The 53,629-nt window shown below is 62.2% G+C and carries 61 protein-coding genes (2 of these 61 only partly in view); 28 read left to right on the forward strand and 33 right to left on the reverse strand.

Annotation, left to right across the window (positions count from 1 at the left end; translation table 11 throughout):
- On the forward strand, positions 1-34 hold the end of the coding sequence (locus CW354_RS06465) for a hypothetical protein (protein WP_104829221.1). It extends 929 nt beyond the left edge of the window; the window shows 34 of its 963 coding nt (coding positions 930-963); its start codon lies off the left edge, out of view; its stop codon occupies positions 32-34.
- Between the two features lie 966 nt (positions 35-1,000).
- Complete coding sequence (locus CW354_RS06475; protein ID WP_165793556.1) at positions 1,001-1,840, forward strand: VPLPA-CTERM sorting domain-containing protein; 840 nt, start codon at positions 1,001-1,003, stop codon at positions 1,838-1,840.
- A 74-nt stretch (positions 1,841-1,914) separates the two neighbouring features.
- Here the strand turns inward: CW354_RS06475 and CW354_RS06480 are convergent, their stop codons facing one another.
- Entirely contained in the window at positions 1,915-2,436 is a 522-nt protein-coding gene (locus CW354_RS06480; protein ID WP_165793557.1) for a type III secretion system chaperone family protein, read from the reverse strand.
- Between the two features lie 199 nt (positions 2,437-2,635).
- On the opposite strand from CW354_RS06480, the gene sdhC reads away from it, so the two are divergent.
- From sdhC to sdhA, 3 genes are read left to right on the forward strand one after another with little or no spacing between them, the layout of a single operon-like run.
- Positions 2,636-3,037, forward strand: coding sequence for a succinate dehydrogenase, cytochrome b556 subunit (gene sdhC, locus CW354_RS06485; RefSeq protein WP_104830019.1), 402 nt, complete (start codon positions 2,636-2,638; stop codon positions 3,035-3,037).
- A 3-nt stretch (positions 3,038-3,040) separates the two neighbouring features.
- Complete coding sequence (gene sdhD, locus CW354_RS06490; RefSeq protein ID WP_104829225.1) at positions 3,041-3,379, forward strand: succinate dehydrogenase, hydrophobic membrane anchor protein; 339 nt, start codon at positions 3,041-3,043, stop codon at positions 3,377-3,379.
- A 30-nt stretch (positions 3,380-3,409) separates the two neighbouring features.
- Positions 3,410-5,197: a succinate dehydrogenase flavoprotein subunit gene (gene sdhA / locus CW354_RS06495; protein WP_104829226.1), complete on the forward strand. Its 1,788-nt coding sequence runs from the start codon at positions 3,410-3,412 to the stop codon at positions 5,195-5,197.
- A 60-nt stretch (positions 5,198-5,257) separates the two neighbouring features.
- Here sdhA and CW354_RS06500 read toward each other — a convergent pair whose 3' ends face one another.
- Positions 5,258-6,190 (reverse strand): Abi family protein, encoded by a 933-nt coding sequence (locus tag CW354_RS06500; RefSeq protein ID WP_165793558.1) that lies wholly within the window; start codon positions 6,188-6,190, stop codon positions 5,258-5,260.
- Between the two features lie 251 nt (positions 6,191-6,441).
- Between CW354_RS06500 and CW354_RS06505 the strand changes: the two genes are divergently transcribed.
- On the forward strand, positions 6,442-6,837 hold the full coding sequence (locus tag CW354_RS06505) for a hypothetical protein (protein ID WP_104829228.1): 396 nt from the start codon (positions 6,442-6,444) through the stop codon (positions 6,835-6,837).
- Positions 6,838-6,870: 33 nt separating this feature from the next.
- Here CW354_RS06505 and CW354_RS06510 read toward each other — a convergent pair whose 3' ends face one another.
- Together CW354_RS06510 and CW354_RS06515 are read right to left on the reverse strand one after the other, a co-directional pair.
- Complete coding sequence (locus tag CW354_RS06510; RefSeq protein ID WP_104829229.1) at positions 6,871-7,671, reverse strand: hypothetical protein; 801 nt, start codon at positions 7,669-7,671, stop codon at positions 6,871-6,873.
- On the reverse strand, positions 7,668-8,132 hold the full coding sequence (locus CW354_RS06515; RefSeq protein WP_104829230.1) for an ABA4-like family protein: 465 nt from the start codon (positions 8,130-8,132) through the stop codon (positions 7,668-7,670). Before CW354_RS06515 ends, CW354_RS06510 begins: the two co-directional genes overlap by 4 nt.
- A gap of 186 nt (positions 8,133-8,318) precedes the next feature.
- On the opposite strand from CW354_RS06515, the gene CW354_RS06520 reads away from it, so the two are divergent.
- Positions 8,319-9,071, forward strand: a complete 753-nt coding sequence (locus CW354_RS06520) for a LytTR family DNA-binding domain-containing protein (protein ID WP_207764699.1) — start codon at positions 8,319-8,321, stop codon at positions 9,069-9,071.
- A gap of 12 nt (positions 9,072-9,083) precedes the next feature.
- On the opposite strand, the gene CW354_RS06525 is transcribed toward CW354_RS06520, so the two are convergent.
- Positions 9,084-10,319, reverse strand: a complete 1,236-nt coding sequence (locus CW354_RS06525) for a TonB family protein (RefSeq protein WP_104829231.1) — start codon at positions 10,317-10,319, stop codon at positions 9,084-9,086.
- A 376-nt stretch (positions 10,320-10,695) separates the two neighbouring features.
- Between CW354_RS06525 and CW354_RS06530 the strand changes: the two genes are divergently transcribed.
- Positions 10,696-11,532: a crotonase/enoyl-CoA hydratase family protein gene (locus tag CW354_RS06530; RefSeq protein ID WP_104829232.1), complete on the forward strand. Its 837-nt coding sequence runs from the start codon at positions 10,696-10,698 to the stop codon at positions 11,530-11,532.
- Here the strand turns inward: CW354_RS06530 and CW354_RS06535 are convergent.
- Genes CW354_RS06535 through CW354_RS06545 form a run of 3 tightly spaced genes read right to left on the reverse strand, consistent with a single transcriptional unit; the run spans position 11,527 to position 15,542 of the window.
- Entirely contained in the window at positions 11,527-13,389 is a 1,863-nt protein-coding gene (locus CW354_RS06535) for an NAD(P)-binding protein (RefSeq protein ID WP_104829233.1), read from the reverse strand. The two genes, CW354_RS06530 and CW354_RS06535, sit on opposite strands and share 6 nt — an antisense overlap.
- 23 nt (positions 13,390-13,412) lie before the next feature.
- A complete protein-coding gene (locus tag CW354_RS06540; RefSeq protein WP_104829234.1) occupies positions 13,413-14,189 on the reverse strand; it encodes a gamma-glutamyl-gamma-aminobutyrate hydrolase family protein in 777 nt (258 codons plus the stop codon).
- Between the two features lie 24 nt (positions 14,190-14,213).
- Complete coding sequence (locus CW354_RS06545) at positions 14,214-15,542, reverse strand: carboxylate--amine ligase (protein ID WP_104829235.1); 1,329 nt, start codon at positions 15,540-15,542, stop codon at positions 14,214-14,216.
- A 219-nt stretch (positions 15,543-15,761) separates the two neighbouring features.
- Here CW354_RS06545 and creD point away from each other — a divergent pair, with 219 nt between their 5' ends.
- The 3 genes from creD to CW354_RS06560 are packed head-to-tail and all read left to right on the forward strand — an operon-like array spanning position 15,762 to position 18,953.
- Entirely contained in the window at positions 15,762-17,129 is a 1,368-nt protein-coding gene (gene creD, locus CW354_RS06550; protein ID WP_165793560.1) for a cell envelope integrity protein CreD, read from the forward strand.
- Positions 17,130-17,163: 34 nt separating this feature from the next.
- Positions 17,164-17,988 (forward strand): succinate dehydrogenase iron-sulfur subunit, encoded by an 825-nt coding sequence (locus CW354_RS06555; RefSeq protein ID WP_104829237.1) that lies wholly within the window; start codon positions 17,164-17,166, stop codon positions 17,986-17,988.
- Positions 17,989-17,993: 5 nt separating this feature from the next.
- Positions 17,994-18,953, forward strand: coding sequence for a hypothetical protein (locus tag CW354_RS06560; protein ID WP_104829238.1), 960 nt, complete (start codon positions 17,994-17,996; stop codon positions 18,951-18,953).
- Here the strand turns inward: CW354_RS06560 and CW354_RS06565 are convergent.
- Positions 18,927-19,214 carry a hypothetical protein gene (locus CW354_RS06565; RefSeq protein WP_104829239.1) on the reverse strand — a complete coding sequence of 96 codons (288 nt, stop codon included), beginning with the start codon at positions 19,212-19,214 and terminating at the stop codon, positions 18,927-18,929. The genes CW354_RS06560 and CW354_RS06565 overlap by 27 nt on opposite strands.
- A 366-nt stretch (positions 19,215-19,580) precedes the next feature.
- Here CW354_RS06565 and CW354_RS06570 point away from each other — a divergent pair, with 366 nt between their 5' ends.
- The 5 genes from CW354_RS06570 to arsB all read left to right on the forward strand — a co-directional run bounded on the left by CW354_RS06570 (position 19,581) and on the right by arsB (position 23,466).
- Positions 19,581-20,927: an ammonium transporter family protein gene (locus CW354_RS06570; protein WP_104829240.1), complete on the forward strand. Its 1,347-nt coding sequence runs from the start codon at positions 19,581-19,583 to the stop codon at positions 20,925-20,927.
- 280 nt (positions 20,928-21,207) lie between these two features.
- The gene (locus CW354_RS06575; protein WP_104829241.1) at positions 21,208-21,537 is read left to right on the forward strand and encodes an ArsR/SmtB family transcription factor; all 330 of its coding nucleotides are present in this window, start codon (positions 21,208-21,210) and stop codon (positions 21,535-21,537) included.
- The gene (locus tag CW354_RS06580; RefSeq protein WP_104829242.1) at positions 21,537-21,965 is read left to right on the forward strand and encodes an ArsI/CadI family heavy metal resistance metalloenzyme; all 429 of its coding nucleotides are present in this window, start codon (positions 21,537-21,539) and stop codon (positions 21,963-21,965) included. Before CW354_RS06575 ends, CW354_RS06580 begins: the two co-directional genes overlap by 1 nt.
- Positions 21,966-21,971: 6 nt before the next feature.
- Positions 21,972-22,421 (forward strand): arsenate reductase ArsC, encoded by a 450-nt coding sequence (locus tag CW354_RS06585; protein ID WP_104829243.1) that lies wholly within the window; start codon positions 21,972-21,974, stop codon positions 22,419-22,421.
- A 16-nt stretch (positions 22,422-22,437) separates the two neighbouring features.
- Complete coding sequence (gene arsB, locus CW354_RS06590) at positions 22,438-23,466, forward strand: ACR3 family arsenite efflux transporter (RefSeq protein WP_104829244.1); 1,029 nt, start codon at positions 22,438-22,440, stop codon at positions 23,464-23,466.
- An 11-nt stretch (positions 23,467-23,477) separates the two neighbouring features.
- Here arsB and CW354_RS06595 read toward each other — a convergent pair whose 3' ends face one another.
- A complete protein-coding gene (locus CW354_RS06595) occupies positions 23,478-23,897 on the reverse strand; it encodes a hypothetical protein (protein WP_104829245.1) in 420 nt (139 codons plus the stop codon).
- A complete protein-coding gene (locus CW354_RS06600) occupies positions 23,890-24,357 on the reverse strand; it encodes a DUF2147 domain-containing protein (protein WP_104829246.1) in 468 nt (155 codons plus the stop codon). The genes CW354_RS06595 and CW354_RS06600 overlap by 8 nt, the downstream gene beginning before the upstream one ends.
- 87 nt (positions 24,358-24,444) lie before the next feature.
- Between CW354_RS06600 and CW354_RS06605 the strand changes: the two genes are divergently transcribed.
- From CW354_RS06605 to CW354_RS06615, 3 genes are all read left to right on the forward strand, one after another.
- Positions 24,445-25,074: a TetR/AcrR family transcriptional regulator gene (locus tag CW354_RS06605; protein WP_104829247.1), complete on the forward strand. Its 630-nt coding sequence runs from the start codon at positions 24,445-24,447 to the stop codon at positions 25,072-25,074.
- Positions 25,075-25,150: 76 nt separating this feature from the next.
- Entirely contained in the window at positions 25,151-26,293 is a 1,143-nt protein-coding gene (zapE, locus tag CW354_RS06610; protein WP_104829248.1) for a cell division protein ZapE, read from the forward strand.
- A 71-nt stretch (positions 26,294-26,364) separates the two neighbouring features.
- Positions 26,365-27,633 (forward strand): hypothetical protein, encoded by a 1,269-nt coding sequence (locus tag CW354_RS06615; protein ID WP_104829249.1) that lies wholly within the window; start codon positions 26,365-26,367, stop codon positions 27,631-27,633.
- Between the two features lie 112 nt (positions 27,634-27,745).
- Here the strand turns inward: CW354_RS06615 and CW354_RS06620 are convergent, their stop codons facing one another.
- On the reverse strand, positions 27,746-29,515 hold the full coding sequence (locus CW354_RS06620) for a sodium:solute symporter family protein (protein ID WP_104829250.1): 1,770 nt from the start codon (positions 29,513-29,515) through the stop codon (positions 27,746-27,748).
- A gap of 12 nt (positions 29,516-29,527) precedes the next feature.
- Positions 29,528-29,806 (reverse strand): DUF4212 domain-containing protein, encoded by a 279-nt coding sequence (locus CW354_RS06625; RefSeq protein WP_104829251.1) that lies wholly within the window; start codon positions 29,804-29,806, stop codon positions 29,528-29,530.
- 101 nt (positions 29,807-29,907) lie between these two features.
- Between CW354_RS06625 and CW354_RS06630 the strand changes: the two genes are divergently transcribed.
- Together CW354_RS06630 and rimM are read left to right on the forward strand one after the other, a co-directional pair.
- Positions 29,908-31,149 (forward strand): multidrug effflux MFS transporter, encoded by a 1,242-nt coding sequence (locus tag CW354_RS06630; RefSeq protein WP_104829252.1) that lies wholly within the window; start codon positions 29,908-29,910, stop codon positions 31,147-31,149.
- On the forward strand, positions 31,146-31,763 hold the full coding sequence (gene rimM / locus CW354_RS06635; protein WP_104829253.1) for a ribosome maturation factor RimM: 618 nt from the start codon (positions 31,146-31,148) through the stop codon (positions 31,761-31,763). The genes CW354_RS06630 and rimM overlap by 4 nt, the downstream gene beginning before the upstream one ends.
- Positions 31,764-31,927: 164 nt before the next feature.
- Here the strand turns inward: rimM and CW354_RS06640 are convergent, their stop codons facing one another.
- Complete coding sequence (locus tag CW354_RS06640) at positions 31,928-32,818, reverse strand: LysR substrate-binding domain-containing protein (RefSeq protein WP_104829254.1); 891 nt, start codon at positions 32,816-32,818, stop codon at positions 31,928-31,930.
- A gap of 161 nt (positions 32,819-32,979) precedes the next feature.
- Between CW354_RS06640 and CW354_RS06645 the strand changes: the two genes are divergently transcribed.
- From CW354_RS06645 to rplS, 3 genes are read left to right on the forward strand one after another with little or no spacing between them, the layout of a single operon-like run.
- Positions 32,980-33,660 (forward strand): FMN-dependent NADH-azoreductase, encoded by a 681-nt coding sequence (locus tag CW354_RS06645; RefSeq protein WP_104830021.1) that lies wholly within the window; start codon positions 32,980-32,982, stop codon positions 33,658-33,660.
- A 37-nt stretch (positions 33,661-33,697) separates the two neighbouring features.
- Positions 33,698-34,426, forward strand: a complete 729-nt coding sequence (trmD, locus tag CW354_RS06650; RefSeq protein WP_104829255.1) for a tRNA (guanosine(37)-N1)-methyltransferase TrmD — start codon at positions 33,698-33,700, stop codon at positions 34,424-34,426.
- Positions 34,423-34,794, forward strand: coding sequence for a 50S ribosomal protein L19 (rplS, locus tag CW354_RS06655; protein ID WP_104829256.1), 372 nt, complete (start codon positions 34,423-34,425; stop codon positions 34,792-34,794). The genes trmD and rplS overlap by 4 nt, the downstream gene beginning before the upstream one ends.
- Positions 34,795-34,857: 63 nt before the next feature.
- Here the strand turns inward: rplS and CW354_RS06660 are convergent, their stop codons facing one another.
- Positions 34,858-35,268 carry a hypothetical protein gene (locus CW354_RS06660; protein ID WP_423793526.1) on the reverse strand — a complete coding sequence of 137 codons (411 nt, stop codon included), beginning with the start codon at positions 35,266-35,268 and terminating at the stop codon, positions 34,858-34,860.
- Between the two features lie 335 nt (positions 35,269-35,603).
- Between CW354_RS06660 and CW354_RS06665 the strand changes: the two genes are divergently transcribed.
- Positions 35,604-36,140: an SRPBCC family protein gene (locus CW354_RS06665; protein WP_165793561.1), complete on the forward strand. Its 537-nt coding sequence runs from the start codon at positions 35,604-35,606 to the stop codon at positions 36,138-36,140.
- A 13-nt stretch (positions 36,141-36,153) separates the two neighbouring features.
- On the opposite strand, the gene CW354_RS06670 is transcribed toward CW354_RS06665, so the two are convergent.
- The 4 genes from CW354_RS06670 to CW354_RS06685 all read right to left on the reverse strand — a co-directional run bounded on the left by CW354_RS06670 (position 36,154) and on the right by CW354_RS06685 (position 39,966).
- The gene (locus CW354_RS06670; protein WP_104829258.1) at positions 36,154-37,575 is read right to left on the reverse strand and encodes a M20/M25/M40 family metallo-hydrolase; all 1,422 of its coding nucleotides are present in this window, start codon (positions 37,573-37,575) and stop codon (positions 36,154-36,156) included.
- A 73-nt stretch (positions 37,576-37,648) separates the two neighbouring features.
- Complete coding sequence (locus tag CW354_RS06675; RefSeq protein ID WP_104830023.1) at positions 37,649-38,080, reverse strand: SET domain-containing protein; 432 nt, start codon at positions 38,078-38,080, stop codon at positions 37,649-37,651.
- A gap of 213 nt (positions 38,081-38,293) precedes the next feature.
- Entirely contained in the window at positions 38,294-38,830 is a 537-nt protein-coding gene (locus CW354_RS06680; protein ID WP_104829259.1) for a GNAT family N-acetyltransferase, read from the reverse strand.
- Complete coding sequence (locus tag CW354_RS06685) at positions 38,827-39,966, reverse strand: glycosyltransferase family 4 protein (protein WP_104829260.1); 1,140 nt, start codon at positions 39,964-39,966, stop codon at positions 38,827-38,829. Before CW354_RS06685 ends, CW354_RS06680 begins: the two co-directional genes overlap by 4 nt.
- A gap of 179 nt (positions 39,967-40,145) precedes the next feature.
- Between CW354_RS06685 and CW354_RS06690 the strand changes: the two genes are divergently transcribed.
- Positions 40,146-40,514, forward strand: a complete 369-nt coding sequence (locus CW354_RS06690; protein ID WP_104829261.1) for a hypothetical protein — start codon at positions 40,146-40,148, stop codon at positions 40,512-40,514.
- A 47-nt stretch (positions 40,515-40,561) separates the two neighbouring features.
- Here the strand turns inward: CW354_RS06690 and mdh are convergent, their stop codons facing one another.
- The 5 genes from mdh to CW354_RS06715 all read right to left on the reverse strand — a co-directional run bounded on the left by mdh (position 40,562) and on the right by CW354_RS06715 (position 45,855).
- Positions 40,562-41,524 carry a malate dehydrogenase gene (gene mdh / locus CW354_RS06695; RefSeq protein ID WP_104829262.1) on the reverse strand — a complete coding sequence of 321 codons (963 nt, stop codon included), beginning with the start codon at positions 41,522-41,524 and terminating at the stop codon, positions 40,562-40,564.
- A 135-nt stretch (positions 41,525-41,659) separates the two neighbouring features.
- Positions 41,660-42,934, reverse strand: a complete 1,275-nt coding sequence (locus tag CW354_RS06700; protein WP_104829263.1) for a serine hydrolase domain-containing protein — start codon at positions 42,932-42,934, stop codon at positions 41,660-41,662.
- Positions 42,935-42,946: 12 nt separating this feature from the next.
- Positions 42,947-43,567 carry a LysE family translocator gene (locus tag CW354_RS06705; protein WP_104829264.1) on the reverse strand — a complete coding sequence of 207 codons (621 nt, stop codon included), beginning with the start codon at positions 43,565-43,567 and terminating at the stop codon, positions 42,947-42,949.
- 7 nt (positions 43,568-43,574) lie between these two features.
- Positions 43,575-44,303 (reverse strand): outer membrane protein, encoded by a 729-nt coding sequence (locus CW354_RS06710; protein WP_104829265.1) that lies wholly within the window; start codon positions 44,301-44,303, stop codon positions 43,575-43,577.
- A 118-nt stretch (positions 44,304-44,421) separates the two neighbouring features.
- Positions 44,422-45,855 (reverse strand): alanine/glycine:cation symporter family protein, encoded by a 1,434-nt coding sequence (locus CW354_RS06715; RefSeq protein WP_207764701.1) that lies wholly within the window; start codon positions 45,853-45,855, stop codon positions 44,422-44,424.
- 246 nt (positions 45,856-46,101) lie between these two features.
- On the opposite strand from CW354_RS06715, the gene CW354_RS06720 reads away from it, so the two are divergent.
- Positions 46,102-46,518, forward strand: a complete 417-nt coding sequence (locus CW354_RS06720) for a hypothetical protein (protein ID WP_104829266.1) — start codon at positions 46,102-46,104, stop codon at positions 46,516-46,518.
- A 268-nt stretch (positions 46,519-46,786) separates the two neighbouring features.
- Here the strand turns inward: CW354_RS06720 and CW354_RS06725 are convergent, their stop codons facing one another.
- The 5 genes from CW354_RS06725 to CW354_RS06745 form a co-directional block, all read right to left on the reverse strand.
- Positions 46,787-46,993 (reverse strand): hypothetical protein, encoded by a 207-nt coding sequence (locus tag CW354_RS06725; RefSeq protein ID WP_104829267.1) that lies wholly within the window; start codon positions 46,991-46,993, stop codon positions 46,787-46,789.
- Positions 46,994-47,138: 145 nt separating this feature from the next.
- Entirely contained in the window at positions 47,139-47,540 is a 402-nt protein-coding gene (rpsP, locus tag CW354_RS23970; RefSeq protein ID WP_104829268.1) for a 30S ribosomal protein S16, read from the reverse strand.
- Between the two features lie 50 nt (positions 47,541-47,590).
- A complete protein-coding gene (locus tag CW354_RS06735) occupies positions 47,591-48,244 on the reverse strand; it encodes a hypothetical protein (protein ID WP_104829269.1) in 654 nt (217 codons plus the stop codon).
- Positions 48,241-49,794, reverse strand: coding sequence for a signal recognition particle protein (gene ffh / locus CW354_RS06740; RefSeq protein WP_104829270.1), 1,554 nt, complete (start codon positions 49,792-49,794; stop codon positions 48,241-48,243). The genes CW354_RS06735 and ffh overlap by 4 nt, the downstream gene beginning before the upstream one ends.
- Positions 49,794-50,120: a cupin domain-containing protein gene (locus tag CW354_RS06745; RefSeq protein WP_104829271.1), complete on the reverse strand. Its 327-nt coding sequence runs from the start codon at positions 50,118-50,120 to the stop codon at positions 49,794-49,796. The genes ffh and CW354_RS06745 overlap by 1 nt, the downstream gene beginning before the upstream one ends.
- A 354-nt stretch (positions 50,121-50,474) precedes the next feature.
- Between CW354_RS06745 and CW354_RS06750 the strand changes: the two genes are divergently transcribed.
- Positions 50,475-51,122: a VPLPA-CTERM sorting domain-containing protein gene (locus CW354_RS06750; RefSeq protein WP_165793562.1), complete on the forward strand. Its 648-nt coding sequence runs from the start codon at positions 50,475-50,477 to the stop codon at positions 51,120-51,122.
- Positions 51,123-51,192: 70 nt separating this feature from the next.
- Here CW354_RS06750 and CW354_RS06755 read toward each other — a convergent pair whose 3' ends face one another.
- From CW354_RS06755 to CW354_RS06770, 4 genes are all read right to left on the reverse strand, one after another.
- Positions 51,193-51,600, reverse strand: a complete 408-nt coding sequence (locus CW354_RS06755; protein WP_104829273.1) for a hypothetical protein — start codon at positions 51,598-51,600, stop codon at positions 51,193-51,195.
- Positions 51,601-51,680: 80 nt separating this feature from the next.
- Positions 51,681-52,103 carry a hypothetical protein gene (locus tag CW354_RS06760; protein WP_104829274.1) on the reverse strand — a complete coding sequence of 141 codons (423 nt, stop codon included), beginning with the start codon at positions 52,101-52,103 and terminating at the stop codon, positions 51,681-51,683.
- 464 nt (positions 52,104-52,567) lie between these two features.
- On the reverse strand, positions 52,568-53,170 hold the full coding sequence (locus CW354_RS06765; RefSeq protein ID WP_133162206.1) for a helix-turn-helix domain-containing protein: 603 nt from the start codon (positions 53,168-53,170) through the stop codon (positions 52,568-52,570).
- 257 nt (positions 53,171-53,427) lie between these two features.
- Positions 53,428-53,629, reverse strand: the final stretch of a protein-coding gene (locus CW354_RS06770) for a dicarboxylate/amino acid:cation symporter (RefSeq protein WP_104829276.1). It continues 1,070 nt past the right edge of the window; 202 of the gene's 1,272 nt are visible here — the last part of the coding sequence; its start codon lies beyond the right edge, outside the window; the stop codon is at positions 53,428-53,430.

Below are 53,629 nucleotides of genomic sequence, written 5' to 3' on the forward strand. Positions count from 1 at the left end.
AGGCCTGAAAGCGCTGATCGACCGCGCGGCGTGAACGCCCTTCGCCGTGAAACAATTTTACGTAAAACAAAATCCCCGTTTCGTTTAAACGGCTTATTTGCTGGCTTTCAGAAGAGTTTGGCGCCTTTTGCGTAAATTGTTCCACGGGGCTTCTTTCTCCAATTGTCATCCCGGAGCGACGGCGCCGGCAGGCGAACCCGGGGCCCATCACGCCCTGAAACACAGACCCGGCGCAGTTCCCGCATCTCATGCAGCAATGCTTACGCGCTGCAGCGCGTGCGGGATGACAGCATAAGGCATGATAACGCCGCAGCGGCGCCCGTGGATAACTACGCACCGAATGCGGGATTCCGGGAAGAATTTATCACAAATGATGAAGGCCGGAGGCATGGATCAACTTATTGGGGCGCGGCATTTGAACACTATGACCGGGCTTGATGTAAATTAATCTGTATACATCCTAACCCCCGCCCGCCAACTCGCCTTCCCGGAATTTCGAGACGAAGGACGAGACGGCTTCGGCCCAGCGCGAGATGTTCCGGGAGAGACGCCTTTCGGTGAGTCGCCGTTGAGTTCGCCCATGCCGCCGCGCCGACAGCGCTCGACACGCATCATATTAATTTCAAAACTTTGCAGATATGAAAGTTTGCATCTGCGCAATCATGTCCGCGACCCTACAATTACAATCCTGGCGTCATGAATGCGCCTTGCAAGCGCGGCAAAAGGGGCCGGCGCGCGCCCTACTCCGCGCGAAGACGATCTGCTATTTAAACACACAATTTCGTATGCGGTTTTTGCAAACGCTTCTCAATGTTGAAGGTTATATAACATTTCGTCTCGGGACGAACTATTCCATTGACGATGATTAACATTCTGTTAGGCTCTTCATATTGGCGCAGCTTTGCTGATCCGGAGCAACCGGCCTGGAGAGGGTTATGGGGCGTGGTGAGTTCTGCGTTTTCACCGGCACAACGCCGGTATGTATGGGTGGAGAGAAATCATGAATCTGAAATACGCGCTTGCCGCGGCGGCAAGCTTATGCGGCGTTTGTGGCGTCGCCACTACCGCGTCAGCCGCGGAGATCACATTGGAGCTGATCGACAGTTACGATCGGGCGGATCCATTCGGCCTCGCCTATGACGGCACGCATATCTGGTGGGCCGACAATGGCGGCGTCATTCGCCAGATGACGACGGACGGCGTCGACACCGGCGTATCGTTCAGCGGCCCGGTCTGGTCCGAGCTTGCCTGGGATGGCTCGCAACTGATCATGACCCAGAACAACACCGTCTACTTCTTCGACCGCGACGGCTCGAATATGACGACGCAAACGATCACGGCGGCGCCTTATACGGGCATTCTCGGCCTCAATGACGGCCTTGATTGGGACAATGGCGAACTCTGGATCTCACCGGACATCGGCAACGTCTATCGCATGGAGGGCGATCTCTCGGCATTCGTCGGCGCGTCGCCGTTTCTTGGCGGCGGCGGCGGCTATTCCGGCGTCGAGCGCATTCAGGCGACCAACGGCACGGATTATGTCATCGTCGTCAACGATGCGAGCAGCCCGCGGGAGCTTTGCGTGCACACGCTCGGCGGCGTGGAAATCGGCTGTCAGGCGTTCTCGAACTCCCGCTATGAGGGCCTTGCCTTTGACGGCCGCTATCTCTGGGCCGCCGATTATTTCGGCGACCGCATCGACAAATACGACATTCTCAGCGATGGCGGCTCAATTATCGATCCGGGCGTCGGCGAGGTGCCGCTGCCGGCTGCGCTGCCGCTGATGCTGCTTGGCTTGGGCGGTCTCGGCGCCGCCGCTCGCCGCAAGAAAAAAGCCTGACGGAAAAACGATCCCCCGCAAACTGAAAAAGCGGCGCTTGCTGGCGCCGCTTTTTTCATGAGGCTTATTCCGGCTTACGAAGTCGGCTCGCCTTCCTGGAATTTCGAGACGAAAGCCGAGATGACGTCGGCCCAACGCGAGATGTTCTGGGACAGGTGCTCTTCGGTGACGCCGCCGTCGAGTTCGATCACATAATCGACGCCGACCTCGCTTGTGCCTTCGAGAACGTAAGCGCGCCCGAAGACCTGGCTGTCGTTGAAGCCGTTGACAATGCGGTAGTCGCTCGGGGCCACATCGCGGCCCAGCTCGAAATTGGCGAAAAAGACAAGCGTCTCGCAGGCCTGGGGCGCGCCGGAACAGGAAAGCGCGCGGACGTAAAAGCCGAACTGGCCCGCCTTGCCCGCCGCCACCGGCGCGCCGGTGGCCTCGTCCGCCATCATGTCGGGGGAGAGCCCGGCGTCCTCAAGCGCGTCCTCAAGCTGGTCCGCCGTGACGGCGTCGAGCGTCTGCGCGACCGCGCCGGCCGGCGCCAGCGCCAGCACGCCCGCCGCGCCAAAGCTGGCCGCGCCCGTCAGAAATTTGCGAATGCGCCCCATCGTCCTTACCCCGCGCTCTTGTCGCCGGCCCCGCCGCCGGCAGAAATCCAGCATGACCCCAGAATGAACGATGGAGCGCCCGCTTGGCAATGGTTTCGCCCGGATCGCAGTCAGTTTGGCGCAGCGCCCCCGCGTTGACTTGGAAAAGGGGCGGACTATGTTCGCCCCACCTTTCAACCGCTGACGTTTCGGGGGTTTCATGGCCGATTCCGCGCAAACCGCGCGTCCTTTATCGCCGCACCTGCAAATCTGGCGCTTCACCGTCACCATGGCGGCGTCAATCACCCATCGCGCGACCGGCGCCGTGCTTTACGGCGGCTCGCTGCTCCTCGCTGTCTGGACCTACGCGCTGGCCTTCAGCCCGTCGCTGTTTTCCGCGGTCTCCGGCTTTGTGACCTCGCCGGTCGGCTTCATCATCGTCGCCGGCTATGTCTGGTCGCTGTCTTTCCACCTGATGAACGGGCTGCGTCACCTTTACTGGGATTCAGGGCGCGGCCTCGCCGTTCCGACCGCAACCAAGACCGCCTGGGCCGTCTATATCGGCTCCGTCATCCTCGCGGCGATCATTCTGTGGGCCGGCTACGCCGGCATGGGGGCTTAAGCGATGGCGCATCATAAAGGCACCTCTTCCTTCATCATGCAGCGCTTCACCGCGGCGTTGATGATCCCCTTGGGGCTCTGGTTCCTGATCGGCGTCGTCTCCCATCTCGGCGCGGATTACGAAGCGGCGCGGGCCTGGCTCGAAAAGCCCCTGAACGGCGTCCTGACAGCGCTCTTCATCGCCATCGGCGCCTGGCACATGCGCATCGGCATGGGCGAGATCATCGCCGACTATATCGCTTCCGGGCTTAAGACCGTTCTCAATCTTGTGAACTGGCTCGTCTGCCTCGCGCTGATCGCGGGCGCGGCCTGGGCCGTATACAATGTTTCCTTCGCAGGCTGACGCCCAACCTTAATCCCTCAGGATTTCCCAATGTCTTCATCTTACGAAATTGTCGATCACGAATATGACGTTGTCGTCGTCGGCGCCGGCGGCGCGGGACTGCGCGCAACGCTCGGCGCGGCGCAGGCGGGGCTGAAGACGGCCTGCGTCACCAAGGTCTTCCCGACCCGCTCGCACACCGTGGCGGCGCAGGGCGGCATCTCCGCCTCCCTCGGCAATATGGGCGAGGACGACTGGCGCTGGCACATGTACGATACGGTCAAGGGCTCGGACTGGCTCGGCGACCAGGACGCCATCGAATATCTCTGCCGCCACGCGCCCGCCGCCGTTTACGAGCTCGAGCACTGGGGCGTTCCCTTCTCGCGCACCGAAGAAGGCAAGATCTATCAGCGCGCCTTTGGCGGCATGACCAAGAATTATGGCGAAGGCCAGGTCCAGCGCACCTGCGCCGCCGCCGACCGCACCGGGCACGCCATCCTGCACACGCTTTACGGCCAGTCGGTGAAGCAGAACGCGAAATTCTTCATCGAGCATTTCGCCCTCGACCTCATCATGTCCGAAGACGGCGAATGCCGCGGCGTGATTTCGTGGGAGCTCGACACCGGGATCATCCACCGCTTCGCCGCAAAGATGGTGATCCTCGCCACGGGCGGGTACGGCCGGACCTATTTCTCCTGCACCTCGGCCCACACCTGCACCGGCGACGGCAACGCCATGGTGCTGCGCGCGGGTCTCCCTCTGCAGGACATGGAGTTCGTGCAGTTCCACCCGACCGGGATTTACGGCGCCGGCGTCCTCATCACCGAGGGCGCGCGCGGCGAAGGCGGGTATCTGACGAATTCCGAAGGCGAGCGCTTCATGGAGCGTTATGCGCCGTCGGCCAAGGACCTCGCCTCGCGCGACGTCGTTTCGCGCTCCATGACCATCGAGATCCGCGAGGGCCGCGGCGTCGGCCCCAACAAGGACCACATCCACCTCAACCTCAATCACCTCGACCCGAAAGTGCTGGCGAGCCGCCTGCCCGGCATTTCCGAAAGCGCGAAGATTTTCGCCGGCGTCGACGTCACCAAAGAACCGATCCCGGTGATCCCCACCGTCCACTATAATATGGGCGGCATCCCGACCAATTATCACGGCGAAGTCGTCACCAAGCGCGGCGAGGATTCCGACGCGTCCGTGCCGGGCCTCATGGCCATCGGCGAGGCGGCCTGCGTTTCCGTGCACGGCGCCAACCGCCTCGGCTCCAATTCGCTGATCGACCTCGTGGTGTTCGGCCGCGCGGCGGGCCTTCGCTGCGGCGAGCTCGTCAAAGCGGACGGCGCGGTTCCCGACCTGCCGAAAGCCGCGACCGACGAAGCCCTCGCCCGACTCGACAAGTTCCGCCACGCCAAGGGCTCGACGCCCACCGCCGCCTTGCGCGGACAGATGCAGCGCGTGATGCAGGAAGACTGCGCCGTCTTCCGCACCGAAGAGACGCTGCAACAGGGCTGCAAGCGCATCCGCGAAGTCTACGACGCCATGCCCGATATCGGCGTTTCCGACCGCTCGCTGATCTGGAACACCGACCTCGTCGAGACCCTTGAGTTCGACAATCTCATCGCCCAGGCCATCGTCACCATGGAAGGCGCGGCGAACCGCAAGGAAAGCCGCGGCGCGCACGCGCGCGAGGATTATCCCGACCGCGACGACGCCAACTGGATGAAGCACACCGCCGCCTGGTTCGCCAACGGCAAGGCGACCATCGATTACCGCCCGGTCCACTCCTATACGATGTCGGACGAGATCAAATATATCGAACCGAAAAAGCGGGTTTATTGATGTTGGGCTGGAAGCGAATTTTATATTCGTACAGCCTATTTTTTGAATTGGATTAAACTTTTACGCCTTCCAAATTTCGCGCTCAGACCAGTCGGCAGGCATTCCCATCTGTTTAAGTGGCACATTGGGGTGTTCGCTCATCAATTTCTTCAGTCGCTCCGCCCAATGATTATCTGGTGACACTTGCTTCAGAATTATTTGGATCACAGCGAGTTGCGCATACACTTTATTATTAACCTCCAAATCATCTCTATACTTCTTATCGATTAGCGGCTTGATTGTGCAGACTCGATTCCAAAGGCGGGAATGGTGCGCACAAACGTTCCTTATGTAAGAAATGCAGTGTATCCAAGAGCTAAGGAATTGGTGCTTTAGGCCAAACTTATCGCAAATGTCATTACACTCACGCTTATCCATATTCTTGAATGCGATAGAGATTGAGCCAAATGACACCGCCTCAAAAACCATCCAGCACGGCGGCATGTCTGGAGTATCGTAATTCAGATAGTAATGATTGATGAATACGTCGCGTTTTTTCGCATCCTTTGAATCGTGGCTTATTTGTTCCTTTATATGTTGAATGAATTTCGCGTGATTAAAGTGACGACTCAGATTGAAAAGCTTCGAGTCCTGATACCAATTCGGTCCGTGCTTAATCGCAATAGAATTTGAGAGTGATGCCCGGAATGCGACTTCAATTCGTTCTGTAGCATCCAATACTAAGAGGCGCAGCTTCCTATCGAACACATATCGATCAAGGGCGTCCTTAAAATCGGTACCTTTGAGAAATTCATGTCGGTCTGGCCCGCGCCCACCTTTCTGAAAGGGGAGGAAATAACCAGAAAGGCGATAGTAACCGATGTGATGAAGGCAATGCTTGGCTTCTTCACGATCCGAAATCTGCAGCCCCCTACCCTCCAGTAGCTCTAGCTGGTCGTCCACGCTCAACGCGGGTTTGGTGAAGCCTCTAGGCGCTGGGGGAATAACAGTCATAGAAAACCCGCCCATGTACGCCGATCTTACGAGAGGCGGGGCGGGTGTTATTGACGCCTAAGTAGGGCGGAACAATTAACACTGCAACAACGCCTTCACTAAAATTACAACAGCATGCTAGCAACAAGTTGCAAAGCAACTTGTTGCTAGCATGCTGTTGAGCATTTGTCAAGTCTTTCATATTATTGTTTTTCCTATATATTTGTATCTTCGGTTTTGCAATTTTGTGGCAAAAAAGCTTTGTGCAACATATGAAAGAAAAGCCTGAAAATCAAGTGGAGCAAAGGCTTCTGTCGGAACTTGAGGAAATAAGAAAACAAATATCAGCCTTGGAAGCAGAGCATGCATCCATAGAACGATTGCTGGTGAAACTTCGGCGCGAAAATGTCGCGAAACGTGAAGTGACTAGAACCAACAGCATTGACCGCTTGCTGGTCGAGACACAAGTGGTTGAATTTTTAAAGGAATCTGGCCGACCCGTACCAACATCCAAGCTTTATAACTATGCTCGAGTCACGGTGCGAGAATTGAAAGAAAACACTTTTAGGTCGCAACTTCATCGGATGAAGAAGCGAGGGCTTATTTATTCGCCTAAGGGGCGGCGAGGCGAATGGAAGCTAGCGGAAAACATCGAAGAAAATACATAACTTGACTTGATGCTTAATGCTGCTGCCCGGCCATTACCCAATAAACGGCTCGCCATTCAGCGCCTGCATGAACGTCGCAAGCGCCAGCGCAACGCCGAGCGCCGCAGCGATCCAGACGGCGCGTTTGGCGGTCGTTGCATCCAACTTGAAGATTTTTTCCGCCGCATAGCCGAGGAGCGGCAGGGCCTGCATCAGATGCGTCGCGAAGAAATGCGGGACGCGCAGATCGCCGCCCTCGCGCGACCAACCGACAATTGGCAGCCCGCCGAGATCCGTGCGGGGACCGCCGACCCAGTGGCCGCCGGGCTGCGCCGACATATAGCCGGCGATCACCAGGGTCAGGAGAAAACCGAGCGTCAGGCCGAGCCCGGCGCTGAGTTTCAAACCGGGCGTCAGCTTTTCCGTGACGGGCGCGCGCAAGAACCAAACGCCAATCACCAGCGCCGGGATCGTCACCACCAGGACGCCGGCGCCCATGAAGGTGTAGATGAGCGCGTCGAAGGAGGTTGTGAAATTGAAATGGGAGGCGACGCCCCGTCCCGCCTGGGCGGCGATGACGGCGATTTCGACGATCGCCGCGAAGGCCGAAACGCCCGCCATGACGCTCAGCCATCTCGCAGCGCGCGCCTTGTCCGATAAAAACGTGACCAGCAGCGCCAGCGTCGCCAGATGCAGCGCCGTCGACGCAAAGAATTTCAGCGGCTTGATCCAGACATTGATGTCGTTGACGGTGCGGACATCGAGCTCACGCGCGACCAGCGTCGCCGGAATGGCGGCGAGCAGCAACAACGCCGCCTGAAGCCACACACGCTCTGAATAAGTAAACCGCTTCATGCCGTTGCTCCTTTTTGCGCTGCGCCCCGGACGCCGCCGACGGCGCGCCAGCCGCCATCCGTCAGAACGAACAGGAGGAAGCCGAGCGGGCCGAACATGAAGGTGAAAAAGAGGATCGGGATCTGGATGAGCCGCGTCAGGCCGGAGGCGTCCGCCCGCGCCGCGATCACCGCGCCGATGGCGAGGTCGAAGGCGAGATAATGGATCCAGCCGGCGAGAAGCGCCTCATCGCTGGCGAAAAGCGCCCGGACCGCCGCGAAAGAGCCATACCCGCCCCCGTCGACCCCGGCGAAATAGGCCATCATCAGCCCGCCATAAAGCGCGCTGAGAAGACCGGGGATCACGATCCCGGCCGCGAACAGCACCCATTCCCACCGCTTCGGCGAGAACAGAAGCAACAGCCACCCGATCATGGCCAGATTGCCGCTCCAGGAGAACAGCGTTTCGACGTTTAAAGGCATCCCGAAAGTCCCTCGCAAGATTTGTCCGCTTGCGCCGCAGGGATCTCCCCCGGCGCGTCCGGCCCAATGGGCGCCGGGGCCTTGCGCCGACGCAATCGGCCTTACGCGAAACGGCTGGAATCCTTCGCCAATTGCAGTAAAAACCACTCGCGAAGCGTGAGATGCAGGCGAGGATCCGGGGGAGGAATGGCGCTGATCCGCAAATATTTCTGGCTCGGCGCCGCGACCGTGCTGGGGCTCGGCGCGCTCTTCGCCTTTCTCGGCGTTTACGACACGGATAATCTGCCGCTTCACCAGCGTTTCATTTTCTGGACGGCGACCATGCTCGCCGGGACGGCGGCAACCGCGCTCGCCGGGCCATGGGTCTTCAACCGGCTGCTCCCGGGCCGCAGCACAATCCTTCAACTGGCCGTCGTCGCCGCCATCATTTCTTTCCCGGTCTGGCTGGCGATCGGGGCCTTTGAAACCGGCTTCACCGGCTCCTGGCCTTTGAACGATCTGCCGATGCAGTATCTGCGGATCTTCGCGATTTCCATGATCGTTCTCGGCGGCGGCTATATCGCCGCGCGGGCGCTCGGCATGATCGGCGGGCCGGCGGGCGGGGAGCCGGCGGAGATATCCCCGGTCCCGGGCTTCCTCGAGCGGCTGCCGGCGAAATATCGCGGCGCGGCGCTTTATGCGGTGTCGTCGGAAGACCATTATCTGCGCGTTCACACTGATCGCGGAGAAGAGCTGATCCTGATGCGCCTTGCCGACGCCATGCGCGAGCTTGACGGCGCGGACGGATTGCAGACTCACCGCTCCTGGTGGGTCGCCCGCGACGGCGTCGCCGAGGCCAGCCGGGATAATGGAAAGCAAATGCTGGTCCTGAAATCCGGCGTTGCGGCGCCGGTCTCGCGCTCTTTCGCGAAAGCCGTCCGGGACGCCAGCCTTACATAGATCGGCGCCGGCCTATTTCCTGAAATTCAAAGTCGCGCTTTTGCCGGTCTCGAGACTCGCCGCGCCGTCGACCGTGCGCGGGGAAAAGCGCCAGCGGTCAAGCGCGCGCAGGGCTTCTTCGTTGAAGCAGGAATCGGTCGACGTCACGATCCGCGGATGGACCGCCCGACCGGCGGCGCTGACATCGAACATCACCGTCACCGATTCAACAGTATCGGCGCCGCGGGCGCAGCGTTCGGGATACTCGGGCGCGACGGAATGGGTGAGCGAGGCCTCTTCGACCACCGGCGGCGCGGGACGCGGACGGCGCGGCAGAACGCGCGGCGCGGCGCTCGTCTCGCTGGACCGGATATCCCGAGACGGCGTTTCGCCCGCCTGTATCTCATTTACCTGCGGCTCAGTTGCCCGTGTCTCGCTTGCCTGAGTTTCACTTGCCTGAGTTTCACTTGCAGAGGCCTGGCTTGCGGGCGCGGACGGCGCCGGCGCGGCGGAGACGTCGGCCGTTTCCGCTCCCCCGTCTTCAACCGCGTCTTCAACCGCTTCGTCTGCGGCGCCCGCCTGCGGTTCGGCGGCGCTCTGATCTTCGGGAAGGGACGCAGGCGCCGCATCTTCCATCGCTTCATCCGCAGGCTGAGCGGTTTCGCCGGGGCTTTCCGCCTCCGGCCGGACCGCAGGCGCCATCAGCGACGGGCGCGGCGCGGACGGATTGCTGACGACGATGTTCGGCCGCTCCGCCGGTTCGTTTCCGGCGCCCGAGAGCACCTGATAGCCGACCCACATGACGAAAAGCAGCACCGCCAGCAACGCAAAGACGGTGGCGAGCCGCGCGCCCTCGCTCGCCGCGCCCCCCGAAGACGCGGCGTAAGCCGGCTCTTGCGGCGCGGCTTCCGGTTCGCCGCCTTGCGCGACAATCGCGGCGACTTCGGCGCGGAAACGCGCGGCGACGGCGTCGGCGTCAAGGCCGAGATAGCGCGCATAGCTTTTAACGAAACCCGACGCATAAGGCAGCGCCGGCAGGAGATCGGCGCGTAAGACCTCAATCGCGGCGAGATGGGCCGCCTTGACCTTGATCGCCTCGCTCACCTCGTCGACGGAAAGCCCTGCGGCCTCGCGCGCGGCGGCGAGCAGCGCGCCGGCATGCTCGGCTTCGGCCAGCGCCGGGGCATTCTCATTGGGCGCAGGGCCTCCCGCGGGCGCGCCCGCGCCGCCCTTGAAATCGATGATTTCCGCTACCTTGTCCTGAGCCATGCTCGCCCGGCGTCCAACTCAACTTTCACCATTTCGGGGCGGATCGCCTGATCCCATGGGCCCCACGCTCATGGGGAAAACCGCCCGAAACCCGCCCCAAAAGGGCGCTTGCCGAACGGCGAAGCATAATCGGCGCCAGTCTTTCGCGGCTTTGGCGCTGCTGTCGCCGCTTGGCGTTAACCACTTTATCATGGAAAAGCGGAAATGCGAAAATTCCGGCGAAGAAGGTAGCGTCTCAGTTTGCCTTCGCCCTTCGAGACAGCCCCGTCCCTTCATCCTGAGGAGCAAGCCGCAGGCTTGCGTCTCGAAGGACGAAGGGGCGGGGCCCCTCAGAATGAAGGCAAACTGAGACGCTACCGCAAAGAAAGGCTTTTTCATGAGCTATAGCTGCTTCACGCTCGACATTGCGGAAGGCGTCGCGCATCTGCGCTTTTCGCGGCCCGACAAGTTCAACTCCTTCATTCCGGAATTCTGGCGCGAACTCCCCGAAGCCGTGAACGACATTTCCGACAACGCCAAAGCGCGCGTCATCGTCCTGTCCGCGGAAGGAAAACATTTCACCGCAGGGATGGACATTTCCGTCTTCATGTCGGGCGGTCTGGACGCGCCGCCGGACAACCGGGAAGCCGCCGCCGAAGCCCTGCGCTATCAAGTGAAAGAATTACAGGCGACGTTCTCGGCGCTCGAAAACGCCCGCCAGCCGGTGCTCGCCGCGATCCAGGGCGGCGCGGTCGGCGCCGGGGTCGATCTCGCCAGCGCCTGCGACTGCCGCTACGCCAGCGCCGACGCGTTTTTCTGCGTGCAGGAAACGGCGATCGGCATGACCGCCGATGTGGGAACCTTTCCGCGACTCGTCAAAATCATTCCTGAAGGCTGGGCGCGGCAGATGGCCTACACCGCCGAGCGCGTTCCGGCGGCGAAGGCCAAGGAAATCGGCCTTGTGAACGAGGTCTATGACACCCATGAGGCGCTGCTTGAGGGCGTGATGGAAATCGCGGGGCAGATCGCCGCCCATTCGCCACTCGCCGTGTCGGGCTGCAAACAGATGATCAATTATTCCCGCGATCATTCGACCGAGGACGCGCTCGATTACATCGCCTTGTGGAACGCCGGCATGCTGCGCCCCGACGACATCAAGGAAAGCTATATGGCGAAGTCGGAAAAACGCGCGCCCAAATTCGACGACTTAAAACCGGTGAAGAAGTCGCTATAAAGCTAGCAACTCATTCACCGCGCGGTCGGCGGCGTCGACGGCGCCTTGCACATAGGCGAGCGCGCTTGAGTCCGAATTGGCGACGGCCATGCGGCCCATGCGCTGGCGCGCCGTGACATGGGGGCCGTATTCCGGGCTCCAGGTCCACGGATCGTAAAGCTCGTTATATTCGTAGGCGTATCCATGGGGCCAACGATTGACGGTGATCCCGGCGATGTCGCGCGCCGCGTCGAACCCATAAGGCCCGAGCATGCCGGTCATCTGCTCGACGATGGCGGTTTCGAAATCCTCGAAACTCAGCTGATAGAGTTTCGCGCGGCCCGCATGATGCTGCTCGCGTTCGGTCAATCCCGGCTCGGTCGGCACATATTGAAGATGGGCGACGATGGGCTTGTCCGGCGAAGGCGAAAATTCGACGCCGCCCATGCTCACCGGGAAATCGAGCGAAATCGATTCAAAGAACCCTTGCGGCGAATAAAGGCGGCTGTAGCCGGCCTTTTCGAAAGCCTTCCAGTTGCGCAAGGCCACATTGGTGTAAACGAGCGGGATTTTGACCAGCGCATGCGCCGCCTCGCGCTGCGCCGCATCCATCTCCGGGCAGATATAGGGCAGCATGTGCATATAGCAGGCGAGAACGACATTCTTGCCGCGCACGCGAAACGCCTCGCCGTCTTTGACATAGGTGACATCGGCGCCGTCCCCGGCGTTCTCCGCCTTCACCACCGTCGATTTCAAACTCACGCGCACATCCGCATCCGCCGCATCGAGACGGTCATAATGAGCGCGCGCGGCGACCTCGTCCTCCATGTTGTGGCCGGGCATGACGTCGGGCCGCAAGGCCCGCATGATCAGCCGCGCGACGCCGGCGTTGCCGTCGGGAAAATGGAAGATGTAAGGATCGTCATCGAGATAAGGGAGCGGGATGGCGCCGTCGAGGCCAAGCCCCGCCGTTCCCGGCATGCCGATGCGCGCGCCTTCCAGCGCCGAGAGCGCATCCCAGCCGACGCCCCAGAGCCCGGTGATCGAACGGCGCAAGAGAACGGCGATCTCCTCGCCGGCGCCCGCATGATCGAGAAGAAAGCGCTCATAGCTGATGCGCCTTAAAAGGTCGATTTTTTCGGAGACGCTTTTGCCTTCGAGATAATCTTTCCGCTCGAGCGCCAGCTCCGCAAATTTCTCGCGCTGATTTTCCGGCCAGGGAATGGACGCAATGGCGGCTTTGGCGCGCGCCTTTTCCGGCGCGTCGGCCCAGAGCCCGTATGGCTCGTCGATCAGAATATCATCGCCATAATGGGCTTTGTCGAGATAAACGCCGCGGCCCATCTTGCGGCGGGCGTAAAAATCCCGGTCGAAATAATCGTAGAATTTGTCGAGATCGACGCCGATGTCGCGAATGAAACTTTTGGCGGTCTCGGACCACTGGCTCGGCCCGTCGAGCGACTGGCTGCCGCCATAGCCGATGAGCTTTTCGCCATCGACCTCAAACTCGTTGCGCTTGGCGTGGCCGCCGAAATCGTCGTGATTGTCGAGAATGAGAATGCGCGCGTCTTGTCCCGCGCGCTTTTTCCAGAAATAGGCGGCCGCCAGTCCCGAAATCCCGCCGCCGACGACGATGAGATCATAGTCGCTGTCGGTCTGGGTTTGCGGACGCGGCCAGGTCTCGCCGTCCCAGGCGAGGGCGTGGGCGGTTTCGAAAGACCCCGCATGGGAGCCGCGCATCCCGGTCAGCCCCGGCGGATAAAATCCGGCCTCCGCCTTGCCGCAGCCCATAAGGGCCGAGGGCGCAAGCCCCGCGACAATGGGCAGGCTGACGCCGCCGAGAAAATCACGGCGGGTGATCGAGGACAGGCGTTTCATGAGTCTGCTCCGGACAGGTTTCGTCAATCGGAGCTTAATTCACGCGCCTCGTCAATAAAGTGCGGCGGACTATAATGCGGCGGCGGCGCGTCGCCGATGGCGTCTTTGCGTTTCCTGTCGCGTTCGCGCGCAGCTTCAACCAGCGCTTCGAAAATCCGCATGTCGCCTTTGCGGTAGGTCAGGAACTCCGGGTGGAACTGCACGCCCAGATAAAAATCCTGCTCGGGATCCTCGATCGCCTGGATCAGCCCGTTTTCTTCGCGCGCGGTGACGACGAGCCCCTCGCCGACTTTCTCCACCGCCTGTTTGTGGATCGAATTCACTTCGCGCGTCGCCGATCCGATGATCCGGCGCAGGAGCGAACCCTCCTCGATATGGATGGTCTTGCGATAGAAGACATGGCCCGGCAGCGAGCTCGGATAATCCATATTCGGAAACGCGCGGGCGATGTCGCCATGCAGCGCGCCGCCATTGACGACGTTTAAAAGCTGCGCGCCGCGGCAAATCCCCAAGACCGGCAGGCGCTCGTCGCGGGCGCGATGCGCCCAGAACCGCTCCATGCGGTCGCGCTCGCGGTCATACTTGCCTTGCGGATGCGGCTGGCCGTCATAGAGCTCGGGATAAACATCGGCGCCGCCGCCGAGGACGAGGCCGGAAATCCATTTATCCGTATGCGGATGCTGCGCCGTCAGCCGCAAAGGCTCGCCGCCCGCAAGACGCACCGCAAGCCAGATCGCCCCGTAAGCGAAAAAATCGCCATGGGTGGGCTTGGTGATTCCGATGACTGGTTTGTCCGTCATGCCGCGCCGCCCGCGCCTATATTATCAGTGCTTCATTTCCGGCGGCAGCTCGCCATGACGGACGAGAGAGCTCACCACATAAAGAAAGCCGAGATTGGCCATCCTGTCTTCCTTGAAAGAAAGTTCGCCCCGGGCGCCGCGCACCTCATGCACGGCCTGGAAAAGCTCAAAGGCGATGTCGTCGCGGTCTATCACGCCGCCGACGCTGCGCGCAAAGCGCTTTACGGCCTCGCCCACATGACCTTCCTTGAGACTCGCCCCGGCGTCGCGCCAGGCCTCGCGCAGGCGCGTGAAGTCGGTCTCGGAATGGGCGATGTCGTTGACGGCGGAGAGCATGGCGACGCCCGGAATGCGCGTTTTCTCGCCGACGCGCTGCTCATAATTGGAAAGCACGCCGCCGGTCACCGTGAGTTCGTAGAGCATCCAGGGAAAATCGACGCCCGACGCAATGGAATGATAAAGCCCCGCCCAGAAACGCGGATTGACTTCGATGAGACGCGCTTCGTCGCCCTCTTTCTCGGTCCAGCGGTAATCGATTTCCGCAACGCCGTTCCAGCCGAGCGGGCCCAGAAGCTTTTTCGAGGTTTCGAGGAACGGCGCGTCGTCCACGGTTTCGCGCACCACGCCGGCGCCGGAGGTGCGCGGCCACTGGCGCAGATTCTTGTAAGCCATGGAGCCTTTCAAGACGCCGTTTTCGAAAATCACTGTGTGGCAATAGTCGACGCCTTCGAGGAATTCCTGCACCAGCGCCCGGTCGCCGGTCAGCTTCTTGTATTGCGCCATGAGCTCGCCGGCGTTCGCCGCCTTGGTGACGCCGCGCCCGCCGACCTTGTCCGGCGCTTTCAGCATCACCGGAAAGCGGACTTTCTCCGCCGCTTCGCGCACTTCCCTCTCCGACGTCACTTTGACGGTTTGCGGCGCGGGCAAGTCCTGCTCGCCCGCCCAGCCCATGAGATGGTCTTTCGGGTCGACGCGGTCGATGGCGGCGAAGTCCGGCGCCGCGATGTCGATAATCCCGTCGAACCGGTCGCGGTGCTCGGAAAAAAACCGCATGCCTTCGAAAGTCGGCATCAAGACATAGGGCCGATCGTCCCCGGGCTGATATTTTTTCGCCTGCTCCACCATCTTGTCGAGAAAGGCGTCCGGATTTTCGGCGCGCACAGGATGGGTGAAATAGCCGCTGATGTTCTTGGAGAAGGACAGCGCCGTCATCCCCACATCGTCGCAGCCGATGACCTCGACGCCGCGCTCATGCAAAGAGCGGGCGATGGCCAGAGACATCAGCGAGCGGCCATAGGTGACAATCACCCGCCCGCGCGCCAGCCGGGAATTCAAATCATCGTTCATAAGCATAATATAGGCGCCCGCCCCGTCCGGGCATACTCCCCTTGTCTGAGGCGCAAACACGCCGGACGCCGCCGCCGTTCCGGCCCTCCCGCTGGGACCCCGCCCCCGCGCCCCATAATCGCGCCAATCAATCCCCCCAAATTCCCTTTTTGCGCCATGGCGGCGCCACGCTCGGCGCTATCTTCCCAGCCGCGGGCCGGCGGCGAGTTTCGACAGGGGATTTTCGTGGAAATCAAAATGGAGCCGCACCAGCGCTCGCTCGGCCTTAAACTCATCCTGGTGGGCGCGCTCGCCTTCATGCTGTGGATACCCGCCATGCTCGTTCATGGCCTCGTCTTTGAACGCTCAACCCGGGCCGACAGCGTGCGCGAGGAAATCTACGGCCTCACCGGCGGCGAACAGACGATCAGCGGGCCGGTGATCATCGCGCCGGCGCTGGTGGATGGGGGCAAGCGCAAAGACGATGGCGAGCCGGTTCTCGAAAGCATGTTCTTCGTTTTCACGCCGCGCGCGCTGGAGATCGACGCCGCCGTCGACGCCTCGCAGCGCCGCCGCTCCATCTATGAAGCGACGGTTTACGACGCCGACATCGTCGTCGAAGGATCCTTCGGGCCGCTCCTTCCGCCGCAATTGCCGAGCGAAATAAAGGCGATTCACTGGGACCGCGCGGTGATGGCGGTGAAATTCGGCGCCAACGCCGCGCTCAAGGGGATGCGGGACAAGCCCCGTCTTTTCGTCGACGGCGAGGCTCTCGACGCCGCCTTCGAGCCGGGCATCAATCTCGCCGCGCTTGGGCGCTTCGGAACCGAACATGCGCTCGGCGCGCCCGGGATCAGCACGCCCTTTCCGGTGGCCGACCCGCAACAGGCATTCGCCTTCCGCCTCGCCCTGCCCATGTCGGGCGGCGGCGCCCTTTTCTTCGCGCCGGCTGGGGAGGAGACGACGGTTTCCATGGAAGCGAACTGGCCCGACCCCAGCTTTCAGGGCGCCTATCTCCCCGACGCCCGGGAGATCGGCGCTGAGGGCTTTACGGCCGAATGGCGCGTTCCCTATCTCGCGCGCAGCCTGCCGCGCAGCTTTCCCGCCGATTCCGGGCTCTCCCGGCTCGACGCCGGCAAGACCTTCGGGGTCCGCTTCATCGACGCGGCGAGCCCCTATCAGAGCGTCAACCGGGCCCTCAAATACGCCCTGATGTTCCTCGGGATCGTGTTTCTCACCTTCTTCCTGTTCGAGGCGACGACCGGGGCGCGGGCCCATCCGGCGCAATATATTCTGCTCGGCCTCGCCCAGGTGATCTTCTACCTTCTGGTCCTCGCCTTTTCCGAGCATGTGGGCTTCGAGGCGGCGTTTACCGGGGCCGCCGTGGCGACGGTTGGGCTTTCCGGGATCTATGCTGCGACCGTGTTTCACAGCCTGTGGCGCGGCGTAATTGCGTTCGCAGCCTTTTCAGCCGCCTACGGGCTGATATATCTCCTTATGAAATCAGAGGATTACGCCCTCATGATTGGCTCGGTGACCGCATTTGGCGCAATCGCGCTGACCATGTATGTCACACGCAAGCTTGACTGGTATGGCGGGCGCGACAAAGCGTAAGACCCGTCGCGCGGAAACGAAGGCCTGAAACTCGATGGTTCAACTGACGCTGCCGAAGAACTCGAAAGTCAACAAGAACGGCAAGACCTTCAAGGCGAAGGACGGCGCGGGAGAAACCCGCATCTTCCATGTCTACCGCTACGATCCGGACGCGCCGGAAAACCCCCGCGTCGACAGCTATGAAGTCGACGTCTCCAATGTCTCCATGGTGCTCGACGCGCTCATCAAGATCAAAAACGAGACCGACGCGACGCTGGCCTTCCGCCGCTCCTGCCGCGAGGGGGTGTGCGGGTCCTGCGCCATGAACATCAACGGCTCGAACACGCTCGCCTGCACCAAGGCGATGGACGAGTGCGGGTCGGGCGACGTTCACATCTATCCGCTGCCGCACCAGCCGGTGGTGAAAGATCTCGTCACCGATCTCAGCAAATTCTACGAACAGCACGCCTATATCGAGCCCTATCTGCAGGCGAAATCCGACGAGCCCGAAACCGAATGGCGCCAGTCTCAGGAAGACCGGGCGAAACTCGACGGGCTTTACGAATGCATTCTCTGCGCCTGCTGTTCGACCTCCTGCCCGTCTTACTGGTGGAATGGCGACAAGGGCGGCAAGGAGGAATATCTGGGCCCCGCGGCGCTATTGCAGGCTTATCGCTGGCTCGCCGACAGCCGCGACCAGCTCGACAATGAGCGCCTCGACAAGCTCGAGGACGAGTTCAAACTTTACCGCTGCCACACCATCATGAACTGCGCCCAGGTCTGTCCGAAGCATTTGAACCCGGCGAAAGCCATCGCCGAGATCAAGAAGCTGATGGTCAATCGGCCAGAAGGCGAGTCCGCCGCACAGAAGGCGGACTAGGCGCAATGGAAGCCGACCTTTCCGAACATCTCGGAAGGTCGGGCGAATTTCTTATCGGTCTTTTCGGCCTTCTTGTTCTGGCGCTGATGCACAAGGACGTGCGGCGCAAGACAGCTGCGGCCGCCCAACGCGGTTTCGGCTTATTCGCATGGCTCCACAGGCAAACAAGCCGCCGCAGTTCTTTCTATGCGAACTGGGCGCGCGCCTTCCGCTATCTGTTTCAGGATCGGCGCGATCTTTTTTCCATTGTCATCGCCCTGACGGCGCTCGATTACCTCTCGGGCTGGCACGCGAATTTCTTCTTCCGCCAATTTGACCTCGCTACGGCTTACGAAAGCTATCAACCCGCCGACATCCTCCTTGCCTATTACTCGTCAGCGGAGTTTGCACTCAGCGTCTTGCGGATTTTCGGCTACGCGCTTTTTGGCTGGCTTGCGTTTCGCGTCGCCGCCGGCGCGAGCTATCGAGAGGCGGTGCAATTCCGGCCCCTCCGGCAACTGGCGGGCCTCTTCTTCTGCATTTACGGTGCTCAGGTTTTCACCGACACGCTCATGCCCCTTAACTTGAGCGCATTCAATCTGCTTACGGAATATATGCTTTTCTTTGCCTTCACGGGCGCCCAGATGCTGATCGGCGCGGCTTGCATGGGTCTCGGGGCGGCGCTGTTGAACAAGCGGAACGATGGCGTGCGGCTCAAAAGCGCCGGGGCGGCGCTGCTCGGATATTTACTGGTCACGCATCTGCTGCAATGGCTTTACTTCGCCATGGACTGGCTGGCCGTGCCGACCAGGACTGTATGGCTGCGCGTCGCCGAATATTACGCGAGCAATTTCACCTATACCCTGTTGACCAACGTCCTGCTGACGGCGTTCGCCATAAGACTCGCCTGCCCGAAAGGCTTGAGCGAACCTGGCTCAACCGCGCCGGACAGCGTGGCGTCAGATCACGCCGCGGACGCGGTTTGACTTGATTTTCTTCTTGGCGCTTGCCGCCCGGATCGCCGCGGCGCGCGCCGCGCGGGCCTCATCCTTGCTTGCCGGGGAAACGCCGGCGCCCGCCTGCCAGAAAAGCATGCGCGCTTCGCTGAGGACGTTATAGGCGCGCAAGGCGAGCACCAGGCCAATCAGGGCGAGCATGAAAGACGCCGCCAGGACGCCGATTTGCAGATAGGTCATGTTCGCTTCGATGTCCTGCATCAGAAGCGCCGCTGCTTCCTGATTGTTCATACGCCCCTCTTCACGACAAACCCCTCGGCGACCCGCTGCATGAGATCTGGCCCTTGAAGCCAACGCATGCGAACAAGCAGCATCGAAAATTCTATACGCCGCGAACCGCGCTCCGCAACCGCTTTGTTGCAACGCGGGACACGCCTCAAGCCAAAAAGGGGTTGATGCTAAATTATTAGCATTATATGGCTTAATGTTCGCAGTATTTTGCTATTTTAACGTTCATATAGCTTATTCATCCCATCTTATGTTGCGCCGCGAAATTATTTTCCGCATCATCCCGGCACGGATGACTTGCGGGGTCGTGGGGTAAAGTCTCTGTACGGACGATCCCTCGCGCCCGAAAATCCAAAGTGAGGGGCTAATATGTCAAAAATAAAATCAGCAATTAGCGCGAGTTTGGCGGCGGCGGTCATGCTTGCGGGCGCAGCATTTGCGCAGGATCCAGCCGCGGCGGAGGCGTCAACCGCGCCGGCGCCGGATACGGCGTTCATCTTCAACACGCTGTCTTTCATGATCATGGGCATGGTGGTCATGTTCATGGCCGCCGGTTTCTGCATGCTGGAAGCAGGCCTGGTGCGGTCGAAAAACGCCGCGACCATCTGCCTGAAGAACATCACGCTTTACGCCATCGCCACCGTCATGGTCTGGCTCGTCGGCTATAACGTCATCTACGGCGTCGACACCGGCGGCTATATCGGCACGCTCGCCATCTGGTCGGCGGACGATTCAAAAGCGCTCGAGACCGGCTATTCGGCGTCTTCCGACTGGTTCTTCCAGATGGTCTTCGTCGCCACCGCGGCGTCCATCGTGTCCGGCACCATCGCCGAACGCGTGCGCCTGTGGCCGTTCTTCATTTTCACCGCGCTCCTGACGGGCCTCATCTATCCGATCCAGGCGTCCTGGGAGTGGGGCGGCGGCTGGCTCGACGCCCGCTACGGCTTCTCCGATTTCGCCGGTTCGACCCTGGTGCACGCCACCGGCGGCTGGGCGGCGCTGGCGGCGGCCATCGCGCTGGGGCCGCGGCGCGGCAAATACGGACCGAATGGCGAGATCGTCACCATTCGCGGGTCTTCCCTGCCGCTGGCGACGCTCGGCACCTTCATTCTCTGGCTCGGCTGGTTCGGCTTTAACGGCGGCTCGCAGCTTGCGCTGGGATCGCTCGACGACTCGATCGCGATCTCGAACATCTTCGTCAACACCAATATGGCGGCGGCCACCGGCGTCATCACCGTGGTGATCTTGTGCACCTTCTTGAAGCGCAAGATCGATCTTTCCATGGCCTTGAACGGCGCCATCGGCGGCCTCGTCTCGATCACGGCCGAACCCTTGATGCCGGCGGTCTGGCAGGCGGCGATGATCGGCGCCGTCGGCGGCGGCATCATCTTCGTCGTCACGCCGATGCTCGAATACGCCCGCATCGACGATGTGGTCGGCGCCATTCCGGCGCACCTGTTCTGCGGCATGTGGGGCACGATCGCGGTCCCCTTGAGCAACAGCGACGCGACCTTTGTCGGTCAGGCGGTCGGCATCGCCGCCAACGGCGTCTTCGTCTTCTTCACCAGTCTCGTGATCTGGTTCCTGATGAAAATCATCATCGGCATCCGGGCGAGCGCGGAGGAAGAAGAAAAAGGCCTCGACGATTCGGAAGTCGGCGCGCCGGCATGGCCGGACTTCCACGCCGGCGAAAAACCCTTGCAGCCTGCGGAATAGCATTCGCTAAACTCAAGGCTTGCAAGCCCCACGGAACCCGGCGGCCTCGGCCGCCGGGTTTTTTCTTTTCAGGAAAGCTCAACACGCCCCCGCCCGCCGCGCGACGCCTGCCCATCTTTGCGCGACGACGCAGGCCGCGCGGCCTGACGCCCCGGCCCATTCGGCCGCATCCGCCCTTCCGCATCCGCCCTTCCGCATCCGCCCTTCCGCATCCGCCTTGTCGAGCATGCCCGGGAAAATTCGCTTGCCTTTAATTTGATTATTCTATAATTATAGAAGTATGGAAATTGAAACAGCAACCCAGGCATTTTCGGCGCTTTCGCAGGGCGCGCGCCTCGCCACGCTGAAAATGCTGATCAAGGCCGGGCCCCGCGGGGCCTCCGCCGGCGAAATCGCCGAGGCCATGAAGACGCCGCCGCCGACCATGTCCTTTCATTTGAAAGAACTCGAAAGGTCCGGCCTCGTCCACGCCCGCAAGGAGGGCCGCCGGGTCATCTATTCCGCCGATTATGGCGGGGTGCGCGAGCTGATCGATTTCCTCCTGGCCGATTGCTGCGGCGGCGACCGCCGGCTCTGCGGCCCTTACGTGGTAATCAAGGAGAGCGCCTGATGAAACGCCTGCACATCCATATCCGCACCGACGACCTTGAAGGGTCGATCCGCTATTACGCCGCCCTGTTCGGCGCCGAGCCGGAAAAGCGCAAACACGATTATGCGCGCTGGCTTCTCGACGACCCGGCGGTGAACCTCGCCGTTTCCAGCCGCGGCGGATCCGGCGGCGTCGATCATCTCGGGATCAGCCTCGACGACAATGACGGGCTTGAAGCCATCGCCGCCCGCCTGCGCGACAAGGCCGCGCCCGTCGCCGCCGAAGACGAGGCGACCTGCTGTTACGCCAGAAGCGACAAATACTGGAGCCACGATCCCCAAGGCGCGGTCTGGGAGCTGTTTCACACCTATGGCGACAGCGAAACATTCGGCGAGGATTTTCGCCCGGCTCCGCAATCGGACGCCTCCGGCGCCTGCTGCGGCGCTTAAAGCCCCATGCGCAACATCCTCTTCCTGTGCACCGGCAATTCGGCGCGCTCGATCATGGCTGAAGGCTATATGAACCATGCCGGGACAAAGGCGTGGCGCGCCTTTTCCGCCGGCTCGACGCCGACCGGCGAGGTCAATCCGTTCGCCCTTGAAACCTTGCGCGCCCATGGCGTCGCCATCGCGGAAGAGGACGCCCGCTCGAAAAGCTGGGACGAATTCGCGGGCGCCGGCGCGCCGCTGATGGATGCGGTCGTCACCGTCTGCGACAACGCCGCGGGCGAGACCTGCCCCGTCTGGCCGGCGAAGAACGGCGCCGCGCCGCACAAGCTGCACTGGTCGTTTCCGGACCCGGCCGCAGCCGGGGGAAGCGATAACGCCAAGCGCGAGGCATTCGAAAAAGTCTTTGCCGACATCCGCGCTCATATCGACGCATTTCTGGCGCAGTCCAACGATTAGCCAGGGAGAGGCTGCTTTGTCCGTATTCGAACGATATTTGTCGCTCTGGGTCGCGCTGTGCATTGTCGCAGGCATCGCGCTCGGCGAGCTCATGCCCGGCCTCTTTCAGATGCTGGCCTCATGGCAGGCCGCCAATGTCAATTTCGCCGTGGCCGTTCTGATCTGGGCCATGGTCTATCCGATGATGATCGGCGTCGATTTCGCCAGCCTCAGGCGCATCGGCGACCGGCCCAAGGGACTCGCCGTCACCCTTGCGGTGAACTGGCTGATCAAGCCTTTCACCATGGCGGCGCTCGGCGTCCTCTTTTTTAAGCATGTTTTCGCCGGGCTGATCCCGCCAGAAGACGCCGAAGGCTATATCGCCGGGCTCATTCTGCTCGGCGCGGCGCCCTGCACCGCCATGGTCTTCGTCTGGTCGCAGCTGACCAAGGGCGATCCAACCTACACCCTCGCGCAGGTCAGCGTGAACGACGCCATCATGGTCTTCGCTTTCGCGCCCATCGTCGCCTTCCTGCTCGGCGTCGTCGACATCGCCGTGCCCTGGGAGACGCTCCTTCTTTCCGTGACGCTTTATGTGGTGATCCCGCTGATCGCCGGGGCGGCGACGCGCGCAGCGCTCGCTCGCCAGGGCGGCGAGGCGGCCATCGCCGGCTTCACCGCGCGCTTGAAACCCTATTCCGTCATCGGCCTCCTCGCGACGGTCGTGCTGCTCTTCGGTTTTCAGGGCGGGGTCATTCTGGACCGCCCGCTCGTCATCGCACTGATCGCCGCTCCCCTGCTGATCCAGTCCTACGGGGTCTTCACGCTCGCCTACGCCGCCGCCTGGGCCTGGCGCATTCCGTTCAACATCGCCGCGCCTTGCGCGCTGATCGGCACGTCGAATTTCTTCGAACTGGCGGTCGCGGTCGCCATCAGCCTGTTCGGCCTCGACTCCGGCGCGGCGCTCGCCACTGTGGTGGGCGTCCTTGTCGAGGTGCCGGTCATGCTGTCTCTCGTCGCCTTCGCCAATGCGACGCAAAGACATTTCCCCTTGTCCGGCAAGTGACGCGGCAGGCCTTACAGGATCGCAATGCCGCGGCGTTTCAGCATGATGAAATAGAGAATAAACAACGCCACGAAGACGATGTCGCCGGCGATCACCACAATGGCGAACGAGGACGTCCAGCCCTTCACATACATGAAGCAGAGATTGAGCGCGAAAAGCGCCTTGCCCAGCCCGCCCATCAGCACAATGCCGGTATGGCGCGCCGGATGGACGGCGGCCATGAGAAACCCGAACCCGTAGAGAAAAGCCGTGCCCCAGGCGCCGCGATAGACTGCTGTCATCACCGGATCGGCGAGCGCGCGTCCGAACTCTCGTTCGAACATCCCGCCCGCGTCAACGAGGCCCGGGATCGCGCCAGCGAAATTCCAAATCGCCGAGATGACAAAAAGGATGCGGAAAAATTTCAGCGCGCCGCCGCTCAACTCATTCATTCGTTTCTTCCTTGTTTGGCGCCGCCTCGGAATCGGCGATGCGCGTCCAGACCTGCGTGCGGCAGAACGGCCCGAGGCAGCCTTTCACCCGAAGCCGGTCACGGGCGACGAGATCCATGGCCGAGCGGAAGGTCTGACCGGTCTCGGGATTGTAAAGCCGCCCGTCCCGCCAGCCGTCTTCGTTACGCGAATAACCCCACAGGATAGGGAGCCCATCGAGCGGCCGGCCCCGAAGCGCAGGGTCGCGGTTGTTCTCGTCGCGGCTGCGCCCGCCGCTGATTTCGTCATCGACCGAGACGAGAAACCCGCAGGGAGAACCGTCCCCGCAATCGGTGATCCTCACCTCGGCGCCGTGACGCACCGTGCGCCAGTCGCCGGCGATCGCGGCAAGGCCGTTAGCGCCGGCCGGACCGGCCGGAACCATCGAAACGGCGATCGACAAAGCAGCAAACCGGCGCATTTGCGGCGTTCCCCCCTATTTATTTATAACGCGTTATATTTTAATATCTCCGCTTGGTCAAGCCCGCCGATCTGCTAAGGATTGCTCATGCCCCCACCCCAATCTCCTGCATCGCCGACACGCGGCCGGCCGGTCCTGTCCGAAGGAGAAAAAGCCGATATGCGGCGGCGCATCGCCGAGGGCGCGATGCGGCTGTTTCAGGAAGACGGGTACGACGCGGTCTCCATGCGCCGCCTGGCCAATGAGGCCGGGTGCACCGTGATGACGCTCTACCGATATTTCGACCGCAAGATCGATATTCTGCGCGCGCTCTGGGCGGAGGTGTTCGCCGAGCTGTTCGACAGACTCGACAGGATCGCCGCTGAAGAGCGCGACCCGGTCCGGCGGCTCAATGCGGTTGCGCTTGGATATGTGGAATTCTGGCTCGAGCGCCGCGAGCACTATTTCCTGGTCTTCATGTCGAGCGGCGTGTCGCAATCGGATGTCAGCGTCTTTGTCGGCGATGACAATGTGGTCCGCCGCTTCGGCGTCATCCGCGACAGCCTCGCCGCCGCGCTCGGCGCCGGCGCGGACGAAAAAGATATAAACCTGAAAGCGGAGCTGCTCCTTTGCACGCTGAACGGCGTCGCGCACAATCTGATCACCATCAGCGCCTATCCATGGTCCGACCCGAAGGCGCTTGTCCGGGAAGGTGTGTCGGCGATCCTGAAGCCATAGGCGGACATTGTTAAAGAACGCACGCCCGCGAGATCAAACGTGACGGCGGCCTCCAAGCAGATTATAGCCGCAAGGGATGAGGGGACCGCGCCCGCGATATGACGCGCTCGTAGAGGCGGGCGAACTGGCGAACGATCCGGCGCAGGAAGCGGCGGCCGATCGCCTGCAGACGCTGCATGACGCCCTCAAGGGCTATAAAGGCCCCCGCAATGGCTGGTTCGGCGGCAGGAAAGACCCGCCGGAAGGGGTTTATCTCTGGGGCGGGGTCGGGCGCGGCAAGACGCTGCTCATGGACCTCTTCTTCAACAACACCCCCTTCCACCGCAAACGCCGGGCGCATTTCCACGAATTCATGGCCGACGCCCATGAGCGCATCGCCGCCTGGCGCGCGCTCCCGGCGGCGGAAAAGAAAAAGCATAAAGCGTATGACCGCGCCTCCCCCGACGATCCCATGCCGCCGGTCGCCCATGATCTCGCCCGCGAAGCGCTTCTCCTTTGCTTTGACGAGTTTCACGTCACCGACATCGCCGACGCCATGATCCTCGGCCGGCTCTTCACGGCCCTCCTCGAACACGGCGTCGTCGTCGTCGCGACGTCGAACCGAACGCCTGACGATCTCTACAAGGACGGCCTCAACCGCCAGCTCTTCCTGCCTTTCATCGAACTTTTGAAATCCTCGCTCGATATTCTCGAATTGCAGTCGGCGCAGGATTACCGGCTCGCCAAACTCACCGCCGCGCCGGTTTATTATGCGCCGCTTGGCCCTGAAGCCGACATGGCCATGGACGCCGCCTGGACGCGCATGCTGAGCGGCGGCCATGAACGGCGCGAAGACATCGCCTTGAAAGGGCGTAAACTGATCGTTCCGCGCGCGGGACGCGGCGCGGCGCGGTTCGATTTCGCCGAACTCTGCGAAAGGCCGCTGGGCGCGTCCGATTATCTGGCGCTTGCGCGACGCTACGGCGCGCTTTTCATCGACCATATTCCGATCATGGGACCGGATGAACGCAACGAGGCGAAACGCTTTTCAACGCTGATCGATACGCTCTACGACGCCCGGGTGAAGCTTGTCTGTTCCGCCGACGGCGAACCGGACGATCTCTACCGGGACGGCCACGGCGCCTTTGAATTCGAACGCACCGCCTCGCGGCTCATGGAGATGCGCACCGGCGATTACCTTTCCGCGGCCACGGCGGCCCCGGCGGAGCGTTCCGAATAAGCGGCGAAGCGATGGATTTTAGCGCCCGGGCGGACTAGCATGAACAACGGTTTTCAGCGAAGGATCGGCGCATGAACAGCCTCAAGACTCTTGGCGCCCTTGTCGCCGGCGTCATTCTTCTGGCGGCCTTTTACGGCGCCGCCTTCAAGAACGATTCCTTTTCGGCCAATATCGAAACCGATGACGGCGAAGGCGTTCGGCAGGTCGTGCATGGCGACCGCGGCGAGTTCTCCCTCAACCGCGACGGCCTCAAGATCAAAGCCTCCTGGCGCGGCGATTACGAGTTGAGCGAAGACGGCGAAGATATTGCGAGCCTCGATAAGAAGCTTGAAATCAGCCGCGAGGAAGGCGGCCATTCCGAGCGCGCCGTCTTCGAGCGCGACGGCGACGGCGTCGACCGCAGCTATTATCTCGACGGCGACAAGCAGGGCGACACCGCCGAGACGCAAGAAGCGATCCGCGGCCTTCTCGCCGCCTTTCTCGGCGCCAGCGGCGTCAAGGCCGAAGAGCGCACAGCGATCCTGTTGCGCCGGGGCGGGCCCGATGCGGTGATCAGCGAGATCGGCGCCGTTTACGGCGATCATGCGCGCCAGCGCTATACCGCCGAGCTTACTGAACAGGCCGACCTTTCGGGCGATCAGCTGCGCGCGCTGCTGGAGGCCCTGAAAGCCATCGACTCCGATCACGACATGCGCATGGCGCTGGGCGCCATTCTCGAAAACGAAACCATCACGCCCGACGCGACGCCGGTGATTCTCGAAACGGCGGGCCGCATCGAAAGCGACTACGATCTGCGCCGGCTGATCGAAACCATCGCCGAAAAACCCATGAGCCCGGAAGCGGTGAAGCTCGCAATCAAAATGATCGGCCGCATCGACAACGATCATAATCTGCGGCGCGCGGCGGAGGCGCTTCTGGAGCAGGACAGCCTGACGCCCGCCATGGCGGCGGAGATTATCGATCTCGCCGCCGACCGCCTCGACTCCGATCACGACATGCGGCTGCTGCTCGGCGAAACGGCGCCCTATCTGGCGGCCGACGGCGACGCGGCGACCGCCTGGGTCGCGGCGCTCGGCGCCGTCGACTCCGATCACGACAAGCGTCTCGCCCTCTCCGACGCGGCGAATGAGGAGGGCCTGTCCGACGACGTCATGCGCAAGCTGATCGAGGCGACGGAAAAAATAGAGTCCGACAGCGACCGGCGGCTCGCCCTCGAAACTTTCGCCAGCCGCGCGAAGACAACGCCTGCGCTGCTTGAGGCCTATGAAACGGCGGCGCGCGGCATCTCCTCGGATTCCGAGCGCGACCGCGCGCTCGACGCCGCCGGGCTTGAAGACTAAACGGCCCATCCTTTGCGACGCAAACATTCCCTCATTTTGAGGGCGGCGAAGCAGCGTCGCGAAGGACGAGGGAATGTTTGCGCCTCAGGATGAGGGTCAAACATGCGTTTATCTATAACCCCGGCTCTTTTACCGAAGAGGGCATCCTGATGTCGTCCACCATCGCCCGCACTGCAACCGGCGTCGGCGCCGTATAGCGCGAGACGGCGACTGCAAGGATGAAGTTAAGCGCCATGCCGATAACGCCGATCCCCTCGGGCGAAATCCCGAACAGCCAGTGATCCGCATCGTTTACGGCGCCGAACCAGGGCGATTTGAAATAAACGATATAGGCGAGGGTGAAGACGAGCCCGGCCACCATGCCGGCGACTGCGCCCTCGCGATTGATGCGCTTGAAAAAGATGCCCATGAGAATGGCCGGAAACAGCGAGGCGGCGGCCAGCCCGAAAGCGAGCGCCACGACCTGCGCCACAAAGCCCGGCGGATTGATCCCGAGATAGCCCGCGACCAGGATCGCCGCGGCCGCCGCGCCGCGCGCCGCCCTCAGCTCGGTCTTTTCCGTGATCTGTGGACGGAAGGTTTTCTTTAAAAGATCGTGGCTGATGGCTGTCGAGATGACGAGCAAGAGCCCCGCCGCCGTCGACAGCGCCGCCGCGACCCCGCCCGCGGCGACGAGCGCAATCACCCAGCCGGGCAGCTTCGCAATCTCCGGATTGGCGAGCACCATGATGTCCCGGTCCACATGAATTTCGTTGCCGTTCGCCGTTGGCGCGTTGTTGAGACGCCGCTCGCCATGGGCGCCCGTCCCGTCCGCATAATCCGGGCGGCCTTCGAAGGGCGCGCCGGGACCGTACTGGATGACGCCGTCGCCGTTCTTGTCGAGCCACGCGATGAGGCCGATGCCTTCCCACCCTTTCACCCACCCCGGCGCCTCGGCGTAGGATTTTTCATGAACGCTTTCGATGAAATTGAGGCGCGCGAACGCCCCCACCGCAGGCGCGGTCGTGTAGAGTATCGCGATGAAGGCGAGCGCATAGCCGGCGGACTTCCTTGCATCGGAAACTTTCGGCACGGTGAAAAAGCGCACGATGACATGGGGAAGACCCGCCGTCCCCACCATCAAGGCGAGCGTGATCGCAAAGATGTCGATCTTCGATTTCGTTCCTTCGGTGAAAGCGGCGAAGCCTAGGTCCACGAGCGCCGCGTCGAGCTTTTCCAACACCGGAACGCCGGCCTCCGCCGCATCGGCGCCAAGACCCAGCTGCGGGATGGGATTGCCGGTGACCAGCATGGAGATGAAAACCGCCGGCACCAGATAAGCGAAAATCAAGACGCAATATTGCGCGACCTGCGTGTAGGTGATGCCCTTCATGCCGCCGAGCACGGCGTAGAAGAAGACAACACCCATGCCGGTGACGACGCCCCACTGGATCGGCATGTCGAGAAAGCGCGAAAAGACGACGCCGACGCCGCGCATCTGCCCGGCGATGTAAGTGAACGAGACGACGATCAGGCAAATGACGGCGACGACCCGCGCGGCTTTTGAATAATAGCGCTCGCCGATGAAGTCCGGCACGGTGAACTGGCCGAATTTGCGCAAATAGGGCGCAAGCAACAGCGCCAGGAGGACATAGCCGCCGGTCCAGCCCATGAGATAGACGCTGGCGTCATAACCGGCGAAAGCGATGATCCCCGCCATGGAGATGAACGAGGCCGCGCTCATCCAGTCGGCGGCCGTCGCCATGCCGTTGGCGATGGGGTGCACATGCCCGCCGGCCACGTAAAATTCCGACGTCGACCCGGCCCGCGACCAGATCGCAATGCCGATATAAAGCGCGAAGGAAAGCCCGACGAAAATAAAGGTCAGCGTCTGCGCGTCCATGATGAGCCCCGCCTAATCGTCGCTGACGCCGAGGCGCCTTTCGATGGCGCGCATGCGCGCCGCATAGACAAAGATCAAAATCACAAAGGTGATGATCGATCCCTGCTGCGCGAACCAGAAGCCGAGCTTGAACCCGCCGATGCGGATATGATTGAGCGCGTCTGCGAAAAGGATGCCCGCCCCGAAGGAAACCGCGAACCAGATCGCGAGCAGCGCGCATAAGAGCTTCACATTCTCGCGCCAATAGGCGGCGGCGCGGTCCTCCGCCCTGGCCGGATTATCGTTGTTCATGCCGTTTCCCTCCCGGTTGCGGGGAGCCTAATGGCGTTTCACGCGAAGTCCTAGCCTTTGCATTATTGCCAAACGCGCCGCGCCCGCGTACCCCCGGGCCCATGACCGAGCCCCTCCGTCCCGCCCCAAAGCTTCCTTTCTGGGAGCTTGTCGCCATCGTCGCCGCGGCGATGGCGTTGAACGCGCTCGCCGTCGACATGATGTTGCCGGCGTTGGGAATCATCGGCGACGAACTCGGCGCGGCCCATCCCAATGACCGCCAGCTCATCATCATCGTCTATGTCATCGCCAACGGCGTCGCGCAGCTTTTCTTCGGACCGATTGTCGACCGCTTCGGGCGCAAACGCGTTCTTCTGTGGTCGCTGGCCGCCTATACGGCAGGCTCGCTTTTGAGCGTCATCGCCTCGTCTTTCACACTGCTGCTCGCAGCACGCGCTTTTCAGGGGGTCGCCACCGCCGCCACGCGCGTCGCCGCAGTCGCTGTCGTGCGCGACCAGTGTTCAGGCCGGCGCATGGCGGAAGTGATGTCGCTCGCCATCACCATTTTCATGGCGGCGCCGATCCTGGCGCCCGGCATTGGCCAGCTCATTTTGTTCGCCGCGCCCTGGCGCTGGATTTTCATCGCGCTTCTCGTCTATGGCGCGCTCTTCGCCATCTGGGCGGCGCTGCGCCTGCCGGAAACCATGGCCCCGGAAGACAGAAAGCCGCTCCGGGCGGGCCCCATTGCAGCGTCTTACCTTCTCTTTGCACGCAACAAGATCTCCGTCGGCTATACATTGGCGGCGGCCTGCGTCTTCGGCGCCGTGTTCAGCTATATCAGCTCGGCCGAACAGGTATTCGTAGAAGTTTTCGGGCTTGGCGACGCCTTTGTGCTGGTCTTCGCCTTCATCGCCAGCTCTTTTGGGTTTTCGACGCTGATGAACTCGCGCATCGTGTCGCGTTTCGGCATGCGGCGCCTCTCCCACACCGCCTTGTTTGTCTTAATCGCCGCCAACGGCCTGCACCTTCTTCTCATTGCGACGGTCGGCGAATCCCTGCCCGTCTTCATCGCCTGCATGATGATCTCGTTCTTTTGCATAGGGCTTATCGGTCCCAACGCCACGGCGCTCGCCATGGAGCCCATGGGCCATAACGCGGGGGCCGCGGCGGCGCTTAACGGTTTCGCCGGCACCACTATCGCCGGCCTTCTCGGCGGGCTGATCGGCGGGCAATATAACGGCACGACGACGCCCATGATCATCGGCTTCGCCACGCTTGGCGTGGTCTCCCTGTCCATTGTGCTGTGGGTCGAGAACGGCAAACTCTTCGGCGTCGGCGAACCGGAACCGGAGCCGGCGGAATGAACGCGCCCAAAAGCGATAAAACGCACATCTGTCTCGGCGCGTTCGCAGGCGCGCACGGCGTCAAGGGCGACGCGAAGATCAAGACTTTCACCGAAACGCCGAAAGGGATCGCCGACTACGGTCCAGTGACAACCGAAGACGGCGCGCGGACCTTTACGCTGAGCATCGTGAAAGTGCTGAGCGACGGCTTCGTCATTGCGCGCGCGCCCGAGCTTAAAAGCCGCGAAGACGCGCAAGCGCTCAAGGCCGCGCGGCTTTACGTGGATCGCGCCGCCTTGCCGGCGCCCGACGAAGACGAGTTTTATCTCGACGATCTCGTCGGCCTTAAAGCCTTCGATGAAAACGGCGCGCCGCTGGGCGAGGTGCGCGCCGTCTATAATTTCGGCGCCGGCGATTTGCTGGAGCTTGGAGACATTCCCGACGTCAAAGGCGTGCGGCTCGTCCCCTTCACGAAAGAAGCGGTTCCGGCGGTCGACATTAACGCGGGCCGCGTCACCGTCTCCCGCGCGTTTCTCGACCTCGAGGACGAGCCGGTCCTCAAAAACGAGGACGGCCAACTCGTCTCAAACGATGTCGACGTGGACCTCGACGCCATGCGCCAGGAAGACAGCTAGGCGCGCGTGGCCGCCTGCGGCCGCCATTCCCCGCGTCCCAAGCGTGCGCCTCGTCGCTTTCACGCGCGACAACATTCCGGCCGTCGACCTCGAGGACGGCTCCATCACCGTCCGGCGCGCCGGCGCGTCGACCTTTCCGGAAATGACAATAACCCGCCGGCGCCCTAATCGGCCTTATTCAAATGCGCTTCCAGCCAGCGCATAAAGTCGCGAACGCGCTTCGCCTCAAGACGCTCCGGCAGGCATAGAGCGACATATTCCGCGCCGTCCAGCCGGACCTCCGGGCGAAAGGGCGCAAGCAGCCTTCGCGCCACCATGTCGCCGGCCAGCGCGGAACTCGCCAGCACCAGCCCCTGTCCGGCGATGGCGGCCTGAAGCGCGTAATATTCCTCGTCAAACGTCACGACGCGCAAGTCCGGCGCCGGCGCCGCCTCGCCCGCGGCGGCGAGCCAGCGCTCCCAGGAGACATGTTTCAAGACCGGCCGGCGCCAGCGCGTCGCCAGCAGCGGCGCGTCCTTGCAAGAACCAAACGTCTCAACCAGTCCGGGCGCGCCGTAAACGCCAAACGTTTCGCCCAGCAACGCAGCCGCATGAAGCTCCGGATACGGACCGTGTCCGTAGCGGATCGCAATGTCGACTTGCCGCTCCCGGCGCAAATCCACCGGCTCGGCGCCGGTGAGCAATTGCACGCTGATCTCCGGATGGCGCGCATAAAACGCCGGCAGATGCGGCGCGAGCCGCAGCGCGGCGAAGGCCGGCGTCGTCGTCACCGTGAGCGTGGCCTGCGCCGCCGCGATGCGCTCCAGCGCCTGCCTGATCTGCAACAGGCCGCTGCCGACGGCGGCCGCCAGCACCTCGCCGGATCGGGTCAGCGCGACCGCGCGCGGGCGGCGCGCAAACAACGCAATCCCCAGCGCCTCTTCGAGCCCGCGCACCTGATGCGACACCGCCGTCGGCGTCACCCCCAACTCCTCGGCGGCGGCCTTGAAGCTGCCGAGGCGCGCCGCCGCTTCAAACGTGCGCAGCGCCGACGGCGATGGCATTTTCCCGAACATAGTCATTTTATAGATGAATTTTACTCATCTATCGATGATTATTTATCCTTTGTAATTCCTTGATTTAAATCACATTTCTCAGTCATCGCCAGATGAAAGGCGACTTTTCGCAACATCGCACAGAGCCGGGCGCCGCCCCGGCCGATGAAAGGAGCCGCGACATGCCCACGCTTTTGAGACTGGACGCCAGCGCCAACACATCATCGTCCCTGACCCGCGCCCTCGCCGACCGCTTTGTCGACGAATGGCGCGCCTTGCGGCCTGACGACCGACTCATCCGCCGGGACGTCGGCGCAACGCCCCCGCCGGCGCTTTCGGAAGCGTTCCTCGCCGCGGCGTTCGAAAAGGGCGAGCGCAGCGCGGATCAACACGCCGTGCTGAAACTGTCGGACGAATTGATCGGCGAGCTCGAAGCCGCCGACGTCATCGTCATCGCGACGCCGATGTATAATTACGGCATGCCCGCCGCCCTGAAGGCCTGGTTCGATCAGGTGATCCGCATCAACAAGACGTTTTCGTTCGACCTCGCCCGCGGCGACCGGCCGCTCGAACCCATCTTGAACGGCAAAACGCTGGCGGTATTGACGTCGAGCGGCGAATTCGGCTTCGCGCCGGGCGGGCTCAACGAAAGCGCCGGCCATCTGGTGCCGCATATCCGGACCTGCGCCAAATATCTCGGCGCGGATCACATCCGCCATGTCGGCATCGAATATCAGGAGTTCGGCGACGCGCGCCACCGCGCATCCAAGGAAGCCGCTTTCGCGGCGATCCCGGACCTCGTTGCAGAACTCTCCTCGCGCGCACCCGATGACGACCGCGCAGAACCGGCGTTCGCCTCCTAGCTTGCGCAGCCCCGCCCCCCGTGCCATCTGACCGGCCATCATGTGGCAGGCCACCGTCCTCACTCTCTATCCGGAGCTGTTTCCGGGGCCTTTGGGCGCCTCCATCCTCGGACGGAGCGCGGGCGAGGGCCTGTGGGGGCTCGATACGGTCAATATCCGGGATTTTTCCGACAATAAGTACGGCTCGGTGGACGCGCCGCCCGCCGGCGGCGGCGCCGGGCTCGTCATGCGGGCCGACATCCTCGCCGCCGCCATCGATTCCGTTCCCCGAAACGACCGGCCGATCCTGTGCCTTTCGCCCCGGGGGAAACCCTTCACCCAGGCCCGCGCGAGGGAGCTTTCCCACGGACCCGGCCTCATAGCGCTATGCGGCCGGTTCGAGGGGGTCGACGAACGGATTTTCGAGGCCCGGGACGTCGAGGAAGTCTCGATCGGGGATTTCGTCCTCGCCGGCGGAGAAATCGCCGCCATGGCCCTGATCGAGGCTTGCGTCCGGCTCATTCCGGGGGTATTGGGCTCGGCTTCCTCCCTCGGGGAGGAAAGCTTTGAGGGCGGGCTGTTGGAATATCCCCAATATGCGCGCCCGCGCGAATTCGAGGGCCGGGCCATCCCGGACGTGCTGCTCTCAGGCGATCACCAGAAAATCGCCGAGTGGCGGCGCAAAAAAGCGGAAGAAATAACGCGGACGCGACGACCGGACCTCGCCGAGAGGTTTTCATCCGACGGTCCTATCCGGCGCGGCAAGAACAAGGAACCGAAGCGATGAACATCATCGAAGAACTCGAAAAAGAACACATGGCCGAGCTCGGCAAGGACGTGCCGGAATTCGCCGCGGGCGACACCGTGCGCGTCAACGTCAAAGTGCGCGAAGGCGAGCGCGAACGCATCCAGGCCTTTGAAGGCGTGTGCATCGCCAAGAACGGCGGCGGCCTTCAGGAAAGCTTCACCGTGCGCAAAATCTCCTTCGGCGAAGGCGTCGAGCGGGTCTTCCCGGTCTATTCGCCGTTGGTCGACTCCATCGACGTCGTGCGCCGCGGCAAGGTGCGCCGCGCCAAGCTTTATTACCTGCGCGAGCGCCGCGGCAAGTCGGCCCGGATCACCGAAAAGGTCGATCGCCGCGCCAAGAACGCGTAAGCCTCAACAGACAAGACCGATAAACCAGCGCGGGCGGGACCTAAATCCCGCCCGCGCTTTCGTTTATTCGGTGTCCAGACGGTATTTCAGGAAAACGGCCCCGTCATACTCCGTCTCGCCTACAAATGCGGCGCCGAGCCGGTTAAGCCCGCCGAGCTGCTTGCGCGACGGCGGCAGCAGGAACGTCACATAGGGAATGCGTTTATCGGCGATGGCAAAGCCGATCGCCTTTCTGACAATGCGCGCGCCAAGCCCGAAACACTCAGGCTTCAACACCAAGCCGAAATCCCATTCATCGCCTTCCTTCTGAAATCCGCCCCATCCGGCATAGGCGCCGTCGCTGAGAAACGCCCAGTGGCCGAGGCCGTCGCGGCGCCAGCGCTCTTCCTTGGCGGCGACGAATTCATCACAGACGCGCCGGTCCCAGCCGCCCGTCAGGAGCGGCATGTGCCGGGCGACGCGGGGGTCGGACATATGCGCGATAATCTCGCCGGGCGCGATGTCAGTCAGACGCGCAAAGGCGATCTCGGGGTCGGTATGGGGCGTCACCAGCGCATCCTCCGGGATTTGAGCGGCAAGGCTTTACCACCCGGGGCGCGGGCGCCGTAAGCCCCGGCCCGCGTCTCCGCCATCACATGATAACGGATCGCTTTCACATTTTATCGAGCGGACAGGCGGGCGCCTGCGCTCTTAAGGAGCAAGCCCTTCATCTTTTTCGGAAATTCCCGGCGCCCCGCGCCCCGCGCGGAAAACGGTGACTCTTGCGCATGCCGCTGTTACCCTTTTCTCACGCGCATCAGGGGGAAACGATGGCGGGGAGCTTTTTCAAAAACGTCGCATCGTTGCTGATCGCGCTGTTTGCGCTCGGCTATGTCCTGCCCGACCGCGCCCATGTGGAGCGCGACGTCGTCATCGATGCGCCGCCGGAAAAAATCTTCGCGCTCATCAGCGATCTTAAAAGCTGGAAGGAGTGGGCGCCCCTCTCCAGCATCGCTCCGCAGGCGGATGATCATCTGAACGGCGCCGGCCAGGCATTCGAAATTCAAAGCGCGCACCTCCTGCCGGCGCGCTTCACCCAGGAAATCGTCGCCGCCGCCGAACCGGCGCGGCTCGTCACCCGCACCCGTCTCGCCGGCCTCGGCGAAACGGACAGCGCCTTCACCCTGCTCCCCGATGAGGACGGCGCGGTGCGCGTCGTCTGGTCGCTCGATTCCAACTTGCGCGACCATGCGCCGTTTTTGCTGAAACCGTTCTGGACCTATGCGAGCTATTTCGCCGAGCCGGCGCTGGGGCCCGCCTCGGAGCGAAGCCTCGCCAAGCTGAAGCGCGTCGCCGAGGCGGGATAAAAGCGCGAGACCGCTATTCCTCTTGCGCAACCGGCAGACGGCCGAAATCGCCGTCCATCTCCGAGGCCAGATAGATGAACGCCGCCCAGGCCGCCACATTCTGGCGCAGCGCCGCCGGGTCGACCTTGTCGAGCGTGTCATCGGGCGTGTGATGGAGATCGAAATAATCGGTTCCGTCCTGCACGAGCCCCGCCACCGGCACGCCGAGCCCGCGAATGGCGCCGATATCGGCGCCGCCATGCGCATGATTGTCGCCCGGAATGATCGCAAGACGGCGCAGCGCCTTTTCAATCACTTCCGCCTTGGGCAGCGCCGCTTCGGCGACGCCGGTGTCGAAACGCCAGACGGGCCCGGCGCCGAAATCGGATTCCGCCGCGATAATGTGCTTGTCGATTTCATCCTTGTGGGCTTCGGCGTAAGCCGCGCCGCCGTAAACGCCGACTTCTTCGGCGCCCCACATGACGACGCGGATGGTGCGCGTCGGCTTGCCCCGGAGATCGCCGACAAGTTTCGCCGCCGCCGTCGTGATGGCGATGCCGGCGCCGTCGTCGATGGCCCCGGTGCCGAGATCCCAACTGTCGAGATGCCCGCCGACGACGATGAGCTCGTCGGTCTTGCCGGGAATTTCGCCGATGACATTGCCCGATGTAACGCTTTCCGCCGTTTTCACCTGGAGATCGAGACGCACCGTGACCGGCCCTTCCGCGCGATTGACGGCGCGGGCGAGCTGGTCGGCGTCAGGATTGGAAAGCGCCGCGGTTGGAACCGCCGTCGGCGCGCCGCCGCGCGTCGCGCCGCCCGTATGGGGATTGCGATGCGAGTCGGTGCCGGCGGAGCGGATCAGCGCCGCGACGGCGCCGCGCTTGCCGGCTTCGACCGCCGCCTGGCTGCGCTTTTGAACGGCGGTTCCGTAGCCAGAGCCGTTCTGGGTGCGCGCCATGGGCTCGTCGACGAAAACGATCTTGCCTTCAAGGCCGGTTTCCGGCGCGGCCTGCAGCTCGGGCAGCGTGCGGAAGCGCACGACCTCGCCCGTCAGTCCGCCTTCCGGCGTAGCGATGGAATTGCCGAGCGCCGTCACGATAAGCGGTTGGGGAAAAGGCGAGACGATTTCCGCTTCTTCTTTCACCCGCTCCCAGTAAGGCATCTCGTAAGTCTCGATGCGCACATTTTTAAAGCCGAGCTGTTTCAACTTCGCCGCGCCCCAGTCGCGGGCGCGCGCCTCGGCCTCGGACCCCGCAAGGCGCGGGCCCACTTCGGTGGTGACGCTTTCAAGGACTTCCCAGGCGACATCGTCCTCGAGCCCGGCGTCGATCAGCCGGTCGACGGTTTGCGCTTGCCGCTCCGTCAGGGACGGCGCGTCCTCGGCTATGGCGATGTTCGCGCAACACAAAACAAGTCCGGCTGCCGACAGGACGGCGGCATGGCGTTTCAACATGGAAGACCCCTCTTTCGGTTTTGCTGGGAATGATCAGCGTTGGAGAGAGAAGGTCAACCTCAACCGCCTGCGGCTACTGGTCCGCAAATCCGTTCGCCAGCGCCTTCGTCTTCGCAAAAGCTGCAACCATGGAGGGCAAAAGCGCAAATTCCGGATCGAATTCGGAATAATTGCACAAAAACTCCTCACCAGCCGCAATATCGCGAATCGCATAGCCTTCGACGACTTTCGTAAAATCCGTATTCGGCGAAAGCGTATGGTTCATGAACCGGCCATTGTCGATTTCGATGACCAGCATGTCGGGCCGGTCATGCGCCGGATAGGCGTATTTCATCAGGAAGTCCTGCATGGTTGCGGATTGTTCGCTGAGCCAGCGAGCCGGGACGAGCCGATCGAAGTCAGGCTCGTAACGCCAGATCAGGGTTCCCTTTTTAACAGGTTCGCTTGCAAACACGCCAACGCCTTCGACGTCGCTCGGGGCGACGTAAGTCGGAACAAGCATCATTTCCCGGATAGTCTCCAAGCCGGACAAAGGGGACGGCAGCCCCCGCGCGCCCATGCGCGCAGACTTTAGATTCGGCCGCATTCGCGGCCGGCGCGCCCGCGCACTGACTTTGCCTTTGTCGCAATCGCGACCGGGGCGAACGGCTCGACGGCGATGAAATCAAATCGTCAATTTCCGGAGGATTTCAAGTGGAATTTTTGGGCGCGCTGAAAATCATCCGAAGCGGGCGAGCCACGCCGCGCGGTCCGCCGCCCAGATGTCGAGGCTCATGTCCCACAGCTCGAACGTCTCCGCGGTTTTTTGTTCGCCAATCTTCTTCGCGACAGCCTGGCTGTTGGCGTTGGCCGGGGCGATGCACGAAATGATGCGGGGAAGGTCCGGGAACTGATCAAACGTCCATTTAATCGCCCCGACCGCGGCTTCCGGCGCATAACCCTGCCCCCAATGGGACCGCGCAATGCTCCAGCCGCATTCCAGCCCGGGCCAGCCTTCGGGCATCCACGGCCCGACGCGCCCGACCCAGGCGCCGGTCGCTTTTTCCTCGACGGAAAACCAGCCATAGCCGCGAATATCCCAATGGCCGAGATAGGAGGCGAATTGCCGCCACAAATCATGCCGCGATTGCGCCCCGCCCGTGGGGCTGAGCGTCGCTGCAACGGCCGGGTCGAGCATCATCTGGATGTGGGCTTCGCAGTCTTCCGGCGCGAGCGGGCGCAGACGAAGCCGTTCGGTGTCGATGCGGATGGTCATGCCCGCGTTCCTTTCAGTCTTTCGGCGATGGCTTCGACGCGCCTTGCATTGCCGGCCCAGGTGAAGTCGCGGCGGATAAGCGTCTCGCGCGCCGCAGCCCCAAGCCTTTGCCGCAGGGCGCCGCTTTGCGCAAGCGCGGCGAGCGCGGTTTCAAAGCCGCCTTCGGGAAACAGCAAGGCGTCCTCGCCATGGGTTAAGACTTCGCGGATATTGGCCTGATCCGGCGCGAGGACGGCGCGCCCCTGCGCCATATATTCGAAGAGCTTCAAGGGCGAGGCGTAATCGGTGACGGCGGGCTGTAGCGCAATGTCAAAGGCGGCGAGATGAGCCGGCATTTCCTCGCGCTGGACGACGCCGGCGAAATGAACGCGCGCGCTGACGCCCAGTTCCGAAGCGAGCCTTTCAAGATCGGGGCGCGCCGGGCCGTCGCCGACAATCAGCAGCGCTACATCCTCGCGTCCCGTTTCAACCAGAAAGCGCACGGCGCGATCGAGCCCGTGCCAGTCGCGCACGAAGCCCGCAAAACCGAGCACGGTTTGCTCTTCAAGGCCGTAGCGGGCGCGCACAAGCGCGCCCGCCGCCGGCTTCAGAAACGCCTCTTCGACGCCGTTGTGGATGACGTCGATGCGGGGCTCGGGAACGCCCGCCGCGGCGAGCCGGGCCGCCAGGACGCCGCTGACGGGGAGCGCCATGTCGGCGGCGCGCCAGATCGCGGCCTCGCTTTTGCGGGCGAAATTTTTAAGCGCTAAATGTCCGTGCGCGGCGCGCTCTTCGGCGAGCGGCGCATTCACTTCGAGAATCATCGGCAGGCCGAGCCGGCGCTTCGCCCAAACGCCGGCGTGAAAGAAAAGATTGTAGCGCTCGTAAAGAATATCCGGACGCGACGCTTTCGCTGTTTTCATCAGCCGCAGAAAGGCCGGAAAAGAGTATCCGTACTCGGCGCATTCATAGAGCGGTCCCGGCAGGAGCGCTTTCAAACCGCGCTCGTCTTTGGCGTCGAGCGGCTTTTCATTCGCGCCGTCCGGGCCCGCCATAACAACATCATGGCCGCTCGCGGCGAGCGCATCCGTCAGCGCCCGGATGTGAACCTGCTGGCCGTCGGCGGCGCGGGTGCGGTGCGAATAAAGAAACTTCATTTTCGCTTTTTAGACCGATGCGCCGCCGCTGCGCTACGCCTTTAAAGCGAATAGCCGGCGCAGCGCGCACGCGAAAGGCGTCGCCCGCGCATTAAACCGGCCGCACAGACCGCAAGTCAGCTTGCAGGCAAGGAAGACGAGTCCCATCATGGAACATGTGGCAGGTATGGAGTTTAGAAATGCGGGCATCAGCTTTTCTTGCAGGCGCGCTTGCGGGCGCCGCGGTTGCCGCCGGCGCGACGGGCGCCATGGCGCAGCCGGGACCGAAATTGTTGACCACCAGCAGCAAGGCCGAACGCGCCTCGATGACGCCGGGCCTCAGCTTTGAATCGGTCGAAGGCGTCAATCTCATCAAGGGGCGCGCGCATGAAACCCCGGCGCAAGACGCGCTCATGGGCGACGAGCCCGCCCCGACGAAATGCGACGTCACCGTCAAGCTCGATGCGCCCTGGCGGCGCATTCGCCATCTCAGGACGCAAGGGTTCTATTCCGGCAAGGGCTATGCCTCGCGGCCTTATACGCAAGGCTTTTACAGCACCGGCCGATAAAAAAGGGCGCCCGAGGGCGCCCTTTTCAAAACCGAAAGCAGTCTTTCCTAGCCGAGGCTCGGATCGAGCTTGACGCACGCTTCCATCAGCTCCTTCACGGCCGCAACGGAATTGTCGAACATTTCTTTTTCATCGGGGTTGAATTTCACCTCGACGATGCGCTCGCAGCCATCGGCGCCGAGCACGATCGGCACGCCCACATAAAGGTCTTTAAGACCGTACTGGCCGGACAGTTTCGCCGCACACGGAACAACCAGCTTTTTGTCCTTGATATAGCTTTCCGCCATCTGGATCGCCGACGCCGCCGGCGCGTAATAGGCCGAGCCGGTTTTCAAAAGCCCGACGATTTCGCCGCCGCCCTTGCGGGTGCGCTCGACAATGGCGTCAATCTTGTCCTGGCTGGTCCAGCCCATCTCCACAAGATCGGGCAGCGGGATGCCGGCGACCGTCGAATAGCGCACCAGCGGCACCATGGTGTCACCATGGCCGCCAAGCACGAAAGCGGTGACGCTTTCCACGGAGACATCGAATTCTTCGGCGAGGAAATAGCGGAAACGCGCCGAGTCGAGAATGCCGGCCATGCCGAGCACCTTGTTCTCAGGCAGGCCCGAAAATTTCTGCAGCGCCCAGACCATGGCGTCGAGCGGGTTGGTGATGCAAATGACGAGCGCGTTCGGGGCGTGCGCCTTGATGCCCTCGCCCACGGATTTCATCACCTTGAGGTTGATGCCGAGAAGGTCGTCGCGGCTCATGCCGGGCTTCCTGGCGACGCCCGCCGTGACGATGCAGACATCGGCGCCGGCGATATCCTTGTAATCCTGCGTGCCTTTCAGGCGGCTGTCATAGCCGTCAATGGGCGAGCTTTCGGCGATGTCGAGCCCTTTGCCCTCGGGGATCCCCTCGGCGATGTCAAACAGGACGACATCGCCGAGCTCTTTCTGGGCGGCGATATGGGCGAGCGTGCCGCCGATCATGCCGGCGCCGATGAGGGCGATTTTCTTGCGGGCCATGTGAATTTCTCCTTCGCGGACAGTATGGATTGAATTCGTCGCGCGAGGGTCTAGCGCACTGCCGGCCGGTTTTGAAGGCGGCGCAAGCGCCCATCTCCGCATTTACGCCGCCTGTTTTTCAGGAAAAAGGCGAGATCAAGCCTGGCGGCGGCGGAACAGGACCATGCCGCCCGCAAAACCGGCGAGAAGGCCCGCCGCGCCGGCGAGCGCCGCCTTTTGCAGGGTCTCCGTCGCCTCGATCGCCACGGTCAGATTGCCCACCTTGCCGGTGTCCCAGAACACCCACTCGCCGGCGATCTCGGAGGCGAGAAGCGCATTGCCGCTCTCGAGCAGGACAACGCCGTCCTTCGAGGAGGGATTGAAACGGGCCGCCGTATTGATCGCCGGATCGTTGTTGCCGTCATGGCCGGCGACAAAATCGCCGGACCCGTCCGGCGCATAGAGAATGACGCCAAGCCCCCAGGACGGCGCGCCGTAAAGATAGGCCTCGGGCGCGCGCATCATGGCGAGGGTTTCCGGCGTTAATACGCCGCGGCCCGCCGGCGCGCCGTCGCTTCCTTCGAAATGCGCCAGAAGGAAGCGCGCCATGTCATGGACGGTCGTATAGAAGCCTGCCGCCGAGGGCGCGGAAAAAGCGTAGCGAGTCGCGAATGTTCCATCGACATCATAGATTTCCGCGACATGGGGGTAGGTCTCGTCATAAACGAAGGTCGAGTCGTTCATGCCGAGAGGCGCCAGCACCGCCTCTTGCATATAGTCTTCAAAAGACCGTCCCGAGACCTCCTCGATGATGAGCTGCAGGAGCGCATAACCGCCGCCGGAATAGGCCCACGCCTCGCCCGGCTCGGCGCCGACTTTCACGACGCCGGAAGCACCCGGCGACGCGTCGCTTGCCTTGGTCAGCGAGTCTTCAAGCGACTGCACCGGCTCGCCCGGGGCGAAGCCGCCATAGCCGAGACCGTCGGTCAGTCCCGCCATATGGCTCAGAAGACGCCGCACGGTCACGCCGTCATTGTCATAGTCGCTTTCCGGCAGCGACCAGCGCGTGAGGTAAGTGGAAACCGGCGCGTCGAGATCGACCGCGCCGCGCTCCACCAGCGTCATGACGCCGACAGCGGTGATCCATTTCGAGAGAGACGCGACCTGGAATTGACTGTCCTGATTAACCGCTTCGCCGACGGAGAAGAAATGCATGCCCCGGATTTCGCCGCCGTCGATCAGCACGAAAGCAGCGTTTCCATTGGCTTTTTCGTCAATGCGTTCCGCGGCGGCGCTGAAAAAACCCGCCCAGTCGCCGCGCGGGGCAAGCGGCGCGCGCGTCCATCCGTAAAGGGCGTCGCCGACCGCAAGCCCCAGCGCAACAGCGCCTGCAACGATCCCAAGAAAGATCGAGAGCAAAACACGTCTCATAAGGGAAAAATCCTATTTGCGGGAAAGGGCGAGCCCCGCCGCCGCCATGATGAGAACGCCGCCGGTGATGCGGTTGCCCCAGCGCCCGATGCGCGCGAAGAGCGGGCGCGCCCGGTCGGCGGTGAGAATCCAGCCCGAATCGATCACCGCGCCGATGGCGAGGAAGGTCGCCGCCATAAGCATAAGTTGCGGCAACGCCGGCGCATCGGCCGACACGAACAACGGAAAGAACGCCGCATAGAAAATCAGCGCTTTCGGATTGAGCAAGGCCACGAAAAACCCTTCGGCGACGAGCTGGCGCGGGGATTTCGCCGGCGCGGCGGCGTCGACATCGTCAGGGGAAAGCGTCGCGTGCTCGCGCAAGGCTTTAACGCCGAGATAGAAGAGATAGGCGGCCCCGATCCATTTGATCCAGAACAGCGCCTGCCCAATCTGAGCCAGCAGCGCCGACAGGCCGAAACAGATAAGCACCATGTGGATCGCCGAAGCCGAGGCGGTGCCGGCGATGATCCAGAAGGCCCGGCGCGCGCCCCAGCGCACGCTGGTCGCAACCACAAGCGCCACCACCGGCCCCGGGGTGATGATCAGGAGCGCGGTCGCCGCGACAAAGGCGAGATAAAGTTCGATGCTCATGGGCCCGCTAGAACGCCTTGCGGATCGAGACCATCACGGAAGACGCCCGATAGCGCTCGCCGGACGTGCTTATCTCGAAATCGCCCGCCGGGAAGGTCTCGGCGCGCGGCCCGAAGTCGAGTTCGTTCGTGCGGAGATAAATATATTCAAGATCGAAATTGAGTTCGTCGCCCGCTTCGAACGACAATCCCGCCCGCCCTTGCAAGGCAAGGGCGGCGTCAGTCTCATCCCGTCGGCTGCTTACGAAAGCCCCGCCAACGCCCCCGCCGATGAAAGGCGTGACGGCGGTGCTGTTGTTAAAATCGAAAAAGAAATTCGCCATCAGGAATTGCGCGACGATATCGTCATCGCCCGCCGACAATTGCGGCAAGGGTTCGGCGTAATCGACAGCTGCGCTTTCGACGCCGGTTTTGGCGTAGCGATATTCGAGCTCCGTGCGGATGCCGTCTGCGTAGTCGAAACCGAGCGCGGCGGCGGCCGTCCAGTCATTGCCGAGAAACACGGTCTGCCCCGAAGGAGGGCCGAGCACCACGGCGGCGCACGGATCTGCAGGCGCGCAATTCAACGAAGAGGTTGGCGCGGGCGAGAAGGCGTAATCCTGCTCCCAATCGCTGACGAAGCTGACGCCGGCGCCGAGTCGCGCGTAAACGCTGCCGTAATCGACTTCATCCTGGGCGAACGCGGCGCCCGCGCTCAGAACCATCAGGCTCGCCGCTGCTGCAAAGCCGAATTTCATCTCGAAAAACTCCTCAAGGCTCGCCGCCAGACTAGCGGCGCCCGGCGGGGCGCCGCAAGCGGAAGGGGCCTCAACACAAGGTGAGGCCCCTTAATTCAACGGCTTGTGTTGCGTCCGCTTATTTTTTGGCTCTTTCGGCCTTCTCCTGCGCGAAATATTCGCGGGTCAGCTTGAACACCAGCGGCGACAGGGCAAGGAGCGCAACGAGGTTCGGCGCCGCCATCAGGCCGGTGAGCGTATCGGTGGCGAGCCAGACTGTATTGATGACCGCATCCACATTCTCGCCCGCATAGAGCACCATGGACGAGATAAAAATAATCGCCACATAGACGATCCTGTAAGGCAGAACCGCCTTTTCGGTGAACAGATATTCCGCACAGCGCTCGCCGTAATAGCTCCAGCCGAGAATGGTGGTGAAGGCGAAGAGCACCAGCGAGACCGTCACCAGATGGCCGCCGACGCCCGGCAGGGCGGCTTCGAATGCGGAGATGGTGATCGGCGGGCCGGTGTCGCAGACCGCCGGCAGGACGTCATTGGTGAGGATCGTCATCGCATTGCATTCGGCCGGAATGACGCCGGTGGACAGGATCGCAAGACCGGTGATCGAGCAGATCACGATGGTGTCGATGAACGTGCCCAGCATGGCGATAATGCCCTGGTTCACGGGGTCCTTGTTTTTCGCCGCCGCGTGGGCGATCGGCGCCGAGCCCTGCCCCGCCTCGTTCGAAAAGATGCCGCGGGCGACGCCGCGCTGCATGGCGAGCATCAAAAGCCCGCCGGAAAAGCCGCCCACCGCCGCGTCAAAGCCGAAAGCGCGCTTGACGACGAGCGCAAAGGCATCCGGCACGGCGTCGATGTTCAAGACGAGAACAATGATCCCGGCGATGAAATAGAACGCCGCCATGGAGGGAACGAGCTTGCCGGCGACATTGGCGATGCGCTTGATGCCGCCGAGAATGACCGCCGCGGCGAGCGCCGTCATGACGACGGCCGACGCCCAGACGGGGATGTCGTAACTCGACTTCAACGCATCGGCGACCGAGACCGCCTGAATGGAATTGCCGGTGCCGAACGAGGCGAAGATGCCGAAAATGGCGAACAGGACGCCAAGCCAGATCCAGGCCCGGCCCATGCCGTTCTTGATGTAATACATGGGTCCGCCCACATGGCGGCCGTCATGGTCGATTTCGCGGAATTTCACCGCGAGGACGCCCTCAGCGTATTTCGTCGCCATGCCCACAAGCGCCGTCATCCACATCCAGAACAGGGCCCCGGGCCCGCCGATGGCGATGGCGACGGCGACGCCGGCGATGTTGCCGGTGCCGACGGTTGAGGAGAGCGCCGTCATCAAGGCGCCGAAGGGCGAGACGTCGCCCTCTTCCTTGGCGTGGCGGCGCCCGCCATGGACAAGCTGCAGGAAGGCGTAAGGAATCCTCAGGATCGGCATGAAGCCGAGACCGATGGTGAGATAGAGCCCCGTGCCGAGCAGCAGCACCAGCATGGGCACGCCCCACACCACATTATTCACCGACCCGATTATGTCCGAAATCACGAAACGCCCCTCCAACACTCTGAAATCAAAGGCGGGAGATTAGGCAGGCCCGCCCTTCACACGCAAGGAAAAGCGTCAATGCGCGCTGTCCGGACGCGCCGTCAAAGATGGCGGAAGCAGACGCAATCAAGGCGATTTTGTGAACCGAAACAAAGCTGTGACGCGCATCACAGGCGATTTGACGGGCCCTCTCTATGGTTAATTCACCGAGGCGCTGAGACGCGCTTCGGCAAAAAGGAGAGAGAGATGACCAACCGTACCCTTTACTTGAGCATGATGGCCTTCGCCGCCGCGGTCAGCGCCAATTCCACCGCCAGGGCCGAAACGCCCGGCCATTCGACGCTGATGCAGCTGATCCACGAAGATCTCGACCGGGATCAGGCCGACTTCACGCTGGCGCTCGCCGAGCGCGCCGGCCGCAAGGCGGACGCCCGCATGGAAAAGCTCGACAATGTCTTCGGGCCGCTGGTCGCCGCCGCGCCGGACGCGACGGCTGAAACTCTCCGCGCCGTTTCAGCCGATACGGGCGACCGGCTCTATGCGATCGCGACGGCGCGCGCCGAATTCGAAATCGGCAAGGACCTCGCGAATATTGAAAGCCCTTTCAATCCGCGCCCGCCCATGCCGCCGGCCATCGCCGCCTTCAATGGCGGGGAATACTGAGCCGGGCGTCTCTCCTCCCGGCGAGGCGCCGGGCGCCGCCAGGCGCTTCGCCAGGGGGAGAAGGCTCGTTGGGGGAAGCCTTATGGGGGAGCAGGACGGGACCGACGGCCCCAAGCACTGGGTCCCGCTCTGCTAAAAAGAAGGCCCTGAAGGATCTGCGCCTTGCGTAACATGCGCGCCGCCTTCGGGGCCTTCGTTTTTTGGACGGGAAACGAAAAAAGGCGCGCTCAAAAAAGCGCGCCTTTTTCTTTTAGACAGACCGCAACGATTAGTCGTCGTCGTCGTCAATGACGTCGGCCGGGCCTCTGGTGTCCGGGTCGCCGTCATAGGCCTCTTCCAGCGGATCGAAATTCCCGTCGTTTTCATTGGCCTCATCGGCGGCGACCGCGCCGGCGCCGGCCGCGGCGCCGAGAAGACAGCCCGACAGAGGCATGCTCATGCCGAGCATCGCCAACAGGGTTGCAAGCATTTTCATCGTCAAACTCCTTTGCCTGGCCGGCGCGGCAAACGCGGCAACCCCGGACTTATCGGGGCGCGCGCCGGCTTTGAAACCACGCCCTCCCCCAACAGGGGGCGGGCGAAATGGTTCCTCAACGGCGAAGGAGGCGGCGAAAGCCTTGTTAGTCGGCGGTTGTTTCCTCGGCCGGCGCCTCTTCCGCAGGCGCTTCAGCGGGAGCGTTGGCGGCGGCTTCCTTCTCGGCTTTTTCCGCGGCGCGCTCCTGGGCTTTCTGGCCCGGCTTGGCTTTGTTCGGGTTGTTCCCGTGCTGCCATTTCACGAGGCCTTGCGCGGAGAAAAAGCGCGCGACGCGATCGGTCGGGAGGGCGCCTCTGTCGAGCCAGTGCTTGGCGCGCTCGGCGTCATACTGAACGCGCTTCTCGTCGTCTTTGCCGAGCAGAGGATTGTAAGTGCCGATCTTTTCGATGAACCGGCCGTCGCGCGGATTGCGCGAGTCAGCGACAACAATCGAATAGAACGGGCGCTTTTTCGCCCCGCCCCGGGCCAGTCTGATTTTCAAAGACATGTTGGTTCTTTCCTTCTTTTATTCAATTTCTGAGCTTGGATAGATAACGGTTAGGCATGAGGAAGCTTGAATCGCTCTTGCGGTTCACCAAGAGACAAACGCACACGACGTTCAGACATGAATTCGTAAAGCTGGTGTGTTCGTAAAAAAGTTGCCGCAGCTAAGTTGTTGACGGCGATTTCTGATTCCACCGCACGAAGATAAAGGGAATACGGCGCAGCAAGCTCAATCAGCAACGCCCCGTCATAAAGAACATTGTTAATGCTTTCGCGTTTGTCTGTCTCTGAGGTTTCATAGTGGCTTGCAAATTCAAAAATATGAATCTGCGCCACCTTATTTCGATACCCCGTGGTGAGCGTGCACATGCCCGGTTTTTTTATACTCTCTGCGTGGGCGTAATCTTGTTCATCTTGACTTGGCCTCGCCAGCCAAATTCCCACGCTCTCCGATTCCTCAGACTTTTTCTCTGTAGCCAGGAGGAAGCGTGAGAACGGCGTGTACGGCTCTTCTATGTAGTCATATTCCCACTGAAGCCTTAAACAGTGTTCGCTTGCGCCAACTGGGAAAACATAAAGATCAGCTATAGAGAATCCGTAAGGAGAGATCGCAGCCTCAGTAGATGAAAAAAATACCGTCGCCCCAACCAGCTTGGATAGCTTGGCAAGCGCTACGTCATCAATATGCACGTTTTTGGTCGCGCTCATTTCTTCTTCCCCGGCAGGCCGCCGAGGCCCGGCGGCATCGGACCCTGGCCCGAGAGCGCCTTTTCGATGGCCTCGAAATCGAGATCGTCCGCTGACGGAGCGTCATCCTTGCCGGACTTGCCCTTGGCGCCTTTCGCCTGTTCGAGGAGCGCGGCGGCATCGGGTCCGCCGCCCGCACCGAACGGGTTAGCGCCGGCGCCCATCCCCATCTGGCCCATCTGCGCGGCGAGACCTTTCATGCCGCCCTTGCCCATCTTCTTCATCATGTCCGCCATCTGGCGATGGGCTTTCAGAAGCTTGTTCACTTCCTGAACCGACGTGCCGGAGCCCGCGGCGACGCGCTTTTTGCGTTTGGCGTTCATCAGCGCCGGTTTTTTGCGCTCGGCTTTCGTCATCGACGAAATGATCGCTTCCTGGCGGATCACTTCCTTGTCGTCGAGGCCGCCGGCCTGATCGACCATCTTCTTCATCTTGCCCATGCCGGGCAGCATGCCGAGGATCGCGCCCATGCCGCCCATTTTGCGCATCTGTTTGAACTGATCGGCGAGGTCGTTCATATCGAACTCGCCCTTGGCCATGCGCTTGGCGGCTTTTTCCGCCTTCTCGGCGTCCATTTCCTCGGAGGCTTTTTCGACCAGCGAAACGATGTCGCCCATGCCGAGAATGCGGCCGGCCATGCGTTTGGGCTCGAAGGCGTCGAGCGCGTCGAGCTTTTCGCCGACGCCGGCGAATTTGATCGGGGCGCCGGTGACCGCGCGCATGGAGAGCGCCGCGCCGCCGCGCGCATCGCCGTCGATGCGAGTCATGACGACGCCGGTAATGTCGACGCGCTCTTTAAATTTCTCCGCCGTCGTCACCGCGTCCTGTCCGGTGAGCGAGTCGACGACGAGCAGCGTTTCGATGGGATGCGTCGCCGCGTGAATGTCGGCGATCTCGGTCATCAACTGTTCATCGATGGAAAGCCGGCCCGCCGTGTCGAGCATCACCGCGTCATAGCCGCCGAGCTTGCCCGCCTCGATGGCGCGGTTGGCGATGTCGCGGGGGCTTTGCCCGGCGATGATCGGCAGGGTCTTTACCTCCGCCTGCTCGCCGAGGATCGCGAGCTGCTCCTGCGCGGCGGGGCGGCGCGTGTCGAGCGAGGCCATCAAGACCTTTTTCTTCTCGCGCTTTTGCAGCCGCATGGCGATCTTCGCCGTGGAGGTGGTTTTGCCGGACCCTTGCAGGCCGACCATCATAATCACCGCCGGCGGGGTCGTCGCGAAGGACAGAGACGGGTCGGCGTCTTCGCCGCCGAGCATCTCGACCAGCGCGTCATGGACGATCTTCACGACCTGCTGGCCCGGCGTCACCGAGCGCAGGACCTCCGCGCCGATGGCGCGCTCTTTCACCTTGGCGATGAAATCCTTGGCGACGGGCAGCGCAACGTCGGCCTCGAGAAGCGCGACGCGCACTTCGCGCAGGGCTTCGTTGACGTCTTTTTCTTCAAGGGCGCCCTTTCCTCTGAGCCCCTCGAAGATTGCGCCTAGCCGGTCGCTTAAAGAATCAAACATCAATTCGCCTTTTCGTCTTCGATCAGGAACAGGAGCGCGCGCTCCGAAAGCGCGCGCGGCCGGTGACGGTCGGCGGCGCCGTCGGGGATCATCAGCGCGTCGCCGGCGGCGAAACGCACGGGGCCTGCCTCGTCGAACTCGATCTCGATTTCGCCCTCGACCACGAGCCCCGCATGGCCCGCCTCGCACCAGTCAAGATGGGTCGAGGCCGGGGTGAGCTCAAGGAGGCGGAACGTCTTGCCGCCGCGCGAGACATGCTTCGCCCGGGCCGTGCCCTCAAAGGCCGGCGCCCAGTCCTGATCCGCAAAGGCGACGCGATAGTCCAACGCCAAAATCCTTTATTCCAAACGCAAATCGCCGCCGCGGGAGCGTTACTCCGGCGGCGGGACATCCCCGGCCCCGTCCCAATTTTTCAGCTGGGGGTCGTGCCGGCGGACGCGGGAAAGGTCTTATTTTCCCGAGATTTCGGCGGGATATAGGGGATCGGCTCATGAATGGCAAGCGCCGGCCGCGCCGCAAAGAGGCGCGCGCCAGCCACAACCCAAAGATTACATTCCGGTAAAAAACAACTGCTGGGGCGTGGGCAAGGCGCCGAAACACCTTTAACGGGCTACTTGTGCACGCTTCCGTCTTTACTGACGGAAACTATGTTTAACCTAATATTTAGGGGGATTATCTTCATGAAACTCTTGAAATTTTTATCCGTAGCGGCGGCAAGCGCCGCAATGTTCGGGGCTGCGAACGCCGCAACCTTCTACCTTGGCGGCGGCGGCGGCGACATCGGCAAGGACGAGGTCTTCACCAGCGGCCCGGCCTGGCTGGAGGCGACCGCCATCAACACCGAAGAGCCGGTCGCGCCGGTTCTGCACCAGACCGCCCTCGGCCTCGGCGTCAAGACCGGCGATCATGAGCTCGCGCAGCTCGACAATGTCGGCGACGACGAAGCCATCGCGCTTGACTTCGGTTCGGCGGCCTGGCTCGACAGCATCACGCTTTCTGTCGCCGGCTTCTACGACGACATCCGCATCTATGGCACCAATGACGCGGCTGTGACGGCGATCACCAGCGGCGGCCTGTCCTCCATCACGTCGATCAGCACCCTGCTGGCGTCTGCGACGGGCAATGGCATCGAAGGCTTCAAAACCATCGATCTTTCGGGCATAACGGAAGCTTATCGCTTCCTGGTCGCCACCATTCCGGGCGGCTCTGGCGACGGCTTCCGCGTGAAGTACGTCTCCGCAGAAGTCGTGCCGCTTCCGGCTGCGCTGCCGCTGCTCCTCAGCGGTCTCGCCGGTCTCGGCTTCGCGTCGCGCCGCCGCAAGGCCTAAGCGCTTCGCCACACAAGGCGATATGACGAAAGAACGCCGCGCTTCATGCGCGGCGTTTTCTTTTGCGCTCTCAGCGCCCGCCAAACCATTTGCGCCATTTGCCGATATTGCGCTCGTAGACGCCCATCAATCCGCCTTCTGCGTGTCTGTCGAGAAATTTCAGGATCGCAAACAGCCAGAGGGTGACGAGGATCAGAATGAAAACCCCGTTTGAGGCCGCCAGCGAGAAAACGTAATTGGCCGTCAGCGTTTCGGGAAAGAAAAAGCGCCCCAACAGATGCCAGAGATTGATGAGGAAATAGAGCGCGTAATAGGAAAAGAACGTCCTGTGGATGAACGCGCCGTTCAGGCTTTTCGCATGCCAGAGCGACCAGAACAGCGCGAGCACGAGAATGCTCACCGGCGCGATGAGGTTCACCGCCGCATTATTCAGGAAATAATAGAAGACATTGCTGAGCGCCCAGTCGGCGGCGATCACCGACGAGGCGAGTTTAAGATTTTTGGAGCCGGAAAGGAAACAAAGGACAACCCCGAAAAACAGGGCTGTCCCGTAACGTGTTAGAACGGTCCATTCATCAGGAGAGATGCGACAGTCTCCGTCGTTGCCCGTTTCGGCGTGCCGCCGCTCGCCTGAAGAATCTGGAACGATCCGTCCTGGGCGAGGGTTTCAAGAAGAGCATGACTCTTCGACGCCGCCTCGGCAAGATTGACGAGCCATGACGAGCTTTCCACGGGCTGGGCCGCTGCGGCCTTCGCTTCTGCAACAAGACGCAAAGGCGCGTCCGTGCCGAGCTTTGCGGAAACGGCGGCGGCGGAGGCGGCGAGCGCCGAGAGGCTGGCGAGCACCGGCGCCTTGTCGAGCGGCTTGCCCGATACGACATTGCGGCAGGCGGCCTCGATCGATTTTTCAAAACGCAGCAGCTTGACCTGCTCCGTACGAAGATCTTTTGAATTTGGGTCGGAATTGGCTGTCGGCGTCATAGGCGTTCTCCGGCGCAATCGGCGGTCTTCTCCGCCCGGAACGACCAATCAGACAACCAAGCCTTTAATCCGCAGTTAAGCGCAAAAGGCGGAGCGTTAACGCAAAGACTAAACCCTCCGTGTATTAACTATCTTAAGGCTGGCTTGCAGATCAGAACGAGAAAACCGCAGCCCGGCAAAGCGCCCCGCCCCCCGTATGACGCCGCCCTTTGGCGCCCGCCCTTGATACGGCGCCGAAACGAAACCAAGCGCCGCTGTCCGGCATGAAAGACTTGTTTTCCACAGAAGCCTGCCTCATAAAAGCGCTTCAAAAAACAACGATAATAGGTTAACACACTCTTGGCCGGCTTTCGGGCTGGCTGACAGCGGGGAGGCTGCATTGAGTGTCGAGGAGCGAAAGCGTGCTGAAGCGCTTTACCGTAAGCTTTTAGGAGTGTTTCCGAAAAAGCCTTCCGACAATGTGGTCATTTTTCCCGGCCGGGATCGGCGAAATCCGAAAAGCCCTGAAGCAGCGCTAGCGCCCCTGGAAGGACGCGATCGAGATCTTCCTGAAAACCTTCGGGGAGATCGGGCGAGCGGGATTGAAGGATTGTTAAAACGGTTATTTGAAGACCTTGCGAAAGACGATTAGCGGCGCTTTCGCCCGCCGTCCCCCGCCCCACATAAGACACAAGGCTTTGCACGGCGTCCGCCAGTTCGTCTTCGTCGAGGCTTTCCGCAGTTTTGAACCCCGCCAGTTTCGCGATCAACGCGAGAATGGCGTAACGCGCGCCTAAAGGATTTAGGACCGGCTCTGCGGCGTCGGGCGGTTTTGGCGGCGATGACATCTTGTTTTTGAAGGCGGCGAGCGCATCCGCCTCGGTCACCGCCTCGCGCGGCGCGCCGAGCGCCCGGGCGACGGCGTCGATCCACAGATCGTTGAGCGGGCGGTCGCCGCTTTCGAGGCGGGCGAGATATTCCGGGTAAATGCCGATGCGGCGCGCAAATTCACTGGGACTCAACAAGAAAGAAATCCGCAATTCCTTGATGTTGTTGGCCATGGTTGTGAGCGCAACCGTCCTTTTCATTAAAGTCATCGCCTTACGCGCAACGCCCCCCGCTTGTCCCCGAACCGGCTGAAACCGTTTCATGCAGCCGGCGCGATTGTCCGCCGGCTGACACTCACCATTACAATACTTCGTCTTACGACGATCCCCTAATATAAGGCTAGTATAAATATGCGGCTGTTTTCCGCATGTAAAAAAGAGTGTGTTTGCGGCGCGGCCATGAGCCTGCGCCCGGGCAATGATACATAAGTCTTGCGCCAGATAAAATTCGGCGCCCGTCAACTGAGCGGTTTGGCGCGGAAGACCTCTTCGTCGAGCTCGCCTTCCCATTTTGCGACTGCGGTCGCAACGGCGGTGTCGCCGGTGACATTGGTCACCGTGCGCATCATGTCCAAAAGCCGGTCGAAGGGAAAGATGAAGCCGATGACGAGCGCGGTGTGCTCGGGCGTGACGTCGAACACTTCGAGCACGATGGCGAGC

This window comes from Hyphococcus luteus (assembly GCF_002943565.1).
Taxonomy (GTDB): Bacteria; Pseudomonadota; Alphaproteobacteria; order Caulobacterales; family Parvularculaceae; genus Hyphococcus; species Hyphococcus luteus.

What these genes read in the sequence shown, in the direction of transcription:
- CW354_RS06475 (WP_165793556.1), top strand. Translation starts at nt 1,001, where the DNA reads ATGAATCTGAAATACGCGCTTGCCGCGGCGGCAAGCTTATGCGGCGTT.
- CW354_RS06480 (WP_165793557.1), bottom strand. Translation starts at nt 2,436, where the DNA reads ATGGGGCGCATTCGCAAATTTCTGACGGGCGCGGCCAGCTTTGGCGCG.
- sdhC (WP_104830019.1), top strand. Translation starts at nt 2,636, where the DNA reads ATGGCCGATTCCGCGCAAACCGCGCGTCCTTTATCGCCGCACCTGCAA.
- sdhD (WP_104829225.1), top strand. Translation starts at nt 3,041, where the DNA reads ATGGCGCATCATAAAGGCACCTCTTCCTTCATCATGCAGCGCTTCACC.
- sdhA (WP_104829226.1), top strand. Translation starts at nt 3,410, where the DNA reads ATGTCTTCATCTTACGAAATTGTCGATCACGAATATGACGTTGTCGTC.
- CW354_RS06500 (WP_165793558.1), bottom strand. Translation starts at nt 6,190, where the DNA reads ATGACTGTTATTCCCCCAGCGCCTAGAGGCTTCACCAAACCCGCGTTG.
- CW354_RS06505 (WP_104829228.1), top strand. Translation starts at nt 6,442, where the DNA reads ATGAAAGAAAAGCCTGAAAATCAAGTGGAGCAAAGGCTTCTGTCGGAA.
- CW354_RS06510 (WP_104829229.1), bottom strand. Translation starts at nt 7,671, where the DNA reads ATGAAGCGGTTTACTTATTCAGAGCGTGTGTGGCTTCAGGCGGCGTTG.
- CW354_RS06515 (WP_104829230.1), bottom strand. Translation starts at nt 8,132, where the DNA reads ATGCCTTTAAACGTCGAAACGCTGTTCTCCTGGAGCGGCAATCTGGCC.
- CW354_RS06520 (WP_207764699.1), top strand. Translation starts at nt 8,319, where the DNA reads ATGGCGCTGATCCGCAAATATTTCTGGCTCGGCGCCGCGACCGTGCTG.
- CW354_RS06525 (WP_104829231.1), bottom strand. Translation starts at nt 10,319, where the DNA reads ATGGCTCAGGACAAGGTAGCGGAAATCATCGATTTCAAGGGCGGCGCG.
- CW354_RS06530 (WP_104829232.1), top strand. Translation starts at nt 10,696, where the DNA reads ATGAGCTATAGCTGCTTCACGCTCGACATTGCGGAAGGCGTCGCGCAT.
- CW354_RS06535 (WP_104829233.1), bottom strand. Translation starts at nt 13,389, where the DNA reads ATGAAACGCCTGTCCTCGATCACCCGCCGTGATTTTCTCGGCGGCGTC.
- CW354_RS06540 (WP_104829234.1), bottom strand. Translation starts at nt 14,189, where the DNA reads ATGACGGACAAACCAGTCATCGGAATCACCAAGCCCACCCATGGCGAT.
- CW354_RS06545 (WP_104829235.1), bottom strand. Translation starts at nt 15,542, where the DNA reads ATGCTTATGAACGATGATTTGAATTCCCGGCTGGCGCGCGGGCGGGTG.
- CW354_RS06555 (WP_104829237.1), top strand. Translation starts at nt 17,164, where the DNA reads ATGGTTCAACTGACGCTGCCGAAGAACTCGAAAGTCAACAAGAACGGC.
- CW354_RS06560 (WP_104829238.1), top strand. Translation starts at nt 17,994, where the DNA reads ATGGAAGCCGACCTTTCCGAACATCTCGGAAGGTCGGGCGAATTTCTT.
- CW354_RS06565 (WP_104829239.1), bottom strand. Translation starts at nt 19,214, where the DNA reads ATGAACAATCAGGAAGCAGCGGCGCTTCTGATGCAGGACATCGAAGCG.
- CW354_RS06570 (WP_104829240.1), top strand. Translation starts at nt 19,581, where the DNA reads ATGTCAAAAATAAAATCAGCAATTAGCGCGAGTTTGGCGGCGGCGGTC.
- CW354_RS06575 (WP_104829241.1), top strand. Translation starts at nt 21,208, where the DNA reads ATGGAAATTGAAACAGCAACCCAGGCATTTTCGGCGCTTTCGCAGGGC.
- CW354_RS06580 (WP_104829242.1), top strand. Translation starts at nt 21,537, where the DNA reads ATGAAACGCCTGCACATCCATATCCGCACCGACGACCTTGAAGGGTCG.
- CW354_RS06585 (WP_104829243.1), top strand. Translation starts at nt 21,972, where the DNA reads ATGCGCAACATCCTCTTCCTGTGCACCGGCAATTCGGCGCGCTCGATC.
- CW354_RS06595 (WP_104829245.1), bottom strand. Translation starts at nt 23,897, where the DNA reads ATGAATGAGTTGAGCGGCGGCGCGCTGAAATTTTTCCGCATCCTTTTT.
- CW354_RS06600 (WP_104829246.1), bottom strand. Translation starts at nt 24,357, where the DNA reads ATGCGCCGGTTTGCTGCTTTGTCGATCGCCGTTTCGATGGTTCCGGCC.
- CW354_RS06605 (WP_104829247.1), top strand. Translation starts at nt 24,445, where the DNA reads ATGCCCCCACCCCAATCTCCTGCATCGCCGACACGCGGCCGGCCGGTC.
- zapE (WP_104829248.1), top strand. Translation starts at nt 25,151, where the DNA reads ATGAGGGGACCGCGCCCGCGATATGACGCGCTCGTAGAGGCGGGCGAA.
- CW354_RS06615 (WP_104829249.1), top strand. Translation starts at nt 26,365, where the DNA reads ATGAACAGCCTCAAGACTCTTGGCGCCCTTGTCGCCGGCGTCATTCTT.
- CW354_RS06620 (WP_104829250.1), bottom strand. Translation starts at nt 29,515, where the DNA reads ATGGACGCGCAGACGCTGACCTTTATTTTCGTCGGGCTTTCCTTCGCG.
- CW354_RS06625 (WP_104829251.1), bottom strand. Translation starts at nt 29,806, where the DNA reads ATGAACAACGATAATCCGGCCAGGGCGGAGGACCGCGCCGCCGCCTAT.
- CW354_RS06630 (WP_104829252.1), top strand. Translation starts at nt 29,908, where the DNA reads ATGACCGAGCCCCTCCGTCCCGCCCCAAAGCTTCCTTTCTGGGAGCTT.
- rimM (WP_104829253.1), top strand. Translation starts at nt 31,146, where the DNA reads ATGAACGCGCCCAAAAGCGATAAAACGCACATCTGTCTCGGCGCGTTC.
- CW354_RS06640 (WP_104829254.1), bottom strand. Translation starts at nt 32,818, where the DNA reads ATGTTCGGGAAAATGCCATCGCCGTCGGCGCTGCGCACGTTTGAAGCG.
- CW354_RS06645 (WP_104830021.1), top strand. Translation starts at nt 32,980, where the DNA reads ATGCCCACGCTTTTGAGACTGGACGCCAGCGCCAACACATCATCGTCC.
- rplS (WP_104829256.1), top strand. Translation starts at nt 34,423, where the DNA reads ATGAACATCATCGAAGAACTCGAAAAAGAACACATGGCCGAGCTCGGC.
- CW354_RS06660 (WP_423793526.1), bottom strand. Translation starts at nt 35,268, where the DNA reads ATGTCCGACCCCCGCGTCGCCCGGCACATGCCGCTCCTGACGGGCGGC.
- CW354_RS06665 (WP_165793561.1), top strand. Translation starts at nt 35,604, where the DNA reads ATGGCGGGGAGCTTTTTCAAAAACGTCGCATCGTTGCTGATCGCGCTG.
- CW354_RS06670 (WP_104829258.1), bottom strand. Translation starts at nt 37,575, where the DNA reads ATGTTGAAACGCCATGCCGCCGTCCTGTCGGCAGCCGGACTTGTTTTG.
- CW354_RS06675 (WP_104830023.1), bottom strand. Translation starts at nt 38,080, where the DNA reads ATGATGCTTGTTCCGACTTACGTCGCCCCGAGCGACGTCGAAGGCGTT.
- CW354_RS06680 (WP_104829259.1), bottom strand. Translation starts at nt 38,830, where the DNA reads ATGACCATCCGCATCGACACCGAACGGCTTCGTCTGCGCCCGCTCGCG.
- CW354_RS06685 (WP_104829260.1), bottom strand. Translation starts at nt 39,966, where the DNA reads ATGAAGTTTCTTTATTCGCACCGCACCCGCGCCGCCGACGGCCAGCAG.
- CW354_RS06690 (WP_104829261.1), top strand. Translation starts at nt 40,146, where the DNA reads ATGCGGGCATCAGCTTTTCTTGCAGGCGCGCTTGCGGGCGCCGCGGTT.
- mdh (WP_104829262.1), bottom strand. Translation starts at nt 41,524, where the DNA reads ATGGCCCGCAAGAAAATCGCCCTCATCGGCGCCGGCATGATCGGCGGC.
- CW354_RS06700 (WP_104829263.1), bottom strand. Translation starts at nt 42,934, where the DNA reads ATGAGACGTGTTTTGCTCTCGATCTTTCTTGGGATCGTTGCAGGCGCT.
- CW354_RS06705 (WP_104829264.1), bottom strand. Translation starts at nt 43,567, where the DNA reads ATGAGCATCGAACTTTATCTCGCCTTTGTCGCGGCGACCGCGCTCCTG.
- CW354_RS06710 (WP_104829265.1), bottom strand. Translation starts at nt 44,303, where the DNA reads ATGAAATTCGGCTTTGCAGCAGCGGCGAGCCTGATGGTTCTGAGCGCG.
- CW354_RS06720 (WP_104829266.1), top strand. Translation starts at nt 46,102, where the DNA reads ATGACCAACCGTACCCTTTACTTGAGCATGATGGCCTTCGCCGCCGCG.
- CW354_RS06725 (WP_104829267.1), bottom strand. Translation starts at nt 46,993, where the DNA reads ATGAAAATGCTTGCAACCCTGTTGGCGATGCTCGGCATGAGCATGCCT.
- rpsP (WP_104829268.1), bottom strand. Translation starts at nt 47,540, where the DNA reads ATGTCTTTGAAAATCAGACTGGCCCGGGGCGGGGCGAAAAAGCGCCCG.
- CW354_RS06735 (WP_104829269.1), bottom strand. Translation starts at nt 48,244, where the DNA reads ATGAGCGCGACCAAAAACGTGCATATTGATGACGTAGCGCTTGCCAAG.
- ffh (WP_104829270.1), bottom strand. Translation starts at nt 49,794, where the DNA reads ATGTTTGATTCTTTAAGCGACCGGCTAGGCGCAATCTTCGAGGGGCTC.
- CW354_RS06750 (WP_165793562.1), top strand. Translation starts at nt 50,475, where the DNA reads ATGAAACTCTTGAAATTTTTATCCGTAGCGGCGGCAAGCGCCGCAATG.
- CW354_RS06760 (WP_104829274.1), bottom strand. Translation starts at nt 52,103, where the DNA reads ATGACGCCGACAGCCAATTCCGACCCAAATTCAAAAGATCTTCGTACG.
- CW354_RS06765 (WP_133162206.1), bottom strand. Translation starts at nt 53,170, where the DNA reads ATGAAAAGGACGGTTGCGCTCACAACCATGGCCAACAACATCAAGGAA.